Source organism: Methylobacterium brachythecii (assembly GCF_014196345.1).
GTDB lineage: Bacteria > Pseudomonadota > Alphaproteobacteria > Rhizobiales > Beijerinckiaceae > Methylobacterium > Methylobacterium brachythecii.
The window spans coordinates 169,816-223,909 of record NZ_JACIDN010000005.1 but is presented as its reverse complement, the minus strand read 5'-3'; the positions used below and the strand labels follow the sequence as shown (position 1 = coordinate 223,909).

56 protein-coding genes (2 of these 56 running past the window's edge) are annotated in these 54,094 nt (G+C 67.2%); 17 read left to right on the top strand and 39 right to left on the bottom strand.

The features are described 5' to 3' along the window. Positions 1-25: the end of a TlyA family RNA methyltransferase gene (locus GGR33_RS14650; protein WP_183506448.1), read on the top strand. Its footprint begins 722 nt before the window's first position; the window shows 25 of its 747 coding nt (coding positions 723-747); the start codon falls outside the window, past its left edge; the stop codon is at positions 23-25. Then, entirely contained in the window at positions 22-1,272 is a 1,251-nt protein-coding gene (locus tag GGR33_RS14645; protein ID WP_183506447.1) for a class I SAM-dependent RNA methyltransferase, read from the top strand. The genes GGR33_RS14650 and GGR33_RS14645 overlap by 4 nt, the downstream gene beginning before the upstream one ends. A 4-nt stretch (positions 1,273-1,276) precedes the next feature. On the opposite strand, the gene GGR33_RS14640 is transcribed toward GGR33_RS14645, so the two are convergent. Beyond that, positions 1,277-2,023: an SOS response-associated peptidase gene (locus GGR33_RS14640; protein ID WP_183506938.1), complete on the bottom strand. Its 747-nt coding sequence runs from the start codon at positions 2,021-2,023 to the stop codon at positions 1,277-1,279. A 292-nt stretch (positions 2,024-2,315) separates the two neighbouring features. Between GGR33_RS14640 and GGR33_RS14635 the strand changes: the two genes are divergently transcribed. Continuing rightward, positions 2,316-3,971, top strand: a complete 1,656-nt coding sequence (locus GGR33_RS14635; protein ID WP_210302037.1) for a B12-binding domain-containing radical SAM protein — start codon at positions 2,316-2,318, stop codon at positions 3,969-3,971. A 201-nt stretch (positions 3,972-4,172) separates the two neighbouring features. On the opposite strand, the gene GGR33_RS14630 is transcribed toward GGR33_RS14635, so the two are convergent. From GGR33_RS14630 to GGR33_RS14600, 7 genes are all read right to left on the bottom strand, one after another. Next, positions 4,173-4,544, bottom strand: coding sequence for a cupredoxin domain-containing protein (locus GGR33_RS14630; RefSeq protein WP_183506443.1), 372 nt, complete (start codon positions 4,542-4,544; stop codon positions 4,173-4,175). A gap of 488 nt (positions 4,545-5,032) precedes the next feature. After that, entirely contained in the window at positions 5,033-6,718 is a 1,686-nt protein-coding gene (locus tag GGR33_RS14625) for a methyl-accepting chemotaxis protein (RefSeq protein WP_183506441.1), read from the bottom strand. A 146-nt stretch (positions 6,719-6,864) separates the two neighbouring features. Beyond that, complete coding sequence (gene corA, locus GGR33_RS14620) at positions 6,865-7,869, bottom strand: magnesium/cobalt transporter CorA (protein WP_183506439.1); 1,005 nt, start codon at positions 7,867-7,869, stop codon at positions 6,865-6,867. A 9-nt stretch (positions 7,870-7,878) separates the two neighbouring features. Continuing rightward, positions 7,879-8,736, bottom strand: a complete 858-nt coding sequence (locus GGR33_RS14615; RefSeq protein ID WP_183506437.1) for an SDR family oxidoreductase — start codon at positions 8,734-8,736, stop codon at positions 7,879-7,881. Further along, complete coding sequence (locus GGR33_RS14610; protein WP_183506936.1) at positions 8,723-9,589, bottom strand: SDR family NAD(P)-dependent oxidoreductase; 867 nt, start codon at positions 9,587-9,589, stop codon at positions 8,723-8,725. The genes GGR33_RS14615 and GGR33_RS14610 overlap by 14 nt, the downstream gene beginning before the upstream one ends. Continuing rightward, positions 9,589-10,353 (bottom strand): enoyl-CoA hydratase-related protein, encoded by a 765-nt coding sequence (locus tag GGR33_RS14605; protein ID WP_183506435.1) that lies wholly within the window; start codon positions 10,351-10,353, stop codon positions 9,589-9,591. Before GGR33_RS14605 ends, GGR33_RS14610 begins: the two co-directional genes overlap by 1 nt. 12 nt (positions 10,354-10,365) lie before the next feature. Next, on the bottom strand, positions 10,366-12,129 hold the full coding sequence (locus GGR33_RS14600) for an acyl-CoA dehydrogenase (protein WP_183506433.1): 1,764 nt from the start codon (positions 12,127-12,129) through the stop codon (positions 10,366-10,368). A 129-nt stretch (positions 12,130-12,258) separates the two neighbouring features. Between GGR33_RS14600 and GGR33_RS14595 the strand changes: the two genes are divergently transcribed. Further along, positions 12,259-13,266: an L-threonylcarbamoyladenylate synthase gene (locus GGR33_RS14595; RefSeq protein ID WP_183506431.1), complete on the top strand. Its 1,008-nt coding sequence runs from the start codon at positions 12,259-12,261 to the stop codon at positions 13,264-13,266. A gap of 130 nt (positions 13,267-13,396) precedes the next feature. On the opposite strand, the gene wrbA is transcribed toward GGR33_RS14595, so the two are convergent. Then, positions 13,397-13,996: an NAD(P)H:quinone oxidoreductase gene (gene wrbA, locus GGR33_RS14590; RefSeq protein WP_183506429.1), complete on the bottom strand. Its 600-nt coding sequence runs from the start codon at positions 13,994-13,996 to the stop codon at positions 13,397-13,399. 158 nt (positions 13,997-14,154) lie between these two features. Between wrbA and GGR33_RS14585 the strand changes: the two genes are divergently transcribed. After that, positions 14,155-15,063 (top strand): LysR family transcriptional regulator, encoded by a 909-nt coding sequence (locus GGR33_RS14585; protein ID WP_183506427.1) that lies wholly within the window; start codon positions 14,155-14,157, stop codon positions 15,061-15,063. Here GGR33_RS14585 and greA read toward each other — a convergent pair. From greA to GGR33_RS14545, 8 genes are all read right to left on the bottom strand, one after another. Further along, the gene (gene greA, locus GGR33_RS14580) at positions 15,047-15,511 is read right to left on the bottom strand and encodes a transcription elongation factor GreA (RefSeq protein WP_183506425.1); all 465 of its coding nucleotides are present in this window, start codon (positions 15,509-15,511) and stop codon (positions 15,047-15,049) included. The genes GGR33_RS14585 and greA overlap by 17 nt on opposite strands. A gap of 43 nt (positions 15,512-15,554) precedes the next feature. Beyond that, a complete protein-coding gene (acuI, locus tag GGR33_RS14575) occupies positions 15,555-16,541 on the bottom strand; it encodes an acrylyl-CoA reductase (NADPH) (RefSeq protein ID WP_183506423.1) in 987 nt (328 codons plus the stop codon). A gap of 119 nt (positions 16,542-16,660) precedes the next feature. Next, complete coding sequence (locus GGR33_RS14570; RefSeq protein WP_183506422.1) at positions 16,661-17,266, bottom strand: hypothetical protein; 606 nt, start codon at positions 17,264-17,266, stop codon at positions 16,661-16,663. Between the two features lie 226 nt (positions 17,267-17,492). Next, on the bottom strand, positions 17,493-18,452 hold the full coding sequence (locus GGR33_RS14565) for a cell wall hydrolase (protein ID WP_284211810.1): 960 nt from the start codon (positions 18,450-18,452) through the stop codon (positions 17,493-17,495). A gap of 121 nt (positions 18,453-18,573) precedes the next feature. Next, a complete protein-coding gene (locus GGR33_RS14560; protein ID WP_183506418.1) occupies positions 18,574-18,831 on the bottom strand; it encodes a hypothetical protein in 258 nt (85 codons plus the stop codon). Positions 18,832-19,073: 242 nt separating this feature from the next. Further along, positions 19,074-21,737: a pyruvate, phosphate dikinase gene (gene ppdK / locus GGR33_RS14555; RefSeq protein ID WP_183506416.1), complete on the bottom strand. Its 2,664-nt coding sequence runs from the start codon at positions 21,735-21,737 to the stop codon at positions 19,074-19,076. A 141-nt stretch (positions 21,738-21,878) separates the two neighbouring features. Continuing rightward, a complete protein-coding gene (locus GGR33_RS14550; protein WP_183506414.1) occupies positions 21,879-22,031 on the bottom strand; it encodes a DUF3096 domain-containing protein in 153 nt (50 codons plus the stop codon). A 169-nt stretch (positions 22,032-22,200) separates the two neighbouring features. Further along, positions 22,201-22,842, bottom strand: a complete 642-nt coding sequence (locus GGR33_RS14545; protein WP_183506412.1) for a L,D-transpeptidase — start codon at positions 22,840-22,842, stop codon at positions 22,201-22,203. A gap of 190 nt (positions 22,843-23,032) precedes the next feature. On the opposite strand from GGR33_RS14545, the gene GGR33_RS14540 reads away from it, so the two are divergent. Further along, positions 23,033-23,470, top strand: coding sequence for a VOC family protein (locus GGR33_RS14540; RefSeq protein ID WP_183506410.1), 438 nt, complete (start codon positions 23,033-23,035; stop codon positions 23,468-23,470). A 10-nt stretch (positions 23,471-23,480) separates the two neighbouring features. Here GGR33_RS14540 and GGR33_RS14535 read toward each other — a convergent pair whose 3' ends face one another. Further along, a complete protein-coding gene (locus GGR33_RS14535; RefSeq protein WP_183506408.1) occupies positions 23,481-23,933 on the bottom strand; it encodes a Crp/Fnr family transcriptional regulator in 453 nt (150 codons plus the stop codon). A gap of 350 nt (positions 23,934-24,283) precedes the next feature. Here GGR33_RS14535 and GGR33_RS14530 point away from each other — a divergent pair, with 350 nt between their 5' ends. After that, on the top strand, positions 24,284-24,469 hold the full coding sequence (locus tag GGR33_RS14530) for a con-10 family general stress protein (protein ID WP_183506406.1): 186 nt from the start codon (positions 24,284-24,286) through the stop codon (positions 24,467-24,469). Positions 24,470-24,560: 91 nt separating this feature from the next. On the opposite strand, the gene GGR33_RS14525 is transcribed toward GGR33_RS14530, so the two are convergent. Beyond that, a complete protein-coding gene (locus tag GGR33_RS14525) occupies positions 24,561-25,043 on the bottom strand; it encodes a MarR family winged helix-turn-helix transcriptional regulator (RefSeq protein ID WP_246413149.1) in 483 nt (160 codons plus the stop codon). A 129-nt stretch (positions 25,044-25,172) separates the two neighbouring features. On the opposite strand from GGR33_RS14525, the gene GGR33_RS14520 reads away from it, so the two are divergent. Further along, positions 25,173-25,952 (top strand): DUF1499 domain-containing protein, encoded by a 780-nt coding sequence (locus tag GGR33_RS14520; protein WP_183506402.1) that lies wholly within the window; start codon positions 25,173-25,175, stop codon positions 25,950-25,952. Positions 25,953-25,968: 16 nt separating this feature from the next. On the opposite strand, the gene map is transcribed toward GGR33_RS14520, so the two are convergent. The 3 genes from map to GGR33_RS14505 all read right to left on the bottom strand — a co-directional run bounded on the left by map (position 25,969) and on the right by GGR33_RS14505 (position 28,777). Beyond that, positions 25,969-26,721, bottom strand: coding sequence for a type I methionyl aminopeptidase (gene map, locus GGR33_RS14515; protein ID WP_183506400.1), 753 nt, complete (start codon positions 26,719-26,721; stop codon positions 25,969-25,971). 27 nt (positions 26,722-26,748) lie between these two features. Further along, entirely contained in the window at positions 26,749-27,684 is a 936-nt protein-coding gene (locus GGR33_RS14510; protein ID WP_183506398.1) for an MBL fold metallo-hydrolase, read from the bottom strand. An 88-nt stretch (positions 27,685-27,772) separates the two neighbouring features. Then, the gene (locus tag GGR33_RS14505) at positions 27,773-28,777 is read right to left on the bottom strand and encodes a DUF2865 domain-containing protein (protein ID WP_183506396.1); all 1,005 of its coding nucleotides are present in this window, start codon (positions 28,775-28,777) and stop codon (positions 27,773-27,775) included. Positions 28,778-29,655: 878 nt separating this feature from the next. On the opposite strand from GGR33_RS14505, the gene GGR33_RS14500 reads away from it, so the two are divergent. Then, positions 29,656-29,832 (top strand): DUF1328 domain-containing protein, encoded by a 177-nt coding sequence (locus tag GGR33_RS14500; protein ID WP_003599466.1) that lies wholly within the window; start codon positions 29,656-29,658, stop codon positions 29,830-29,832. Positions 29,833-29,898: 66 nt separating this feature from the next. Here the strand turns inward: GGR33_RS14500 and GGR33_RS14495 are convergent, their stop codons facing one another. After that, positions 29,899-30,123, bottom strand: a complete 225-nt coding sequence (locus GGR33_RS14495) for a NepR family anti-sigma factor (protein ID WP_425488784.1) — start codon at positions 30,121-30,123, stop codon at positions 29,899-29,901. A gap of 186 nt (positions 30,124-30,309) precedes the next feature. Between GGR33_RS14495 and GGR33_RS14490 the strand changes: the two genes are divergently transcribed. Together GGR33_RS14490 and GGR33_RS14485 are read left to right on the top strand one after the other, a co-directional pair. Beyond that, a complete protein-coding gene (locus GGR33_RS14490) occupies positions 30,310-31,113 on the top strand; it encodes a response regulator (RefSeq protein WP_183506394.1) in 804 nt (267 codons plus the stop codon). Positions 31,114-31,540: 427 nt separating this feature from the next. Beyond that, entirely contained in the window at positions 31,541-31,921 is a 381-nt protein-coding gene (locus tag GGR33_RS14485; protein WP_183506393.1) for a hypothetical protein, read from the top strand. Positions 31,922-31,930: 9 nt separating this feature from the next. Here GGR33_RS14485 and GGR33_RS14480 read toward each other — a convergent pair whose 3' ends face one another. Continuing rightward, positions 31,931-32,470: a hypothetical protein gene (locus GGR33_RS14480; protein ID WP_183506391.1), complete on the bottom strand. Its 540-nt coding sequence runs from the start codon at positions 32,468-32,470 to the stop codon at positions 31,931-31,933. A gap of 100 nt (positions 32,471-32,570) precedes the next feature. Between GGR33_RS14480 and GGR33_RS14475 the strand changes: the two genes are divergently transcribed. The 3 genes from GGR33_RS14475 (at position 32,571) to GGR33_RS14465 (ending at position 35,346) form a co-directional block, all read left to right on the top strand. Then, the gene (locus GGR33_RS14475; RefSeq protein ID WP_183506389.1) at positions 32,571-33,962 is read left to right on the top strand and encodes an aminotransferase; all 1,392 of its coding nucleotides are present in this window, start codon (positions 32,571-32,573) and stop codon (positions 33,960-33,962) included. A gap of 35 nt (positions 33,963-33,997) precedes the next feature. Further along, positions 33,998-34,876 carry an ATP-binding protein gene (locus tag GGR33_RS14470; RefSeq protein WP_183506387.1) on the top strand — a complete coding sequence of 293 codons (879 nt, stop codon included), beginning with the start codon at positions 33,998-34,000 and terminating at the stop codon, positions 34,874-34,876. Between the two features lie 98 nt (positions 34,877-34,974). After that, complete coding sequence (locus GGR33_RS14465) at positions 34,975-35,346, top strand: YidB family protein (protein WP_183506385.1); 372 nt, start codon at positions 34,975-34,977, stop codon at positions 35,344-35,346. A 69-nt stretch (positions 35,347-35,415) separates the two neighbouring features. Here GGR33_RS14465 and GGR33_RS14460 read toward each other — a convergent pair whose 3' ends face one another. The 11 genes from GGR33_RS14460 to GGR33_RS14410 form a co-directional block, all read right to left on the bottom strand. Further along, the gene (locus GGR33_RS14460; protein ID WP_183506383.1) at positions 35,416-36,609 is read right to left on the bottom strand and encodes a M23 family metallopeptidase; all 1,194 of its coding nucleotides are present in this window, start codon (positions 36,607-36,609) and stop codon (positions 35,416-35,418) included. A gap of 132 nt (positions 36,610-36,741) precedes the next feature. After that, entirely contained in the window at positions 36,742-37,410 is a 669-nt protein-coding gene (locus GGR33_RS14455; RefSeq protein WP_183506381.1) for a protein-L-isoaspartate O-methyltransferase family protein, read from the bottom strand. Between the two features lie 182 nt (positions 37,411-37,592). Beyond that, a complete protein-coding gene (gene surE, locus GGR33_RS14450) occupies positions 37,593-38,357 on the bottom strand; it encodes a 5'/3'-nucleotidase SurE (RefSeq protein ID WP_183506379.1) in 765 nt (254 codons plus the stop codon). Beyond that, positions 38,357-39,640, bottom strand: a complete 1,284-nt coding sequence (serS, locus tag GGR33_RS14445) for a serine--tRNA ligase (RefSeq protein WP_183506377.1) — start codon at positions 39,638-39,640, stop codon at positions 38,357-38,359. The genes surE and serS overlap by 1 nt, the downstream gene beginning before the upstream one ends. A 350-nt stretch (positions 39,641-39,990) precedes the next feature. Then, positions 39,991-40,791 carry a twin-arginine translocase subunit TatC gene (gene tatC, locus GGR33_RS14440; RefSeq protein WP_183506375.1) on the bottom strand — a complete coding sequence of 267 codons (801 nt, stop codon included), beginning with the start codon at positions 40,789-40,791 and terminating at the stop codon, positions 39,991-39,993. Continuing rightward, on the bottom strand, positions 40,788-41,306 hold the full coding sequence (gene tatB, locus GGR33_RS25970; protein WP_246413147.1) for a Sec-independent protein translocase protein TatB: 519 nt from the start codon (positions 41,304-41,306) through the stop codon (positions 40,788-40,790). The genes tatC and tatB overlap by 4 nt, the downstream gene beginning before the upstream one ends. Positions 41,307-41,362: 56 nt before the next feature. Further along, positions 41,363-41,626 carry a twin-arginine translocase TatA/TatE family subunit gene (locus tag GGR33_RS14430; RefSeq protein WP_183506373.1) on the bottom strand — a complete coding sequence of 88 codons (264 nt, stop codon included), beginning with the start codon at positions 41,624-41,626 and terminating at the stop codon, positions 41,363-41,365. Positions 41,627-41,774: 148 nt separating this feature from the next. Then, the gene (gene nagZ, locus GGR33_RS14425; RefSeq protein WP_183506371.1) at positions 41,775-42,782 is read right to left on the bottom strand and encodes a beta-N-acetylhexosaminidase; all 1,008 of its coding nucleotides are present in this window, start codon (positions 42,780-42,782) and stop codon (positions 41,775-41,777) included. 171 nt (positions 42,783-42,953) lie between these two features. Beyond that, a complete protein-coding gene (locus GGR33_RS14420; RefSeq protein ID WP_183506369.1) occupies positions 42,954-44,363 on the bottom strand; it encodes an SPOR domain-containing protein in 1,410 nt (469 codons plus the stop codon). Positions 44,364-44,390: 27 nt separating this feature from the next. After that, complete coding sequence (gene argS, locus GGR33_RS14415; protein WP_183506367.1) at positions 44,391-46,148, bottom strand: arginine--tRNA ligase; 1,758 nt, start codon at positions 46,146-46,148, stop codon at positions 44,391-44,393. Positions 46,149-46,226: 78 nt separating this feature from the next. After that, positions 46,227-46,706 (bottom strand): acyl-CoA thioesterase, encoded by a 480-nt coding sequence (locus tag GGR33_RS14410; protein ID WP_183506365.1) that lies wholly within the window; start codon positions 46,704-46,706, stop codon positions 46,227-46,229. 139 nt (positions 46,707-46,845) lie between these two features. On the opposite strand from GGR33_RS14410, the gene GGR33_RS14405 reads away from it, so the two are divergent. After that, positions 46,846-47,370, top strand: a complete 525-nt coding sequence (locus GGR33_RS14405) for a hypothetical protein (RefSeq protein ID WP_246413145.1) — start codon at positions 46,846-46,848, stop codon at positions 47,368-47,370. A gap of 39 nt (positions 47,371-47,409) precedes the next feature. Here GGR33_RS14405 and GGR33_RS14400 read toward each other — a convergent pair whose 3' ends face one another. Next, complete coding sequence (locus tag GGR33_RS14400) at positions 47,410-48,687, bottom strand: deoxyguanosinetriphosphate triphosphohydrolase (RefSeq protein WP_183506363.1); 1,278 nt, start codon at positions 48,685-48,687, stop codon at positions 47,410-47,412. A gap of 137 nt (positions 48,688-48,824) precedes the next feature. Between GGR33_RS14400 and GGR33_RS14395 the strand changes: the two genes are divergently transcribed. Both GGR33_RS14395 and GGR33_RS14390 read left to right on the top strand, forming a co-directional pair. After that, positions 48,825-49,151, top strand: a complete 327-nt coding sequence (locus tag GGR33_RS14395; protein ID WP_183506361.1) for a HesB/IscA family protein — start codon at positions 48,825-48,827, stop codon at positions 49,149-49,151. Between the two features lie 196 nt (positions 49,152-49,347). Continuing rightward, a complete protein-coding gene (locus GGR33_RS14390) occupies positions 49,348-51,198 on the top strand; it encodes a hypothetical protein (RefSeq protein WP_183506359.1) in 1,851 nt (616 codons plus the stop codon). A gap of 8 nt (positions 51,199-51,206) precedes the next feature. Here GGR33_RS14390 and GGR33_RS14385 read toward each other — a convergent pair whose 3' ends face one another. The 3 genes from GGR33_RS14385 to GGR33_RS14375 all read right to left on the bottom strand — a co-directional run. Beyond that, positions 51,207-53,423: a xanthine dehydrogenase family protein molybdopterin-binding subunit gene (locus tag GGR33_RS14385; RefSeq protein WP_183506357.1), complete on the bottom strand. Its 2,217-nt coding sequence runs from the start codon at positions 53,421-53,423 to the stop codon at positions 51,207-51,209. Positions 53,424-53,436: 13 nt separating this feature from the next. Further along, positions 53,437-53,907, bottom strand: a complete 471-nt coding sequence (locus GGR33_RS14380; RefSeq protein WP_183506355.1) for a (2Fe-2S)-binding protein — start codon at positions 53,905-53,907, stop codon at positions 53,437-53,439. A gap of 98 nt (positions 53,908-54,005) precedes the next feature. After that, on the bottom strand, positions 54,006-54,094 hold the 3' end of the coding sequence (locus tag GGR33_RS14375; protein ID WP_183506353.1) for a hypothetical protein. It continues 199 nt past the right edge of the window; the window shows 89 of its 288 coding nt (coding positions 200-288); its start codon lies off the right edge, out of view — the gene reads right to left on this strand; the stop codon is at positions 54,006-54,008.

Sequence of the window (54,094 nt, the reverse complement as noted above, 5' to 3'; positions counted from 1 at the left end):
CGCGCGCAAGGGCAGCATCCGTTGAGCGAGAGCGTCATCATCACCCGGCTCGGCGCGCGTGGCGACGGCCTCACCGCCGACGGCCTCGCCGTAGCCGGCGCCCTGCCGGGCGAGCGCATTGCCATCGAGCGCGAGGGCGGCCGTGGCCGGCTTGTCGCGATCGAAACGCCCTCCCCCGGCCGGATCGATCCGTTCTGCCCGTATTACGAGGCCTGCGGCGGCTGCGCCGTGCAGCATCTCGCGCCGGAGCCGTATGCGGCTTGGAAGCGCGGTATCGTCGAGCAGGCTCTGGCCCAGGCGCATATCGAGACGCCGTTGCTGCCGCTCGTCGAGGCGCATGGCGCCGGTCGCCGCCGCATCACGCTGCACATCCGCCGCATCGAAGACACGGCACGGGCCGGCCTGATGGCTGCGCGCAGCCACGACCTCGTCCCGATCGACCATTGCCCGATCACGGTGCCCGCCCTGCACCGTGCCCCGCAGGTGGCCGAGGCGCTGGCGGAGTATCTCGGCCGCGGCTCGAAGCCCCTCGACGTGCAGGCGACGGCGACGGAATCCGGTCTCGACGTCGATGTGCGCGGGCATGGCCCGGTCAGCGACAAGGCGCGCGCCGCGCTCACTCGGCTCGCCGGGGATCTCGACCTCGCGCGTCTCGCCCTGCATGGCGACATCGTCGTCGAGCGCCGGTCACCGACCCTGGCTTCCGGCGAGGCGCGCCTGATGCCGTCGCCCGGTGGCTTCCTGCAGGCGACGCAGGCCGGCGAGGCAGACCTGACCGCCCTCGTGCTCGGCGCGATGGACAAGCGCGTGAAGCGCGTCGCCGACCTTTTCGCGGGATGCGGCCCGTTCTCCCTCGCTCTCGCCCGCAACGCCGACGTTCTGGCTGTCGAGGGCGACGAGGCCGCCCTGCGCAGCCTCGATCGGGCTGCCCGCGCCACGGCGGGCCTGCGCACACTCACCACGGAGCGCCGTGACCTCTTCCGCCGCCCGCTCCTGCCGCTCGAGCTCGACCGCTTCGATGCCGTGGTGTTCGATCCGCCCCGCGCCGGCGCCCAGGCTCAGGCGCGCTGGATCGCGGAATCGAAGGTGCCGCTGGTCGTCGGCATCTCCTGCGATGCCGGCACCTTCGCCCGCGACGCCGCCACGCTGATCGCGGGCGGCTACCGGCTGGAGCAGGTCACGCCGGTCGATCAGTTCCGCTATTCCGGCCATGTCGAGTTGGTCGGCGTGTTTCGACGCGAGGCGGCGCCGAAGCGCAGACGGCTGCGCTGAGCGCCTAGAACAGGCTGCCCTGCTCGCCGCCCGTCTCCTTGCGAGGCTTGGCAGGCTGCGGCGTGACGGCCCGTTTGCCGACGGGCTCGACGAGCCCGGCATCGTCGTTCCGGGCGTTGTTCACGCGGTCGCCGACCTCGGTCATGGTCAGCCATTCGTCCGGGCAGGGTCGGCAGAGATCGATCACGTCGCGCGGCTCGTTGCCCACCGTGTCGAGCCAGTCCACGACGGAGTCGGGCGACAGGATGGCCGGCATCCGCTCGTGGATCGCGGACAACGTCCCGTTGGCGCCGCAGGTGACGATGGTGGCGGTGTCCACCTCCGATCCGTCGGGGTTCGACCAGGTCTCCCAGAGGCCAGCCAACGCCATCGGTGCGCCGTCTGCACGGCGGACGAGATAGGGCGTCTTCACCGCCGTCTTCCCCCTGCCCTCGCGCCGCCATTCGTAGAAGCCGTCGGTGAGGAAGATGCAGCGGCGATGCCGCAGCGCTCCGCGAAAGGCCGGCTTCTCGGCCAGTGTCTCGACGCGGGCGTTGAAGATCAGCGGGAAGTCGGCGGGGTCCTTCAGCCAGGTCGGCCAAAAACCCCAGCGCACCAACAGGAAATGCCGCGTGCCGTGGTCGCTCGTGACGATGGGGACAGGCTGGGTCGGCGCCACGTTGTAGCGCGCAGGAAAATTCGGCGTTTCGACATAGCCATAGGCCCGTCGAAACAGCTCTGGCGTCAGGGCGATGACGTAGCGGCCGCACATCCCCTCGATATGGACGTGTCGCCAACTCCAGCCAAGGGCAGCACCCACACCGGAACAGTGCGATCCAGCCTGCCCGGCCAAGGCAGCCTCGCCGAGCTGAACTGTTCGCCACCGCAAGAAACGATACCAAGACTGTAATCTGAGTTTTTCACCCCGCCATCGCCTCATTTCTTGACGAGAAAGCAGTATTCGATTCGGTGAATTCTGATTCGATCGTCGTCCCCTTGGCGGGACATCAGGGGATAGATGGCCGAGGCCGTCGCGCGCGACTGGCTTCGGTGCTGACGGAGTGTTGCCGGTGACCGAAGCTGCTACCCGCGTTCTGCTCGTCTCGCCGAAACTGAATCCCAACTCGTTCTGGGGGTTCGAAGCGGCGTCAGCTCTTCGGGGCGCCAAATGCCTGGCGCCGCCTCTCGGCCTGATCACCTTGGCCGCGATGCTGCCGTCGCATTGGGATCTTCGTCTGATCGACCGCAATACCGACGTCGAACTGACCGACGCCGACGTTGCCGGCGTCAACCTCGTGATGACCGGCGGCATGCTCCCCCAGGAGCCGGATCTCATGGCGATCGTCGCCCGCTGCAACCGGCTCGGCGTGCCGGTCTGCTTGGGCGGCCCCTCCCCGACCTCCTCGCCCGAACAATACGAGGACGCCGATTTCATCGTGATCGGCGAGGCCGAGGAGGTGATCGGTGATTTCGTGGCGGCCTTCGAGCGCGGCGAGCGTAGCGGCCGCTTCACCGCGGTGAAGTTCAAGACCGACGTAACGAAGACGCCGATCCCGCGCTTCGATCTGCTGACCTTCAAGAACTATCTGATGATCAACGTGCAGTTCTCGCGTGGCTGCCCGTTCACCTGTGAGTTCTGCGACATCATCGAGCTCTACGGGCGCGCCCCGCGCACCAAGGCCACGGTGCAGATGCTGGCCGAGCTCGATCGCCTCTACGCGCTCGGCTATCGCGGCCATGTCGACTTCGTCGACGACAACCTGATCGGCAACAAGAAGGCGGTCAAAGCCTTCCTGCCGCACCTGATCGAGTGGCAGCAGCGGCACGGATACCCGTTCCGCTTCTCGACCGAGGCCTCCCTGAATCTGGCCGACGACGCGCAATTGCTGCGCCTGATGCGCCGGGCCTACTTCTTCGCGCTCTTCACCGGCATCGAAAGCCCGGATGAGGACACCCTCAACCACATGACGAAGAAGCAGAACACGCGCCGCTCTATCGCGGAGAGCGTTCACAAGATCTACGAGGCCGGGATCTACGTGGCCGCGGGCTTCATCGTCGGCTTCGACACGGAGGAGAAGAGCGTCGCCCGCGCCATGGCGGCCTGTATCGACGACACCAGCATTCCGACCGCGACGATCGGCCTGCTCACCGCGCTTCCCAACACGCAGCTGCAGCGCCGGCTGAGGCGCGAGGGCCGGCTGTTCGACCTCTTCCGCAAGTCGATGACCGAATCCGGCGACATGTGCACCGCCGGCCTCAACTTCACGACCCTACGCCCCCGCCGCGAGATCCTGAAGGACTACCGGGTCGTCGTCGCCGAGGCCTATAGCCCGGAGGCGTATTTCGGACGGGTACGGAAGCTCGGGCGGATGCTCGACATCCATCATCCCAAACTTCGCAAGATCTGGTGGCGCAACCTGCCCCGTGACGCAGCCGGCTTCCTAAGCCTGATCTGGGTGATGACCGTGCGGCATCCGCAGCTGGCCGGGCCGTTCTGGCGGACCTTCTACGACGTCCTTCGCCACAACCCGCAGGCCTATGACAGCGTCCTACGCAACGCTGGGCATTACGCCCATCTGTATCCGTTCTCGCGCTACCTCGTGCGCACCATCGACGCGCGCATCGCGGGGATCGATGCGGGCCGCTGGGAGGATCCGCCGTTGCTCCCGGTGAGCAACGACGAATCCTGTGGCGTCAAACCCCTGGCGGCGGTCGCCTGAGCGCCGCGTTCAGGCGGCGCGCACGTTGTCCGGGAAGCGCCGGACTTCGGCGCCCTGCTCTTCCACGGCGGTGCGACTAGGCGGCACCGACGGCTCGCGACATCTTTCGCCACGCCCCAGATCGGGTTCGGCCGTTGCTCCACCCGCCCGACGAAGGGCGCGTGGAGAAACCGGGGCAATCAGCCGACGGCTGTATGAGCGTCACTCGACGATCACTTCGCCCTTCATGGCGATCGAGTGCGGCGTGCAGATATACTTGTAGCTTCCGGCCTCGTTGAACTTCAGAGCATACGACTCGTCTTTGTTCAGCATCGGGCCTTGAGCCTTGTCCCAGCCCTTGGCGGGGCCGCCGCGAAGCTGGACATTGTGCGCGACCTCGTCGTCGTTCTTCCAGCGAACGATCGCACCGCGCTTCACCTTCACGTTGGCCGGGCCATAGGCCATGTCCTTGATCGCGATCTCGGTGATCTGACCGCTCGCGGATGCAGGCGTGGCCACCACTTCGACGGCGTCGGCATGGGCCATAGCGAGCGGCATCGCGGTCAGACACGCGGCTAAGACGAACAGGCGCATTGAGCTCCACCATCCTCAAGTTGTTGCATTGTCGAGATTTCAACGCGCTGACGTGGTCGAACGCGCCCGGGTTTATGGCGCCAAGGCCTTCTTGCGCTGACCGGATCGGACCATCTGCTCAGCCGAAGCGACCGCCTGCCAGCCCGCGAAGACGACTACCGACAGAGCAGGCAAGATGAGCAGCGCATCCATCGCAATGAAAATATCGGTCCAAGACATATCGGGTCGCGAAAGCCGGCTCTGTTCGGGGTGCCGTGCTCGCCATCTACCGAAGATAGCCTCGGATGCAAATACTTTATTTGAAACTTATAATTATTACAGTGCTTAGTCAGATTTAATCTAACGATCAGCGGATTATTTCTGACAGGAAATCGTCACGAATTCTCGGCTGCGATCGATCGCAGCAAATCTGTCGCACAAACGAAAATGCCTGCCGACGAGCGGCAGGCATGTGTCGCGACGGCATGCCGTCGCCGGAATACGGCTCGTCAGGCGGCGCGCACGTTGTCCAGGAAGCGCCGGACCTCGGCGCCGAGATGCTCGGATTGGCGCGACAATTCGGAGGCCGCCGAGAGAACCTGACCGGCCGATGCGCCGGTCTCCTCGGCAGCGCCTGCGACGCCGGTGATGTTGGTGGTGACCTCGGCCGTGCCCATCGCCGCCTGTGAGACGTTGCGCACGATCTCCTGAGTCGCGGCGCCCTGCTCTTCCACGGAGGCGGCGATCGAGGTGGCGACGTTGCTGATCTCGCGGATGCGGCCGGCGATGCCGTCAATCGCCTGGACGCTCTTGTCGGTGGCGCCGCGGATTTTTTCGATCTGCCCGGCGATCTCGTCGGTGGCCTTGGCGGTCTGCGAAGCCAGCTCCTTCACTTCCGCGGCGACGACTGCGAAGCCGCGGCCGGCCTCTCCGGCGCGCGCCGCTTCGATGGTGGCGTTGAGCGCCAGCAGATTGGTCTGGCCGGCAATGTCCGAGATCAGCTTGACGACATCGCCGATCCGCGAGGCGGCGGTGCTGAGTTCCTGCACGAGTTGGGCTGTCTGCGCGGCCTCGTTCACGGCGGCCTGGGCGAGATCGGCCGAGCCGTCGACCTGACGGCTGATCTCCAGGACCGACGAGCCGAGCTCTTCCGCGGCGGCAGCCACCGTGTTGACGTTGGTCGCGGCCTCCTCGGCGGCGGCGGCAGCCGAGGTCGACTGGTTCGCGGTCTGGGTGGCGTTGGCGGTCATGCTCTGGGCGGTCGCCTGCAGCTCTGTCGCGGCCGAGGTGACGGTGCCGACGATGCCGCCGACCGCCTTCTCGAACCCGTCCGCCATGTCGCGCATCGCGGCCTTGCGCTGGGCCTCGGCGCCGGCGCGGGCCAGCGCCGTCTCCTCTTCCAGGGCCTTGGTGCGGATCAGGTTATCCTTGAAGACCTGGACGGCGGCAGCCATCTCGCCGATCTCGTTCTGGCGGCCCATGCCGGGGACCTCGGTCTCCAGCCGACCCTCGGCTAGCCGACCCATCGCCCCCGTCATTCCGGCGAGCGGCCGCGAGATGCCGAACAGGGCAAACAGCATGGTGCCGATGGCCGCTATGATGGCGATGGCCATCGCGATGTAGGCGGAGAGCTTGGCGGAGCTGGTGGCGTCGACGACCGAGACGATGGTGTTGACGGCGCCATCGCGGTTCAACTCGACGGTCTTCTGCAGCGCCTGGGTGGCCTTGTTGTTCAGGGCTGCCATCTCGGCGCTCTTCACCATCGCGAAGGCTTCGGTCTTCTTGTCCTCGACCATGAGGGCGACGGCCCGGCGCTGCATCTCCTCATAGCTAGCCCAAATCGATTGGAACTCGCCGTAGATGGCCTTCTCCTCCGGAGAACTGATCAGGGGCTCGTATTCGGTGCGAAGGTCCGCGAGTTTCTTGAGGCTTGCCTCGAGGCTCTTGCGGTTATCCGCCAGCAGCGCCGCGTCGTCGGACGCGGTGGCGAGGCGGTAGAGCTTCACCCGCGCGTCGCGCGTCGCCGTATTCATGGCACCGAGCTTGTTCACGGAGGGCAGCCAGTTGGTGCTGACGTCGGTGGCGCTGCGCTCGATCGACGAGAGCCGCACGATGCTCACGATGCCCTGCCCCGTCGCCGCGAGCGCAAGGCAGGTGATCGAGCCGGCGAGGATGGCTTTGAGGGTGAGGCGCATGAGAGATTCCGGGGCCGCACCCGCTATGGGCGGCGTATCACGGAATTTTGATGATTAATGTTAAAATTTCATTGCTGCTCAATACAATATACCACGCGTTGCAACGCGCCTGTCCAGATCTCGGAAGTGCTTCTTGCAGTTGCGCGTTACAACCATTTTTTCCAGCGAAAGAAAACGTAAGGTAGTACGGCTGCCACAACCATCATGCAGACTGCGAGGGGGTAGCCGTAGGGCCATTCCAGTTCCGGCATAGATTTGAAGTTCATACCGTAGATCGAGGCGATCAATGTCGGCGGCATGAAGACAACCGCCATGACCGAGAACAACTTGATGATGTTGTTCTGTTCCAGGTTGACCAACCCAAGGGTTGCGTCGAGCAGGAACTGAATTTTGGTGGACAGAAACGTCGCGTGTTCTTCCAGTGACTGCAGATCTCGCAGGGTTGAGCGGACATCCTCGCGCAGCTCGCGCGGCGCCTTGGCGGTGCGATAAGTCGCCGAGAGCGAGAGCAGGATGCGCTCCATCGAGACGAGGCTCTCGCGCTGCTTTGATATCAGGTCGCCGTGACGGCCCAACGCGCGCAGGGTGTCCTGCAGCGCGGTATTTCGGGCGCTTGGATCGCTCTTCTCCTCGAAGATCTTTCGCGAGAGCCGGTCGATCCGCTCGCCTTGAAGCTGCAGCACGTCCGCTGCCCGGTCGATCACCGCCTCAATAAGGCCGGCGAGGATCGTCTCGCCGGTGGAGTGCTGTGAAGGGCCGTTGCCGGTCGAGCGCCCGGCCCGCTGCGTATACATCCGGAAGGCCTGCGGCTCTTCGTAGCGGACCGTGACCAGTCGGTTGCCGCGCAGGATGAAGGTGATGCCGGCCAGGCCCGGCTCCTCGGAATCCTCGACCTTCGAGAGCACCCGGCCCGTCATGTAGCGGGCGCCCTCCTCCACGTAGAGCAGCTCGGAGGGCTCGATGTCCTTCATCTCCTCCCGCGTCGGCACCGAGATGCCCATGAAGGATTCGACCTTGAGGTCCTCCTCCCGCGTCGGGCGGACCATGTCGAGCCAGACGGTGTCCTCCGGAATCACGTCCTGAAGTTCGAGCGGACGCCGCTCCAGGATCATCTGGGCGGTGCCGGGGACCGGCTGATGGATGAAGATCAAGGGAAAAACTCAGGCCAACGCGTCGGGGGGAGCGACACTCGCATCCGGCACGAAGAAGTCCGGCGCAAGGGGGACGCCGGGTGTGACGCGGTATTTTGAAAACTCCGTGACACCTTCGCCCGCCAGGAAGGTGTCGTCGATCAGGAACTGGCCGGTAAAGTCTCGCGATGGCTTCAGGAAGATCGCATGCGCCGCATCCGCCAGGATCTCCGGCGTGCGGCTCGCCTCGATCAGCGCCTCGCCGCCGAGGATGTTGCGCACCGCCGCCGTGGCGATGGTGGTGCGCGGCCACAAGGCGTTGACCGCGATCCCGCTCTTGCGCAGCTCGCCTGCGAGTCCGAGCACGCAGAGCGACATGCCGAACTTGGCCATCGTGTAGGCGAGGTGCGGCGCGAACCACTTCTCCGCCATGTCGAGGGGCGGCGACAGCATCAGGATGTGCGGGTTGTCTGATTTCTGCAGATACGGGATCGCGTATTTGCTCACCATGTAGGTGCCGCGCGCATTGATCTGATGCATCAGGTCGTAGCGCTTCATCTCGGTCTGCGGCGTGCGGGTCAGCGAGATCGCGCTGGCATTGTTCACGACGATGTCGATGCCGCCGAAGGCTTCCGCGGTCCGGTCGAGGGCGGTCTTCACCGCATCCTCGTCGCGCACGTCCACCAGCAGCGGGAGCGCCCGGCCGCCGGCGGTCTCGATCGCCTCGGCGGCTGTGTGGATCGTGCCTTCGAGCTTCGGATGGGGCTGATCGGTCTTGGCCGCGATGGCGACGTTGGCGCCGTCGCGGGCCGCCCGCAGGCCGATGGCGAGGCCGATCCCGCGCGACGCGCCGGTGATGAAGAGCGTCTTGCCGCTAAGGTTGGCCATCGTTGTGTTCCTCTGGTCCGATCCGGAAACGCTCGGGTTGGGTGCCGTCGGCATCGGTGAAGCCGTAGGCGCGGGCGAGGTCGGCCACGTGCAGAACCTGCCCGCTGCGGCTCGACACGCCCGCGTCGCCTGCCAGCGCCGCGACGGCCCGCCCCGCATAGAGCGGAGTTTCGGTCGCCCGTTCGGGCTGGCCGAGATCGCGCACGCGCTCGGTGCGCACGAAGCCCGGCGACAGGCCGAGACAGGCGATGCCGTGGGGTGCGAGATCGGCGGCGCAGGCGACGGCGAGGCGGTTCGTCGTTGCCTTGGCAAGGTCGTAGAAGATGTCGCCGAGATAGCCGTCCTTGGTGCCGAACGAGACCAGGACGATGAGGCCGCTCCTGGCGGAGATCATCGCCGGCGCGACCGCCCGCGCCAGCAGAAGGCCGGGATAGGGCCCGCTCATCAGATGGCCGGAAAACGGCTCGGCGGAGCGCCGCCAGAACGGCGTACCCCAGGCGACGCCGTCGGCGTAGCGCTCGCCGTCGAAGCCTTCATTGCCGCTCCAGACGCTCGAGACCGCGACGTCGATGCGGCCGAAGCGGCGCACGCACCAATGCACCAGCTCGTCGACCGAGCGCTCGCTGCGGTGGTCGCAGATGTAATGGTGTCCCTCGCCGCCGGCCGCATCGACCTCGCGCGAGGTGTCCTCGATGGTCTCAGGCCGCGTCTCGGTGCGCGGGCCGGTCTCGCTCGACCGCGCCGTGACGATCACCGTCGCGCCTGCCTCGCCGAGCCCCCGCGCGATGCCGCGCCCGACGCCGCGCGAGGCCCCGGCGACGAGGCAGACCTTGCCGCGTAGGTCGGGCTTGATCACGCGGTGGGCTTCGGCGCGCGGTCGAAAAAGCTCTTGAAGGCAGCCTGCGCCTCGGGCGAGCGCAGCCGCGCCTCGAAAGCCTCGGCCTCCGCCTCCAGGGCCGCTTCGACCTCGGCCAGATTGCCGCGGATCAGCCTGCGGGAGGCCTCGATCGCCCCGCGCGGCAGCGCGGCCAGCCGCGCGGCCTGGGCCACGGCGTGCTCGACCAGCATGTCGGAGGGCATGAGCGCGTTGGCCAATCCGAGGTTCACGGCCGTCGCGCCGTCGAACGGCTCCGAGAGCAGCAGGAATTCTGTCGCCTTGAGCAGGCCGACCCGACGCGGCAGGAGGTAGCTCGACGCCGCCTCCGGCACGAGGCCGAGTTCGACAAAGGGCATCCGAAAACGCGCCTTGTCGGACACGTAGACGAGGTCGCAATGCAGGGTCAGCGTCGTGCCGATGCCCACGGCGATGCCGTCCACCGCCGCCACCATCGGCGTTTTCGTCCGGGCGAGCTGACGGATGAAGCGCAAGGCCGGCGCCTCCGTGAAGGCTTCGCGGGCACCTTCGACGAAATCGGCGAGGTCGTTGCCGGCCGAGAACATGCCGGGCAGGCCGGCGAACACCACGGCGCCGATCTCGGCCGATGCGTCCGCCCCCGCGAGCGCGTCCAACATGGCGTCGTACATGACGCCGGTGAGCGCGTTCTTCTTCTGCGGGCGGTCGATCCCGATGACGCGAACGCCGCCGGCGCTGTCCTGGATCGTGACGTCGTCGCTCATGGTCGCGGTCTCTCAGCTCGCCAGCGCGGCGGCGGCATCGTCCAGGAAGGACCCGCCGCCGATGACCGTCTGCTCCAACCCGGCCGCCGCCGGCAGCAGGTTCTCCGCGAAGAACCGCGCCAGCGCGATGCGGCCGGCATGGGAGGGATCGGTGTCGCCGGACTTGAGCGCGGCATTCGCGGCGAGGCCCGCCTGTGCCAGGCAGGCGGCCCCCTGGACGAGGCCGAACAGGCGCAGATACGGCGTGGCGCCCGCGAGCGCGGCCTCCGGCCGATTGGAAGCGAGGATCTTCAACAGGTAGATGGTCGCACGGTCGAGGCTGCCGATGCCTTCGCGCAGCCGGGACACCGACGCGCCGAAAGCGTCCGAGCCATCCTTCAGCAACCCCTCCGCGACCAGCCGCATCGTGGCGATCTGGGCGTGGACGGTGGCGCCGCCGTTCAGCGGCAGCTTGCGGGTGACGAGATCGATCGCCTGGATGCCGTTGGTGCCCTCGTAGATGCCGAGGATGCGGGCATCGCGCATCAACTGGGCCGCGCCGGTCTCCTCGATGAAGCCCATGCCCCCATGGACCTGCACGCCGAGCGAGGTGACCTCGTTGGCGATGTCCGTGGAGAAGGCTTTCGCGACGGGCGTGAGCAGCGAGGCGCGGTCGTTGGCGGCCTTGCCCTCCGGGCCTTCGGCGGCATCGAGCCCTTGGGCGGTGAGATAGCAGATGGCGCGCGCAGCGGCGGTCGAGGCCTTCATGGTCAGGAGCATGCGCTGGATGTCGGGATGGCCGACGATGGCGCTGGTTGGCGCAGAGTCGCCGGGCGCCCTGCCCTGCCGCCGATCGCGGGCATAGCCGAGCGCCTGCTGATAGGCGGCTTCGGCGACGCCGACGCCCTGCAGACCGACATTGAGCCGGGCCGAGTTCATCATCGTGAACATGCAGGCGAGGCCGCGATTCTCCTCGCCGATCAGCCAGCCAATGGCGCCGCCATGGTCGCCAAAGGCCATGGAACAGGTTGGCGAGGCGTGGATACCGAGCTTGTGCTCCAGGCCCGAGCAGCGAAGGTCGTTCTGTGTCCCGTCGGGCAGCACCTTCGGCACCAGGAAGAGCGAGATGCCGCGCGTACCGGCCGGCGCGTCCTTGAGGCGCGCAAGGACGAGGTGGCAGATGTTGTCGGCGAGATCGTGCTCGCCATAGGTGATGAAGATCTTGGCGCCGGTAATCCGATAGCGGCCTTCACCATCGGGCTCGGCGCGCGTTCGCAGCAGGGCGAGGTCCGAGCCGGCCTGGGGCTCGGTCAGGTTCATGGTCGCGGTCCACTCGCCCGAGACGAGCTTCTCCAGGTAGCGCTCCTTCAGCGCATCGGAGCCGTGCTGGGCCAGGGCCTCGATGCCGCCGGCGGTCAGGAGCGGGCAGAGGCTGAAGCTGAGATTGGCGCCGTTCCACATCTCGGTGCAGGCTGCCGCCATCAGGTGCGGCAGGCCCTGCCCGCCATGCTCGGCCGAGGCGCCGAGGCCGTTCCAGCCACCTTCGACGAAGGCACGGTAGGCCTCGCGCCAGCCCGGTGCCGTCGTTACCACGCCGTCCTGCAGGCGGGCACCCTCACGGTCGCCCGTGCGGTTCAGGGGAGCGATCACGCCGCTGGCGAACTTACCGGCCTCTTCGAGGATCGCGGAGACGTCCTCTGGTGCCATCTCGTGGCCGCCCTGGGCCAGCACGCCGTCGAGCCCGGCGACGTGGCGCAGGGTGAACACCATGTCCTCGACCGGCGCGCGATAGCTCATCGAGTTCCTCCGGCGCCGGTTGGTTCGGCGCTGATTTGACGTCCGCGACCGCGGACGGCTACGGCCACCTCTTACGACCGAAGTTGCGGGGCGGCCACAGTCGGGCTGCATCGCGCAGATAGTTTACATATGAACGATCACGGATCAATCGGCTTGTCGGGGGGCACGCGGGCGACGTCGCGCCTTGCTGCGGATGCCTACGGCATCGCCGAGGCGGCGCGGCTGCTCGGCGCCGGCCAAGTCGTCGCGATCCCGACCGAGACCGTCTACGGACTCGGCGCCGATGCCTCCGATCCGAACGCCGTCGCTGCGATCTACGCGGCCAAGGAGCGGCCCCGCTTCAATCCGCTGATCTCGCATCTGCCCGACGAGGCCTCGGCCCGGCGTGAGGGCGTTTTTGACGAGTCCGCCTCGGCCCTGGCGAAGGCCTTCTGGCCTGGACCGCTGACGCTGGTGCTGCCAGCGGCTCTCGACGGCACCGTCTGCGACCTCGCCCGTGCCGGGCTGCCGAGCGTGGCTTTGCGGGTTCCGGGCGATCCAATCGCGCGTGCTGTGTTGGCGCGCGTCGGCCGGCCGATCGCAGCACCTTCCGCTAACCGCTCCGGGCGCGTCAGCCCGACCTCGGCCGAGCACGTGCTCGGGGATCTCGATGGCCGCATCGCCGCGGTGCTCGATGGCGGCCACTGCCCCGTGGGGATCGAGTCGACGGTGGTGGCCTGCCTCGGCGGGCGCCCTCGCCTTTTGCGGCCGGGCGGCGTCACGCGCGACGAACTGCGGCGGGTCCTCGGCGTCGATCCCGTCGCTACCGCGTCCGATGAGGAGCGTCCGATCGGGCCGGGTCTACTCGCCTCGCACTACGCGCCACGTGCCGCGGTGCGGCTGGATGCGGAGCGGATCTCGGCTGCTGAAGCGGTGCTGCTCTTCGGAACATTCCGGCCTGTCGGCCTCGCCGCTGCCGCGGCCGTCGAGAACCTGAGTCCTGCTGGCGATCTCGCCGAGGCGGCTGCGCGGCTCTTCGAAATGCTGCGTCGTCTCGATGCGTCGGGAGCCGCTACGATCACCGTGTCGCCGATCCCGTCTACGGGTCTCGGCGAGGCGATCAACGACCGGCTGAGCCGGGCCGCTGCGCCTCGCTGATTTTTTTTCAAACTTCTGCGGAACCGTTCCCCGGGAAGGCTGTTGTCCAATCACGAAGGCCAGTTCAGCCCCCAATGGCCTTTTTCCTTCCCAAGGCTCGCAGCAATGCGAGCCTTTTTTCTTGGGTCGATCAGGCCGAAAGCTTGGCCGCAATGCCTGCGACGTGCTTGCCCTGGAAGCGAGCACCGTCGAGTTCGACTGGGCTCGGCTGACGGCTGCCGTCGCCGCCGGCGATCGTGGTCGCGCCGTAAGGTGTGCCGCCCTTCACTTCCTCGACACCCATCTGGCCCTGGAAAGCGTAGGGCAATCCGACGATGACCATGCCGTGATGTAGGAGCACGGTGTGGAAGCTCGTGATGGTGGTCTCCTGGCCGCCATGCTGCGAGCCGGTCGAGGCGAAGACCGAGCCGACCTTGCCGACGAGCTTGCCCTGCATCCACAGGCCACCGGTCTGGTCGAGGAACTGCTTCATCTGCGCGGCCATGTTGCCGTAGCGGGTCGGCGTGCCGAAAATGATCGCGTCGTAATCGGCCAGCTCGTTCGGCGTAGCGATCGGTGCGGCCTGATCGAGCTTGTAGTGGGACTGCCGCGCGACCTCGTCGGGAACGAGTTCGGGCACGCGCTTCACGGTGACCTCGGCGCCGGTCTCGCGGGCCCCTTCTGCAGCCGCATTCGCCAAGGCCTCCACGTGACCCCAGGACGAGTAATAGAGCACCAGAACCTTTGCCATCGCGCCATCTCCTGTCTGTCTCGAACCGGTTCGAGCCGCCCGCAACGCGCGACGCGCCTCCACGGGAGCCTAGATCGCCTCCCTCACCGATTGCGAAAATGCCCTGATCTGCAAGAAGTAGTTTGCAAAAATGCCGATCAAACCCCGATACCCGGCTCATGACCCTCGCCTGGGATGACTTTCGCCTCGTCAAGGCCATCGCGGATCGCGGCGGCCTGACCCATGCTGCGGCTCATCTCGGCATCAACCATTCTACGGCGTTCCGCCGACTGGCTGCCTTGGAAGCCGCCGTGGATGCGCAGCTCTTCGAGCGCTCGCGTTCGGGCTACGTGCCGACACCGGCCGGGCTTGCCATGGTCGAGGCGGCGGAGCGGATGGAGACCGATGTCGCGCGTTTCGGCCGAGAGGTGCTCGGCCGCACGCTGACGCCCTCGGGCGAGCTGCGCATCACCGCTCCGGTCGGCTTCGTCAGCGACCTGCTGATGCCATTCCTCGCGCGGTTCCGAGAGGCCCATCCGGATGTGCGCCTCGACGTCGTGATGTCCGAGGAGGCGCTGAACCTGTCGAGGCGCGATGCGGACGTCGCGATCCGTGCGACCAGCAATCCGCCGGCGAACCTCGTCGGGCGCCGCCTGTCCGGCATCGCCTGGGCGGTCTACGGCCGGAACGACCGACTTCAGGACAATGCCTATCGCACGCGTTGGGTAACCCCGGGTGGGCAGGTCGCCGACGGGCGCTTCACCCGCCTCATGCGTGCCCGGACCGACGTTCGAGAGATCGCCCTGCAGCTCAATGCCGTGACGGGCCTGCGCGAGGCGGTCCTCGCCGGAATCGGGATCGGCTTGCTGCCCTGTTACATCGGCGATCGCTGCCCAGAGTTGCGCCGGCTCGAGGATCCCGAGCCGGGCATCGCATCAGAGCTGTGGCTGCTCACCCATCCAGACCTGCGTCACGCCGTACGCGTGCGCGCCTTCATGGATTTCATGGCGGAAGCGATCCTGCCGATGCGCCGCGCCTTCGAAGGCCGCCTCGACGCGCAGGCAGAGACGGCTAAGCCGACACCTTGAGGATCTCGACCTCCTGGCCGTTCACCTCGACGGTGTCGCCGACAGACTTTCCGGTGATTGCGCGAGCAAGGGGCGCGACGTAGGAGATCGAGCCCTTGGCCGGGTCGGCCTCGTCTTCGCCGACGATGTGGAAGACCTGCTTCGTATCGTCCTCGCGAACGACGGTCACGGTCGAACCGAAATGGACGGTGTCGCCCTCGACCTTCTCGACGAGCTGGGCCGAATTCTTTCGCGACGACCAGTACCGCAGGTCCCGCGAGACACGCGCGGTCTCGGCCTTGTCATCGTGATCGAGGCTCGCGCTCTCGGCCTCCAGCCGCGCGACCTCGGCCTCGATCAGGGCAAGGCCCTGCTTGGTCACGAAGTTAGCGTGCGGGGAGATCGGGCGATCGGGGAGATCCTCGAACGCCTCGCCACCCTCTTTCTCGCGAACGAATGCTACACTCATGAAACGTGCAATGCGCAGGCAGGCCTCACAGTTCCGCTTCCGCTCAGCCGATCTCCACCACGGTGCGTCCGCGCGTTTGCCCGGCCAGGATGGTCTCTCCCAGACCGCCGACATCCTTTAAGCTGATCGTCCTGGTCATCGCAGCGAGCGCGTCGAGATCAAGCTCTTCGGCGAGCCGCGCCCAGGCCTCGCGCCGTGGCTTCTGGGGCGTCGTCACGCTGTTGATGCCGATGAGCGACACGCCGCGCAGGATGAACGGAGCCACCGACGAGGGCAGGTCCATGCCGCCAGCATTCCCGCAGGCGGCGATGGCGCCGCCGGCCTTCGCCATCGCCAGCAGGTTGGCGAGCGTCTTCGAGCCGACCGCATCGATGCCGGCTGCCCAGCGCTCCTTGGCGAGCGGCTTCGGATCGCCGCTCAGCTCCGCCCGGTCGAGGATCTCCGCCGCGCCGAGGCCGTTCAGGTAATCCGCTTCGCCGTCGCGACCGGTGGCGGCGATGACGTGCCAACCGCCGCGCTTCAACAGCGACACGGCAACCGAGCCGACACCGCCCGAGGCGCCCGTCACCACAGCAGGACCGGATTGCGGGGTCAGTCCGTGCTTCTCCAGGGCGATCACCGAGAGCATGGCCGTATAGCCCGCGGTGCCGATCGCCATGGCCTGGGCCGGCGAGAGGCCGTCGGGCAGCGGCACCAGCCAGTCCCCCTTGACGCGAGCGCGCTCGGCGAAGCCGCCGAGATGGGTCTCGCCGACGCCCCAGCCGGTGAGAACCACGGTGTCGCCGGGCTTCCAGGCCGGATCGTCCGACGTTTCGACGACGCCGCAGAAATCGATGCCGGGGATCATCGGGAAGCGGCGCACTACCGGCATCCTGCCGGTCATGGCGAGTCCGTCTTTGTAGTTCAGGCCCGAATGGGTGACGCGCACGGTGACGTCGCCGTCCATCAGCCCGGCCTCGTCGAAATCCTCGAAGGCGAGGCTCTGTCCGCCCTCGCCCTTCTCGACCACCCAGGCCTTGAACGCCGTCATCCTCGTCTCCCGTCAGCACTCCGTGCGGAGGGAGGTACGGCATGACGGGCCTGAATCAAGACGGCCCCGGAGGCAGGAAACCTCCGAGGCCGTCTTCAAGTCATGATCACGTTTGCGGCTCAGTAGCCGTCGTAGACGCTGCCCGACGAGAAGCCGAGGCCGACGCCGACATCCGCCGAGGAGGCGCCAGTGATGCCGACGGCATCGGGGATCGAGCCGATGCGGAGGCCAGCCGGGGCGAAGCCGCCACCATAGCCGCCGTATCCACCACCCGCCGGCACCCATTGCTGGCTCGCCGGCTGCACGAGGACGCGGCGCGAGTAGCTCGCATAGACGGGCGGGATCGTCTCCGGGATCACCTCGGCCTGGCGCACTAGGACGCGACGGCTCTGCACGGCGAAGCGCGGCGGCGTGGTGATCCAGCAGCCGACGAGCTGGCCATAGGCATCGTAGCTCGTCTGCCAGTGGCGACCGCCCGGCGAGACCATGACGCGCTCGGACACCGTGTCGTAGACCGGCGGCGTGGTGCGGTAGACGGTGCGGGCCGGGCGCACGAGGCGCTGCTCGGAAACGGTGTCGAAAACCGGCGGGGTGGTGACCCGGCGGTAGCATTCGGCGCCGTAGCAGCCGCCTGCGGCGGCGGGGGCAGCGAAGAGGGCGGCGCCGGCCAGGGCTGCGGCGAGTGTCGTGGCAAGTGTGGTGGTACGGCTGACCGACGCGGTCATGACGGCATCCTCGATCTGATACGCTGCGCGAACGGAATGCGGCTGACGCTCAGCACGCGGTCCTCGACGCGCAGGAAACGGTCAAGTTGCAGTCACGGCAAGTTCTATCGCGGAAGACGGTAAAATTAACCTATGCCCACGACTACGCAGGCAGTGAAGTCTTGCGTATTTACTACGCAAGACTTCGGCATTTTACCCATTCGGCAAAATTAATGGATTATCCGGCTCAGGTCTGTCCGCGCTTGAGCTGGTAGAAGATGTGCCGGCCGATCACGTCCATCTTCTTGAGCCGGCGCGACCAGCCGGGACGGACGTAGTCGGCATGGTAGTGCGTCGCACCGCCGACCTCGCTGAGATAGGTCTTGCCTTCGATCACGGCGCCGGCGATGCGGGTCGCGGTCTGCCAAGAGCCGGCATCGGTGATGCGCAGCGACTTGCCTTCGCAGGCAAAGGAGAACTGGCAGCCCATGTAGCGGTGACGGTTCTGATAGACGACGCCGCAGACGTTCGACGGATACAGCCCACTCTTCACCCGGTTCAGGATGACCTGTGCGACCGCGGCCTGCCCCTCCTCCGGTTCGCTGCGGGCCTCGAAATACACGGCCTCGGCGAGGCAGCGCTGCTCACGGTCCATCGCCTCGGGCTGGATCAGGTCGGCGTAGCGGTGCTGCGAGGCTTCCGCCTCGGCCGGGGTCTGCGCGGGAGCGGCCTCCTGGTCGAGGCGCGGAGAGAACCCGGGCAAGGCGAGGCTGGAGGCGGCGACCTCGATCGGCACCGCATCGGCCGGCGCTGGCGTTACCGAGGACAGGGCGACGGCCTTCGGGACCGCTGGGGTGGCACCGTCGGAATCCTCGAGCGATCCCGCGTCGTCGTCGCGGCTACCAAGCATCCCGGCCAGCGGGTTACTCAGGCCGAGGTCGGGAACGGGGATGAAACCGTCCGGCGCTCGGTCGAGGTCCTTGATCCCGCGCCCGGCGTTCGGAGCGCCCGGCGTGATGCCCTGCGTCAAGCGGGCATCGCGCTCGAACAGGTTGGCGGGGCGCAGGCCGATCATGTGATCCGTGCCGGCCGAGGCCGTAAAGGAGATCAACAGACCGACGCCCGCCGCCCACGGCACCATGGCGGCCGCCAGCCAGCCCAGTCCCGATTGGCGTCTACGCCCGCCTCGAAGCCGCCTCGTCGCCACGCCGCATGACCCGCGTCAGGATTTTGAGCCCGGCAGGCATGGTCTCAGGCGACCGCGCGAAGATTCGGGCAGAAGCCGAACGATCGCTCGTTATGGTTGAGGCGTGGTTAAGGATCGGGCCTCAGAGCCCGGCGGGCCGTCCGTGGAAACTGGCGAAGTGGGCAGCCACCATAGGCAGATAGCCGTCACCCTTCTGCGCACCGATGATCATGCGCCCGGCCGCCCGCTCGTTCTGAGCCCAGACCAGCATGCCGATCGCGAAGAGCGTGATCGCCGTCGCGAGACACGCCACCACCCAGATGAAGGCACTCTGCATGGCCTTGCCGCCGTCGGGCGCGCGACCGTCGATGAGGGCGGAAGTCGATGTCGAATCTGACATGGCAGGAGTCCCGCGAGCCCCGGTCGGACAGCCGACAAGTGCGCCCGCGCACATGGCTCCGTTAGCAGTTAACGTGCCCGGGAAACAGGGGTTCAGCCGTGCCGCACAAAAAATATTGCAAAGCTTCCACGGCCAAAGCGGCAACGGGCTTAAGGCAGACTTAACTGCCTCCGCCCGCTGCGCAAATTCCCACCATGGCCTGCCTTAAGGCTAAGCCTGATGAGCAGAAAACAGGCAGCTGCTCAGTCGCCTTTGGCGCCATCCCCGAGAGCCGCTTGTGCTGCCGCGAGGCGGGCGATCGGCACGCGGAACGGCGAGCAGGACACGTAGTCGAGGCAGACCTCCTGGCAGAAGGCGATCGAGGCGGGATCGCCGCCATGCTCGCCGCAGATGCCGAGCTTGATACCCGGACGAGTCTTGCGGCCGCGCTCCGCCGAAATCTGCACCAGTTCGCCAACGCCGTCGCGGTCGATCGTCACGAAGGGGTCGGACGGGATGATGCCGGCCTTCGTGTAGGAGCCGAGGAAGGTGCCGGCATCGTCGCGCGAGATGCCAAGCGCGGTCTGGGTGAGGTCGTTGGTGCCGTAAGAAAAGAATTCCGCAGATTCCGCGATCTCGCCCGAGCGCAAAGCGGCGCGCGGCAGCTCGATCATGGTGCCGACCTGATACTCGACGGTATCGCCGAGCTTCTTCGCCTCGCCGTCGATGCGCGCCTTGACGAGATCGAACTCGGCCTTGGTGAACACGAGCGGGACCATGATCTCGGGCGTGACCGGCTTGCCGGTCTGCTTTGCCGCCTTGGCCGCGGCGGTGAGGATGGCGCGGGCCTGCATCTCGGCGATCTCAGGGTATGCGATCGCCAGACGGCAGCCGCGGAAGCCAAGCATCGGGTTGGTCTCGTCGAGCTCCTTCAGGCGGGCACGAACGCGTTCCTCGGGCACGCCGACCGTTTGCGCGAATTCCGTCACGTCCTTGTCGGTATGCGGCAGGAACTCGTGCAGCGGCGGGTCGAGCAGGCGGATGGTGACGGGCAGGCCCGACATGATCGTGAACAGCTCGACGAAATCGTCGGTCTGGTAGGGCTCGATCTTGGCGAGCGCAGCCTTCCGGCCCTCGGCATCGTCGGAAAGAATCATCTCGCGGACCGCGACGATGCGGTCGCCCTCGAAGAACATGTGCTCGGTGCGGCAGAGGCCGATGCCCTCGGCGCCGAAGTTGCGGGCCGCGCGGGCGTCGCTCGGCGTGTCGGCATTGGTGCGCACCTTCATGGTGCGAACGGCATCCGCCCACTCCATCAGGGCAGCGAACTCGCCCGACAGTTCGGGCTCGACCATCTTGACCTCACCCTGGATCACCTGGCCGGTCGAGCCGTCGATGGTGAGCTTATCGCCGGCCTTGAGCGTGACGCCGCCGACGGTCAGGGTCTGGGCCTTGTAGTCGATCCGGATCGAGCCCACGCCGGAGACGCAGGGCTTGCCCATGCCGCGGGCCACCACGGCCGCGTGGCTGGTCATGCCACCGCGCGTCGTGAGGATGCCCTCGGCGGCATGCATGCCATGGATGTCCTCAGGGGAGGTCTCGACGCGCACCAGGATGCACTTGCGCTCGGCCTTGCGGGCGGCCTCGGCATCCTCCGAATTGAACACGATCGCGCCAACGGCGGCGCCTGGCGAGGCCGGCAGGCCGGTGGCGATGACCTTGCGCTCGGCCTTCGGGTCGATGGTCGGGTGCAGGAGCTGGTCGAGGCTGCCCGGCTCGATCCGGCGGATGGCCTCGTCCTTCGAGATCAGGCCCTCGCCCGCGAGTTCGACGGCGATGCGCAGGGCCGCCTTGGCCGTGCGCTTGCCGTTGCGGGTCTGCAGCATCCAGAGTTTCCCATTCTCGATGGTGAACTCCATATCCTGCATGTCGCGGTAGTGCTTCTCGAGGATCCCGTAGATGCGGGTCAGCTCGGCGAAGCTCTCCGGCATCGCCTTCTCCATGGAAGGCTTGTCGGACCCCGCCTCCTGGCGGGCCTTCTCGGTGATGTCCTGCGGGGTGCGGATGCCGGCGACGACGTCCTCTCCCTGGGCGTTGATCAGGAACTCGCCGTAGAGCGCACTCTCGCCGGTGGACGGGTTGCGGGTGAAGGCGACGCCGGTGGCCGAAGTGTCGCCCATATTGCCAAACACCATGGCCTGGACGTTGACGGCCGTGCCCCAGCTCTCGGGAATGTTGTTCAGCTCGCGGTACTTCTTCGCGCGCGGGATCATCCAGGAATCGAACACGGCGCTGATCGCGCCCCAAAGCTGATCCTCGGCTCCCTGCGGGAAGTCCGAGCCGTGCTCCTTCTTCACGATCGTCTTGTAGGTGCCGATCAGGGTCTTCCAGTCGGCGGCGGCGAGCTCGGTGTCGAGGTCGAAGCCCTTCTGCTCCTTGTAGTGCTCCAGCGCCTCTTCGAAGGCGTGGTGCTCCACGTTCAGCACGACGTTCGAGTACATCGTGATGAAGCGGCGATAGGAATCATAGGCGAAACGCTCGTCGTCGGCGTCCTTGGCCAGGGCCTCGACGGTCTCGTCGTTCAGGCCGAGATTGAGCACCGTATCCATCATGCCGGGCATCGAGGCGCGGGCGCCCGAGCGGACCGAGACCAGCAGCGGCTTCGTGGCATCGCCAAACGTGCGGCCAGTGATGGCGCCGACCTTGTCGAGGGCGGCCTTCACGGCGTCCTTCAATTCGGCCGGGTAGGTCTTTCCGTTGTCGTAATAGGCCGTGCAAACCTCGGTGGTGATGGTGAAGCCGGGAGGCACCGGCAGCCCGAGATTGCACATCTCGGCGAGGTTCGCGCCCTTGCCACCGAGCAGATTGCGCATTGCCGACTCGCCTTCGGCCTTGCCGTCACCGAAGGAATAGACCCATTTCGTCATCTGTCTCGTCCGTCAGATCGTACTGCCGCCGGCAAAGGGCATGGCCTCTGATCGGGGGTTGGACCACCTCATGATGCAATGCAAGATGAACGGGCCGCGTCCCAGCCGAGACCGGTGACGGTTTTCCCCCGGTGTCGCCCGTCAGGACAAATGCCGGAACAACCCGAGCCCGATCACACCGACGGCGATCAGGTAGATCGCGACGATAAAGTTCAAGAGCCGCGGCATGACGAGGATCAGGATCCCGGCCAGGATCGCGATGATCGGCTGAATATGGGCGACGGTGATGGTCATCGGGACGCTCCGCGCGACCAAGCTTGGCCGCTTCGGAGAATGACGCGCGGAACGTGACGACGGTTCCTCGTCAAAGCGAATGCAGCGATGCAATCAAGCGCACGTCGACAACAGTCGCCTGGTCGCCCTGGGGTGCTCCGCCTACGGCTCGCGACGACCGATCAGACCCTTACGCGCCCCGGTATTTCCCGCTGCGCTTGATCAGCACCGTCGTTCCCACGGGCACGCGCTGGAAGAGATCGACGATATCCTCGTTCAGCATGCGCACGCAGCCCGACGACATCTGCTCGCCGATGCTCCAGGGCTCATTGGTGCCATGGATGCGGAACAGGATGTCGCGGTTGCCCTGGTAGAGGTAGAGCGCGCGTGCTCCGAGGGGGTTGTCGATGCCGCCCTTCAGGGTACGCGGCAGGTCGGGGTTCAGAGAGACCATCGTGGTGGTCGGGCTCCAATCCGGCCAGACGCCCTTGCGGCCGACACGAGCCTCGCCCTTCCAGGAAAAGCCCTGCTTGCCGACGCCGACCCCGTATTGGAGCGCCGAGCCGTCCTCCTGCACGAGCTGAAGCTGGCGCTTGTCGATGTCGACGACGATGGTGCCCGGCTTCTCGGCGCCGGTGTAGCGCACGGTCTGCCGCCGGAACTTCGGATCGAGCCGCGACGTGTCGACCAGGGGAACGTCGTAGGGCTTATCCGGCATCGTGCCGGTGTACCAAGCCGATGCGTCGTCGAGGCCTGCGCTCTGCATGCGCGACTGGCAGGCAGCCAGCGGCGTGATGGCAACGAGGGCGAAGAGTATCCGGCTGGCGCGCATCGATCGGTTCGGAGCCTTTGCGGTCGGTCTCGGGCCCCTTCGATACTCGGCCTCGATCTCAGAGGTTGTGTCTTTGCGGCCTCACGATCCGCGGAAGAGCCCGCGCAATTGCGGCGGTCGCTGCCCTATTTGGTCCTCGTGAGAGCAGATCAACGACGATATCGACCCGACAAGCGGAAGCAGGACAGGCATGGCCGACCCACAGACTTTCCCGGACGATGCCGGCATCGAACCGATGGCCGGCCTCAGCCCGGCGATCCATCTCGACCATTGCGTGATCCACGTCTCCGACTGGGAGCGGTCGACCGCGTTCTACCGTGACGTGCTCGGCGCCGAGGTCGTCCCATTCCGCAAGGGTGTGCGATTTCTCTTCGGCGGCATTCAACTCAACGTCCACGGTCCGGGCCAGATCGGAGATCCCCTCGCCGCGAAGCCCGTCCAGCCCGGCGGCAGCGATCTCTGCTTCCGCTGGTCCGGCACGATCGAGGAGGCCATGGACCATCTCGCTCGCCACGGCGTGCCGGTGGAACTCGGCCCCGTAGAGCGCAACGGCGCGGCTGGAGCCGGCACCAGCGTGTATTTCCGCGACCCGGACGGCTCGCTGATGGAGTTCATCGCCTACGAGTGATTGCCGCCGCCTAGCGGTCGCCGCCCTGCCGGCTGGCGAGTTGGCGGTTCGTCTGCTCGAGGCGCAGCGCCAGTTCGCGCATCACCGCGATGCCGATCTGCGGAAACTGCGCCAGCAATTCCAGAAAGACGCCGCGGTCGATCCGCAGGGCGGTTACCGCAGTCGTGGCGGTGACGGTCGCCGAGCGAGGCTGGTCGGCCAGGATGCCCATCTCGCCGACGAGCGCGTCGGCTCCGAGCAGGGCGAGTTGTACGGCGCCCTGTGGGCCGTCGAGGGAGACGACAGCCTCACCTTCCAGGATCAGGTAGGCCGCGTCGGACTCGTCGCCCTGCGAGAAGAAGTTTTGCCCGTCCTCGAAGTGAACGCGCTCGCTGGTGAAGGCGAGGAGCTTCAGCCGCGACGGCTCCACTTCGCGAAACAGCGGCACCTGCTTGAGGGACGAAACCTCGGTGTCGAGCGTCATGATCTGTCTGGATGATCCCCCGCCGACGCCAGCGCGTCATGATGCGCCTGGGCTGGTCGATCATGCGGCGCGTAGCGGCTGATACGGTGCCTGTCAAAAATCTCCGAAGCCGCCGAATGCATCCCGTGATGTCCGACTGGTGACGTTATGCACCTCAACTTCGCGTGGCTATGCATTTTTTTGCAGTTCGACGGTTTCCGCCCACGCTTGAGTTCCTATGTCCCAAGCTTGGCGACCCGCCAAAAGTGTAAATGGCACCGAGTTTCCTTTTCCGGGCACGTATACAGCCAAGGAACCATCGAATTGGCTGCCGGTTGTCCGGTTGTTAAAACTTAGCCGAGGAGGCGCTGATGGCATCCGGTAATTCCACCTCGAAGCGAGGCTTCGCATCCATGAACGCCGAGCGGCAGCGCGAGATCGCGAGCAAGGGCGGGCGGTCGGTTCCTGCCGACAAGCGCTCTTTCTCCCAGGACCGCGAACTCGCATCGACCGCTGGCCGCAAAGGTGGTCAATCGACCGGCCGTGCGGGCGAATGATCTCTCCTGATCCGTGAAGCTGGGGCCGGCTGAACGCCCGCTGGTCTCCAGTTCGCGGATGATGTTTTGCGATTCCGTCCGGTTTTGCCGATCAAACGGCGGAGCTGTCGCTGCGCGCGTGCTCGCGCCAGAGCAGCACGAGCCGTTCGAGTTCCGCGATGCTTCCGGGATCGAGTTGGCCGAGCGTTCGACTGACGTAGCTCGTCTGCACCGCGAGACCCTGCCGCGCTAAGTTCGCCCCTTCGCTGGTGAGGTGAAGCGCGTGAGAGCGCCGATCGCCCACGATCGCGCGTCGCTCGACCAAACCCGCTTCGACGAGGCGGTCGATCAAACCCGAAACGTTCCCCTTTGTGACGTAGAGTCGGCTGGCGAGGTCCTGCTGGGTCAGGCCTTCCTGCTCGGTGAGCGTCGAGAGCACGTCGAATTGCGGGATCGACAGGCCGAGGGCGCGTAATTCCGAGGCAACGGCCGCCGTCACTCGTCGATTGAGCCGAATGAAGCGGAACCAGACCCGCATGGGGTCCGTCGCCGATGTCTCGGCGGGATGATGGGTTGAAGTTGGCTCACTCGGCATGATGTCAGGCTTGTAGCAGAGCCGTCTCAGGCGTGGCAGTCGCAACCCTCTCACTGGCGTGACATAGCACCGCCCTGTAGCTTGCTCAGGAGTTCCGACAGCCTTCGGATTCAGAGCCGCCCCTGCTCCATGCGCCGACAGCCTATCAAGGATCCCGTCACCCGCGCCGGCGGCTATGCGCGAAGCGTGGCGTTCTTCGCAGCCTTGGTGAGCGCCATTGCGCTCCTGATGGTGCGCAGCCAGCGCGCCGAGCCAGGCCCAGCGCTCGCCGTCCTCGGCAGTGGCGTCGTGCTGGCGGGGCTGGCCTTGGTCTTTGCCGGGTTCGCCTTCGTGCGCGGCTGGCGAGAGGGTGCGCGTGGCATCGGAGCCGCCATCCTCGGCGTGTTCATCGCTGCCCTGGTGCTGGCCTATCCTGCCTATGCCGCCCTGCGTGGCTTGCGCTTGCCTGCGATCACGGACGTCTCCACCGATCTCGAACAGCCTCCGGCCTTCTCCCGCTCGCGGGCGGCCTTCGCGGCGCGCGATGGGCGCTACCCGCCCGACCCTGGCGCGCAGGCACGCGAGGCCCAACGCGCCGCCTACTCGCAGATCGCGCCGCTGACGCTCGACGTCGATCCCGACGAGGCCTTCGAATTGGCCCGCAAGGCGGCCGTGAACCGCAAGTGGCAGATCGTCGAGGCGATCCGTCCGGGCGGCCGCGTGGGCACCGGCCGGATCGAGGCGATCGCGCGCAGCCGCGTCCTCAACCTGCCCGCCGACATCACGGTGCGTGTGCGGCCGCGGGCCGACGGCGCGCGCATCGACGTGCGCTCGGCGACCCGTCTCGGCGCGCGCGACCTCGGCGACAATGCCGACCGCATCCGCGCCTATCTCGACGAAGTCGCCAACCTCGCCATCGCTCTGAAATAACGGATGCTTCGCCGCCCTATTGGCTGGGCGCGGTGAGGATCAACGGCCCGTTTCGGGTAGCGACGACGGTGTGCTCGTACTGGACCGTGAGGGCCTGCGGCTTGCTGTAGAGGGTCCAAGGGTCGTCGCCATCCTCGGCGAAGATGGCGCCCAGCGACAGGAAGGGCTCGACGGTGAAGACCAGCCCGTCTTCCATGATCCGGCGCTCGGAGGCGTCGGGCCAGGTTGCGATTTCTGTCGGCTGTTCGTGAAGCGACAGGCCGACGCCGTGGCTCGCAAGGTTGCGCACCAGCGTGTAGCCGTTCTTCTTGGCGAAGCTGCCCACGGCCTTGCCGATGCCGGCCAACGGCTTGCCGGCGCCGACCTCACGTAGGCCCGCCCACATCGCCCGGCGCCCGTCCTTGCAGAGCCGTTCGACCTTGCGCGTCACGGGCGGCACGGCGAAAGACGCGCCGGTATCGGAGAAATAGCCGTCCTTCTCCGCCGACACGTCGATGTTGACGAGGTCCCCCGGCTGGATCCGGCGATCGCCCGGAATGCCGTGGGCCACCTCCTCGTTGACGCTGATGCAGGTCGCGCCGGGAAAGCCGTAGACCAACTCCGGGGCCGGCCGCGCACCGGCCGCCTCCATGACCGTTCGCCCGATCTCGTCGAGTTCGCGCGTGGTCATGCCCGGCTCGAGGGCGTTGCCCATCACCGTCAGCGTATCGGCCACGATCCGCCCGATCAGCTTCAGCGCCGTCAGCTCGTCGTCACTCGATACCGTCATGCGTTTTCCCTTCGAGAGGACACGGCTTCAAGCCGGTTCGAACACGCCGTCGAGGCGGGGAGGTCCGTCACTGCGTATGAGGCCCCGCGCAACCATGTCCTCCAGATGGGCGAAGACCGAGAGCGCGGCTGCGCCGCGCAGGGCCGGATTGAGCCCCTGGTAGACGGCGAGCACGATCGTGCCGACGTCGCCGTCCCCGGCGGCGATGCGCGCGCGGATCGCTGCCTCCCGTTGCCGGCGATGGCCGGCGAGGCCGCGGACGAAGCGACGCGGATCTCGCACCGGGCCGCCATGGCCCGGCCAGAAGAGCGTTTCGGGCCGGTCGCGCAGCTTGTCGAGGGAGCTCATATAGGCCCGCATCGAACCGTCGGGCGGCGCCACCACCGTCGTCGACCACGCCATGACGTGGTCGCCAGAAAACAGGGCGTTCTCCTCGGCCAGGGCAAAAGCCAGATGGTTCATGGTGTGGCCCGGCGTAGCCAGCGCCGTCAGCGTCCAGCCCTCCCCCGAGACCGTGTCGCCCTCGGCGAGTTCGCGGTCCGGCCGGTGCTCACGGTCGGCGCTGGCATCGAGATGCGGAAATTCCCCCTCCGCCAGTTCGCGGGCGGCGCGATGCGGGCCGCATCCGACGATCGGCGCGCCGGTCAGCGCTTGGAGGCGACGCGCACCCGGCGAGTGGTCGCGATGGGTATGCGTGACGACGATGGCCGAGATCGTCTCGCCTTCCGAGGCGGCCACCAGCGCGGCGATGTGGTCCGCATCGTCCGGGCCCGGATCGATGATCGCGACCTCACCCCGCCCGACGATGTAGCTGCAGGTTCCGCTCGCGGTGAACGGACCGCCATTGGCGCAGATCCGGCGCCGGACCAATGGCGTCAGCCGTTCGAGCGTGCCGGCGGCCGGAAGGGCCGGATCAAAAGCCGGTTCCGGCGTCGCAGCGCCGGATGTGTCGGTCGTCGCCATGTCTGCCGTGGAGGTTGGAGGCGGGTCGCCGGCCGCCTACGACACACCGGGGCGAACCACAAATCGGGTCGCCCGCCGCGCCTTGCGCTCAGTATACGAACGGCGACGGAACCAGCACCCGAACGGGCGCGAAGCCCGGCGTTTTCAGGGCCGGCTCGCCCATGCCGTCGCCTTCGGCCGATCCGACGCGGAGGCCGGCAGCCGTCGCGTCCGCGACGCGGATCCGGTCATTTGCGGCGGATACGGTCCGCATCGATCGCCGGAACTCCCGCTGCGCGGCATCGCGCTGCAGGGCGCCGACGCGCTGCTCCACGAACCGTCGCCCCGCGCGGCTCAGCTGTCGCGTGCTGCGATAGTCCTCGACCTCGACCTCGCCCTTCGACAGGCGCGTCACCACGGCGGCGCTCGTTCTGGTGGCGACGACGTCGCCCGGCCGAATGGTCGGATCGTGCTCGATCGAGAGAGGAGCCGCAGTGCTCCCGGGAGTCCGGCAATTGCAGCTCTCGACGCGCTTCGTCTTGTAAACGTTCGCCCAGGCCGCCGCGAGATAGGGCTGTCCCGTCAGGCTAACGCTCTGGTCGAGCTCGGTCTTGCCCCAGGGCAGCGTGTAGAGCGTGGTCGGCGCGTCTGGGCAGGCGGCGGCGCAGGCGGCCTGTTGCGTTGGCACTTCGTGCTGCGAATGGCGCGCGCCGAGCGGGAACATGTAACCGTCGCATGTGCGCACGCAGACGCTCAGCGGCCCCGCGGCGGAGACTGGGCCGGCCAAGGCGGTCCTGGTGCTGCGGCGACGCTGCGGGCGCCTCGACCATCCATCCGCACCGGCGAGGGAGACGGGGCGCGGCGTATAGTGCCGTATCCGTGTCTCCGTGACGCGGCGCGCATCCGGCAGCGAGGAATAGCGGTGGGGAACCCGTCGAACCTCGGGCGCCGGGTAGACGACGACCGGGCGTTGAGGCGCGCCGAATAATTGTCCGAAGAAGTCGAACACGCCGCCCCGGTCGGAGGCCTGCACGAGGCCCGCTCCCGACGTGACGCCGCCGAAGCCGAGGACGAGACCGGCGAGGGCCATCCCGACAACGCGTCGGCGTCCCATGCGCACCGACCCCTGGGCAGCCGGGGCGGCTTCCCGTCGACGCTTGCCGAATTCCATTTGGACAGGACTCCTGCGCCGTCAGAGCATTTGATCGTCGGCCAGGGCGCCGCCGCCAAGGCGTGCTCCGCCGGCTACGGCAGCGCTCGAAGGCTTAGTCGAGCGACCGCCGTAACGGCAATTGCGGTCGAGAACGGATGCGGTGAACAACTCCGGTTTCGCCGGCGCGTGGGCCGGTGGAAGACTGCGCAGTTGTATGAGCCGGTCGAGTGTCTGGCGGATCGCGCGCATTCGCCGCCTACAATGCGGCTGTCGGAGCTGGATACTCCAAGGCTCGAAAAGAAAACGCCGCTGGTTTCCCAACGGCGTCGAACGGTCACGAGATCGTCCGTGGGCGGCTCAGCGTGCCCCGCGCGAGCGTCCCGAACGGACCCTGACCGGAACGGGTTTGAGCTGCGGCTGCGGACCGAGCACCTCGATCAGACGCCCCAACTCCTCGGCGACGGCCCCAAGCCAGCGGCCGATGCCCAAGGGACGCTTGGCAGAGACTGATCTCGCTTGGTTCATCACGGCTCCCACGACCTGTCTTCCGAGAGATGGTGACGAACCCGGCTCCACGCCAGTCGGTTCCAGCGGGCGACGCGATTAGCCTGCCGTCCAGACGGGGCGGATGACCGCAGGAGCAGCCGGAGCCGTCCCGGGAGGCGGAGCCGGGCTCGGCATGTTCGACTTGGCGCAGCCGTCGAAACACCGCGTTGGAATGCGAAAAACAATCGTTCTCGGTTGGAGGCGCGAGAGGAACCGCCGGTTGAACCTTGACGTTATTTCCTTCGAGAGGACGCGGCCCGTGCCGCGCCAACTATTCGAGAAGGAACCAGCACATGCTCGGTTGGGCCGTAACATTCCTCGTGGTCGCCCTGGTCGCCGCCCTGCTTGGGTTCGGCGGTATCGCCGGCACGGCCATGGAAGCCGCCAAGCTCGTCTTCTTTGTCGCGATCGTCTTGTTCGCGATCTCTGCCGTCATCGGCCTGATGCGCGGTCGCTCGCCGACACTCTAGGTCGCATCGCGCTAGGTCGCATCGCGTTCACGACTGCCGGGACCTCTCTTTCGAGGGGTCCCGTTTTCAGGGCTGGTCTGCAGTCACGGCCGAATCTTCGTCGAGTTTCGCGATGAGATCGCTGAAGCGGCTCGGGATCGGTTGCTGGACGATGGATTGGTACATGGTGCGCAGGTTTGCGCCGATGCGCCTATGGGCCTGCTTCCCGAGGGGGCGGCCCGAATTCGAGATCTGCGTGGCCGACGGCATAGCTCCATCGTGGAGCCTTCCGGCCTCGTCGTCTTCCGTCATCCGGTAGCATCCCCTGGGCGTCGCTGCAGCGACGTCGGCCGCGATTGTTTTACGGCTAGACTTGAGTCATGGCTCGTGCGGAAACGCGTCGAGGCAATGCGAGTTCCGCCGTAGCGCGGAACGGAGCGCGGCGGATTGCGTTAGGGCGGAAGCAACACGAAGAGCGGCGAAGGCTCAGGGGAACTCATGTCGACAGCACAACTCGTCGTGCAGCATCTGCCGTATCTGCGCCGCTACGCCCGCGCGCTCACCGGCAGCCAAGTGGCCGGCGATGCCTACGTGGCTGCAACGCTCGAAACGCTGGTCAACGAACCGGAGACGCTGGGCCGCAGCACCAACGTCAAGGCGGATCTGTTTCGGGTGTTCACCCGCATTTGGAATTCGCTCTCGGTCAACGGCAGCAGCGAGCAGGTCCAGCACGACCTTCCCGCCGAGATCCGCCTCGGCCAGATCACGCCGCTACCGCGGCAGGCGTTCCTGCTCTCCTGCCTGGAAGGCTTCTCCGAGGAAGACGCGGCGATCATCCTCGACGTCGACGTGACCGAGGTGCGCGAGCTGGTCGACGAGGCTGGCCGTGAGCTCGCCGCGGACATGGCAACTGACATCCTCATCATCGAGGACGAGCCGCTGATCGCGATGGACCTGGAGGCGCTCGTCGAGGGTCTCGGACACAACGTCATCGGCGTCGCCCGGACCCGCAGCGAAGCCGTAAAGCTCGCCTCCGACGGCAAGCGACCCGGTCTGATCCTCGCCGACATCCAACTTGCCGACGGCTCCTCGGGGCTCGACGCGGTCAACGACCTCCTGAAGACCTTCGAGGTGCCGGTGATCTTCATCACTGCCTATCCCGAGCGCTTCCTCACCGGTGAGCGCCCCGAGCCGGCCTTCCTGATCGCCAAGCCGTTCCAGCCCGCCAATGTGTCGGCGGTGATCAGCCAGGCCCTGTTCTTCCAGCAGAGCGCACGGCGCCGCGAAGCGAAATCGGCATAGACGTTCCGACGTTTCACTGTCTGCCCAAACGAAAGCCCCCCGGTGGATGCTCCCCCGGGGGGCTTTCGTTTGAGGTGGATGTCGCCTCGGCACACGAAAAAACGGGCCGGACAATGTCCAGCCCGTCGATGAGGTTCCGGCCGATGCACAAGGGGAATGCGGGGAGGACCAGGTGGCCGGGTGATGACTCAACGGCAGCGGACGGGGCTGGTTCCTCGCCGACGGCGCATCGCGAGATTTTTTTTGAGAAGCGGCGCATTTTTGCAACGCGCAGAGTGGGGATAACTGCCTCCAGAGAACCTTCCGGGTTCAAGTCGAAACGGTCCGAAAACGAAAGCTTAACGGAAACGTAACAGTCGAGGAACCGAGGCGACGCAACGGAGTTGTACGGACAACCTGTCAAGCTCTCTTTTTGGAGTGCATCGCGATGCTCCGGTCTGGTTTCCTTCTCGGCGTTGGTGGACCGGCAGTGATCCTCACGCTTCTCGTGCTTCCTTCGGTGCGCGCCAGCGCTGACAGATTGGTCGTCCCCCAGGCGGTCGAAGCAGCTTCCCGCCTCGCGACGTCCCTTCCGGGCGCGCGGCCGGCTTCGCTGTCGATCAGCCCTATTCACTCCGAGACGGCCTCCAACGTGTCGCAGGCGCGGCCCGCAGCGCGCACCAATCCGGCAGGCGTCGGCCAGAGCGCCAGCGAGCGGGACATGTTGCCGAAGCCCCGCCGCATGACGCGCGAGGGCTGCGAGACGCCGCTCAGCTCGCTCGTCGGCCCCGAGGCGCGCCGCATGGTGCCCGGCCGCTGCATGGTCTGATCGTCGAGATCAGCCTGCGGAGCTGATCTTCTCCACATCGACCGTCGGACCGGCAGGCGACATACGCTCGTGCATGACGAGCCTGTCGCCTTCAGCGAAGATGCCCAACGGCACGTCGCGATCCGGCAGTACGACCGTGGTTGTCTTGTTGACGTGAACGAGGACGTTCCGCTTCAGCGGCAGCGAGGCTGCGGCCCAGCGCCGCAACTGGCCGTAATAGGGCTCACGCTTCCACCCGTTCGGCTGGCCGGGATCGACCTGTACGTTCATGAAGCGGGTGACCGGATCGAGCGTCAGCACCATCTTGGCGCGGTCCGGCTTCCATTCCGGGCCGAGCCAGCTCTCGGTCATCCAGAGACAATGGAAGTTGCGGCAATGGTCGGGCCGCGTCGCGTGGATGCCGCAGCCTTTGCCGGCCCTGGTATGGCGGCACCATTGACCGGCCACGCTCTCCACGGCCGGTACGTCGTAGACCTTGCAGCACAGAGTACAGGCGCCGCAGGCGCGCCCGGTGGCGGGCGTGGCAACGATGGTGGCGGGATCGAGCATCGCGTGCGGTGTTTTGGCGAAGGGCGGATGCTCGGGTTACTGACCGCGCATCGGGCCGTTAGTGTGGCGGTCCCCATCTTTGCCGACGAGACCGCCAGCCATGCTCTCGAACATCGCCGCTCGGGACGTCGAGACGCTCATCCATCCCTACACCAACCTCGCGACCTTCCGGGAAACCGGGCCGCTGGTGCTGGAGCGCGGCCACGGAGTCTGGGTCTACGATACGGATGGGCGGCCCTATCTCGAAGGCATGGCCGGCCTGTGGTGCACGGCCCTCGGCTATTCGAACGAAGAGCTGGTCGAGGCCGCCACCGAGCAGATGGCGCGCCTGCCCTTCACGCATCTCTTCTCTGGCCGCAGCCATGATCCGGCGATCGAGCTGGCCGAGACGCTCAAGGAACTGATGCCGGTCCCGACCTCCAAGATCTTCTTCACCTCGTCGGGATCGGAGGCGAACGATACCCAGGTGAAGCTCATCTGGTACATGAACAACGCGCTCGGACGCCCTCGTAAGAAAAAGATTCTTTCTCATCGCAAGGGCTATCACGGGGTCACGGTGGCCACCGCTTCGCTGACCGGATTGCCCGCCAATCATGCCGACTGGGACCTGCCGCTCCCCGGCTTTTTGCATGTCGCATGCCCCCATCACTACCGCGGCGCGGAGCCCGGCGAGAGCGAGGCGGCGTTCTCGCAGCGGCTCGCCGACGCGCTCGAAGCGCAGATCCTCGCCGAGGACCCCGACACCGTCGCGGCCTTCTTCGCCGAGCCGGTGATGGGCGCGGGCGGCGCGATCCTGCCGCCCGCCGGGTATTTCGAGGCGATCCAGACGGTGCTCGACCGCTACGACATCCGGCTCGTCGCGGACGAGATCATCTGCGGCTTCGGGCGCACCGGAAACTGGTTCGGCAGCCAGTCACTCGGCATGCGGCCGAGCACGATCTCCTTCGCCAAGGCCGTGACCTCGGGCTACCTGCCGCTCGGCGGCATCTCGGTCGACGAGCCGCTCTACAGGGCGATGCTCGACGAGAGCGCCAAGCTCGGCGGCTTCGGCCACGGCACGACCTATTCCGGGCACCCGGTCGCCTGCGCCGTCGCCAACAAGACCCTCGCGATCTATCGCCGCGACCGCATCATCGAGCGTGCCGCGGAGAAAGCGCCGCACTTCCAGGCGCGCCTGACCACCCTCGCCGAGCACCCGCTGATCGGCGAGGCGCGCGGCATCGGCCTGATCGGCGGCATCGAGATCGTCGCCGACAAGGTCTCCAAGCGGCAATACGACCCGAAGGCCGGTGTTGCGGCACGTTGCGTCGCCTTCTGCCAGGCGGAGGGGCTGATCGTGCGATTCCTCGCCGGCGACCGCATCGCAGTCTGCCCGCCGCTCGTCATCGAGCTCGACGAGATCGACACCCTGTTCGAGCGCCTGACCCGCGCCCTCGACCGAACGGCCGGCTGGATTGCGCAGGAGGGACTGGAGGCGATGCCGGCGGCTTGATACTGCGCAGGAAACCGACGGCAGCCGCATCATCCATGACCGACGAACCGAACCTTCGCACCCTCATGCCGCTCCTGGAGCGGATTGCCACGGCCCTGGAGCGGGCCGCCCCGCCGGCCGTGCCGAAGACCGATACCACCGCAGCCGATGCCTTCCTGTGGGGGCCCGAGCGCCGGCTGATCCCGGTGCCGAAGGTCAACCGGGTCGAGATCGGCCTGCTCACGGGCATCGACCGGATGCGCGACATGCTCGTCGAGAACACCGAGCGTTTTGCCAAGGGGCTGCCGGCCAACAACGCCCTGCTCTGGGGCGCGCGCGGCATGGGCAAGTCCTCGCTCGTCAAGGCGGCCCAGGCCGAGATCAATGGGCGCCAGGCCGAGGGCGTGCTGCCGATGAAGCTCGTCGAGATTCATCGCGAAGACATCGAGGCGCTGCCCGACCTGATGGCGGTGCTGCGCCCCGATCCGCATCGCTGGCTTGTCTTCTGCGACGATCTCTCCTTCGATGCCGACGACACGTCCTACAAGTCGCTGAAGACGGCGCTCGACGGCGGCATCGAGGGGCGGCCGGACAACGTGCTGTTCTACGCCACCTCCAATCGCCGCCACCTGCTCGCCCGCGAAATGGTCGAGAACGAGCGCTCCACCGCGATCAATCCCGGCGAGGCCGTCGAGGAGAAGGTCTCGCTGTCGGACCGTTTCGGCCTCTGGCTCGGCTTCCACAAGTGCAGCCAGGACGAGTACCTCGCGATGATCCGCGGCTATGTCGAGCGCTACGGCCTCAAGGTCGAGCCCGATCGGCTGCGCGCCGAGGCGCTGGAATGGGCGACGACGCGCGGTTCGCGCTCCGGCCGCACGGCCTTCCAGTTCATCCAGGATCTCGCGGGACGGTTGGGACAGCGGCTGGAGAGCTGAGGCCGCGCCCTGCTGGCGAAACCGTCGCCTGCGTGTAATCTGACCGTCCGATACTGTACCGCTGCCCACCGGCGGCCGGTCACGGAAGGACGTGCGCGATGAGTTTGTTCGACAGCATCAAGGGATCGCTTGGCGGCGCGCTGGGATCGGCTGCGGCTGCGGCTCTGCCGGGCATCATCGAGCGGGTCTATCCGGGCGGCCTGCAGGGTGTGCTCAACCAGCTCTCGCAATCCGGCTACGGTAAGCAGGTGAATTCCTGGCTCGGCCGCGGCGAGAACCAGCCGATCACCACCGACGACCTGCGCAACGCGCTGAACGACTCCCACACCAGGGAGATCGCGGACAAGCTCGGCATCCCCTACGACCAAGTGCTGGAGACGCTGGCGAAGGTGCTGCCCCAGGCGGTCGACCAGCACAGCCCGAATGGGCAATTGCAGGCACCGGCGCCGGAAGGCGGCCACGCAGCCTGAACGGAGCGACCCACGAACGACAACGGCGGCCCCTCGGAGCCGCCGCATTCGTTTCGATCGCGAGAAAGATCAGTTGCTGGCGAGGTGCGGCATCGGGTCGACCGGGGTCGCGCCCTTGCGGATCTCGAAATGCAGCTGGGGCGAGGTCACGTTGCCGGTGGCGCCGGACTTCGCGATGGTCTGGCCGCGCTTGACCTTGTCGCCGGGCTTCACGTCGAGCTCGCCGTTATGGGCATAGGCCGAGACGTAGCCGTTCGAGTGGCGCACCAGGACGAGCTTGCCGTAGCCTTTCACCTCTGAGCCGGCATAGGCGACGGTGCCGTCTTCGGCTGCCTTGACCGGGGTGCCCTCGGGCACGGCAATGTTGATGCCCTCGTTGCCCGACGTGCCGTAGCCGTTTATGACACGGCCCTTGGCCGGCCAGCGGAATGACTCGTTGGTGTCGGCCTTCACCGAGGCGGTGGTCGTAGGCTCGGCGCTGGCGACCTTCGTGGCAGCCGGCTTCTCGGCGACGACCGGCGCTTCCTTGACGGCGGGCTTGGCCGCAGCCTGCTTGGTCTCCTTGGCGGAGGCCTTCGCGGCGGCTTCGGCAGCCTTGGCCTCGGCGACCTTCTTCGACGCTTCAGCCTTGGCGGCCTTGGCCTCGGCCTCGCGCTTGGCGTCGACCTTCTTGTCGGCCTTCGGGTCCGGCTTCGTCTCGGCCTTGGCGCTGTGCTTCGGCGCGCTCTTGGACTCGGCGGCCTTCTTCGCCTCGGCTGCCTTGCGGGCGTCGGCCTGCTTCTTGGCCTCCGCTTCTTTGCGAGCCTCGGCTTCGCGACGGGCCTCTGCGGCCTTGTCGAGCTTCTCGGCCTGCGGACCCTTGCCGAACACCATCTTCGGCTGCGGAGCGGCCGGCGAGACGCGGGGCGTCATGGCCTTGCCGGCGCTCGGGTTCATGCCGTCGACTGCGCCGCCAGCGCTCATGACGGGCTCGGCCGCGGCGACGCGGGGCGTCGGCAGTGGGCGAGCAGTCATCCTGCTGCCGGGAGCGGCGAGCTCCTGCGACTGGATGCGCGAGGTGCGGATGGCCGGGGCCGACGTCATGGACTCCCCGCCTTCGCCGAGGCTGCCGGTGGCGGCAGGTTCGCTCGACGAGAAGGGGTTGGTGAACGGGTCGCTGAGGCGCGACGCGTCCGAGGAGCAGGCGGCGGTGCCGCCGCCGATCATTCCGATGAGGGCAAGACGCGACAACGTCTTCCCTAGTCCCGCCCCACGCACTCGCATCGACGCACCCGCTTACAGACGCAACTTGATGACCTCATTCAAAAGGGATTCAGGTTAAACAACCGTTCCCGTTCACCAAGATTGGCCGGCATTCGCGAGAACGGGGAACCTTTCGCAATAGCGTCGATGCCGTCAGGGCACAGTGGTTCGAACTGCCGTCAGGGGCGGCAGGCGGCAGGTCATCTCGGTTCGTTTGGTGAAGCGGCCATCCGCCGCGCGGTCGACGACGGCGATGCGCGTCCCCTGCCCCGTAGCGACGGCGCCGACCAGCCGTCCGCCGGGCGCGAGTGCTCGGGTGAGGTGCGCGGGGATGTCGGCGCAGGCGCCGTTGACGAGAATGCGGTCGAACCCGCCCTCCCCGATCAAGCCGGCATCCAGGCCGTCGCCGGCCTCGATGGTGGTTCCGGCATGGTCGCTGCCTAGCCGGTCATGGGCTGCCCGGGCGAGCCCACCCTGGCGCTCGATGCTGCGCACCTGGCCGCTGCCGAGATAGACCAGGAGCGCCGTGACGTAGCCGGAGCCTGTGCCGATCTCGAGGACCCGGCCGCCGGCCGGCACGTTCAGCAGACCGAGCATGGCGGCGACCGTCGTCGGCGCCGTCATGCTCTGCCCGCAGGGGAGCGGCAGGGCGATGTCGCGCCGCGCATGGGCGAGCAGCGTCGGGGGGACGAACCACTCGCGCGGCACCAACTCCATGGCGCGCAGGACGGCGGTGTCGCGGGTGCCGCGCTCGCGCAGCAGCAGCACGAAGGCCGCATCGCCGATCGCAGAGGTGTCGTCCCCCTCCCCCGCGACGTGCATAACGACCACCTCATGAGTTGGGTTTGACGAACCCTGCCACGTCATTCCGGGGCCGCGAAGCGGAACCCGGAATCCACGATTGGCCGCGACCACGCCCGCGCATCACGGGTGGATTCCGGGTTCTCGCTTGCAGCGAGCCCCAGAATGACGGTCGCGTGTAGCGCCGGCGGCAGCCTGTCCCGTTACTGTTCGAACGCCTTCGCAAAGCGCGTCAGCGTCGGCTCGTCCGTCAGGTTCAGCTTCAATGGCGTCACCGAGATCTTGTGATCGGCGATCGCCTTGAGGTCGGAGCCGTTGCCCGGTTCGAAGCGGGCCTTGGCGAAGGCGAGCCAGAAATACGGGTTGCCGCGTCCGTCGTGGCGGGCGTCGATCGCCAGCAGCGCCTGGTTTCGCTGGCCCTGAGCCGCCACCGCGATGCCCTGTACGTCGCCCGGCTCGCAATCCGGAAAATTCACGTTGACGACGATGCCGGGCTCGATCCCGACTTCCAGGATCTTGCGCACCACGCGCGCGCCGTGCTCGGCCGAGCAGTGGAATTTGATGCCGGCCCGGCCGCCATGGCCGTAGGCCTGGCTCAGGGCGATCGACGGCACGCCGAGGATCGTCCCCTCCATCGCCGCGGCGATCGTGCCCGAATAGGTTACGTCCTCGGCGACGTTCTGGCCGCGATTGACCCCGGACAGGACGAGGTCGGGCTTGGCGTCCTTGAGGATGTGGGCGATGCCCATGATCACGCAGTCGGAGGGCGTGCCCTTCACGGCAAAACGCTTTTCCGAGATCTGGCGCAGCCGCAGCGGGTCGTTGAGCGAGAGCGAATGCGAGACGCCGGACTGGTCGTATTCCGGCGCGACCACCCAGACGTCGTCGCTGACCTGGCGGGCGATGGCCTCCAGGGTTTCGAGCCCCGGCGCATGAATGCCGTCGTCGTTGGTGACGAGAATGCGCATCAGGTGCTTGGTCCCTCGATCCGGTTGAGGCCGCCCATATAGGGCTGAAGCACGGACGGAATCGTGACGCTCCCATCCGGGTTCTGGTAGTTTTCCATCACCGCGATCAGCGCGCGGCCGACCGCGACGCCCGAGCCGTTGAGCGTGTGGACGAAGGCCGGCTTGCCGTCCTTGCCCCGATAGCGCGCGTTCATGCGCCGGGCCTGGAAGTCGCCGCAGACCGAGCAGGACGAGATTTCGCGATAGGTTTGCTGGCCGGGCACCCAGACCTCGATGTCGTAGGTCTTTTGCGATGCAAATCCCATGTCACCGGTGCAGAGCGTCATGACCCGGTAGGTCAGGTCGAGCTTTTTCAGCACCGCCTCGGCGCAGGCGAGCATGCGCTCGTGCTCTTCTTCCGACTTTTCCGGAGCCGTGATCGAGACCAGCTCGACCTTGTTGAACTGGTGCTGGCGCAGCATGCCGCGCGTGTCGCGACCGGCCGCACCGGCTTCCGCGCGGAAGCAGGGGGTGAGGGCCGTGAAGCGCAGGGGGAGTTCGTCCTCAGAGAGAATGGATTCGCGGACGAGGTTGGTCAGCGGGACTTCGGCAGTGGGGACGAGCCAGAAGCCATCACCCGCCGCAAACTGATCGTCCCGAAATTTTGGAAGCTGTGCCGTGCCGAACATGGCTTCGTCGCGCACAAGGATTGGCGGAGCCACCTCCGTGTATCCGTGCTCGGTCGTGTGCAGGTCGAGCATGAACTGCCCGATCGTCCGCTCCAGCCGCGCGAGCTGGCCCTTCAGCACCACAAAGCGCGAGCCCGACATCCGGGCTGCCGCCTCGAAATCCATCAGGCCGGTGGCTTCGCCGAGCTCGAAATGCTCGCGGCCTTCGCTCAGCCGCGCGCGCTCGGAATCGTGGCGGCGATACTCGACATTGCCGTGCTCGTCGACGCCCGGGGGGACTTCGGCTTTCGGCCGGTTCGGGATTTTTGCCAGCTCGTCGTCGAGGGTCTTGCCGGCCTGGGTCTGCTCGGTCTCGAGCCGGGAGGCGTTTTCCTTGAGCCGCGCGACCTCGGCCATCAGCTCGCCGGCGCGGGCCTCGTCCTTGGCCTTCTTGGCGCCGCCGATCTCCTTGGAGAGCGCGTTGCGCCGCTCCTGGTTAGCCTGAGCCGCCGAGGTCGCGGCCTTGCGCGCGTCGTCGAGGCCGATCAGCGAGGCGCTCAGCGGGTCGAGGCCGCGCCGGGCGAGGTCGGAGTCGAAGGCGTCGGGATTCTCGCGAATGGCGCGGATGTCGTGCATGAAACGGCTCGGCGGCTGTCATTCCGGGGCCGCGGAGCGGAACCCGGAATCCAGACACGCCGCCGGTGCAGAACGAGATGCCGTCGGCGGATCTGGATTCCGGGTTCTCGCCTCTGGCGAGCCCCGGAATGACGGGGGAGGATGATCCGGCCTGCCTTCTGTCAGTAAGCCGTCCGCATGTCCACGATCAGCGGTGCGCGCTCCTCATCTCCCTCCGTCATTCCGGGGCCGCGGAGCGGAAGCCGGAATCCACCCGTGATGCGGGTACGCGGGATCAGGTGGCAGCGTCGTGCCCAGTCGTGGATTCCGGGTTCCGCTCCGCGCCCCCGGAATGACGGAGGGCCTCCCCCCTAAGGCTCCAGTCCCGCCTCCACGCGCTTCGCCTTGCGCATCTTCTCGACGCGGCCCACCGAGAACACCGAGGCCTCGTAGAGAAGCAGCATCGGTAGCGCGAGGGAGAGCTGCGAGATCACGTCCGGCGGCGTCAGCACGGCGGCCGCAACGAAGACGAGGACGATGGCGTAGCGGCGCTTCTCCTTGAGGAAAGCCTGGTCGATGATGCCGACTTGGCCAAGCAGCGTCAGGATCACCGGCATCTGGAAGGCGAGGCCGAAGGCGAAGATCAGGGTCATGATCAGCGAAAGGTACTCGTCGACCTTCGGGAGCAGCTTGATCGTCGGCTCGCCGGCCACGCCGACCTGCTGCAGCGACACCGAGAACGAGATCAGCAGCGGCATCGCCAGGAAATAGACGACGAGCGCGCCGAGGATGAAGAAGATCGGCGTCGCGACGAGGTACGGCAGAAAGGCCTGGCGCTCGTTCCGGTAGAGTCCGGGGGCGACGAAGGCGTAAACCTGCGTGGCGATGACCGGAAAGGCCAGGAAGCCCGCTCCGAACACGCTGAGTTTGATGTTGGTGAAGATCTGCTCGAGGAAATGCGTCGCGATCAGCTCGGCATTGGCCGCGCCCACCACCGAGACGTAGGGGTGGACCAGCAGGTTGTAGATGTTCCGGGAGAAGAAGAAGCACCCAAAGAACATCAGCACGAAAGCGATCAGCGATTTGATCAGCCGGGCGCGCAACTCGATCAGGTGTTCGAGCAGCGGCGCGCGCGAAGCCTCGATGTCGGCCTCGTCCCGCTCGGTGTTCATGAAGGCTGGCCGTCCGACGGTTTCGGTTCGCTGGGTTGGGCGTGCGGCGGCGTGACGTGGGTCGTCTCGGGCTGCACGACCTCGGAGAGTTCGGTGGGCCGTGGGACGTCGTAGCTTCCGCCCTGCGAGAGCCGCTCGGTGGCCTCGTCATCGGCGCCCGCGATGGCCGCCGGTGCGGTGCTCTGCATGAGGTCTGGTGCCGGATCGGTGGCTTTCGTCGCGGTGCGGCCCTCGACGGCACTCTTCAACTCGTTGCGGATCGTGTCGACGGGGTTGAAGCTCGGTCGAAAGCTCTCGGCCTGCCGCTTCACGCCTTCGACGTCGCGCTTGATGTCGTCGAGCTCGGCCTCGCGGATCGCCTCGTTGAACTGGTGCTGGAACTCGCCCGCCATGCGGCGCACCTTGGAAGTGACCTGCCCGACCGTGCGCAAGGCCTTCGGCAGGTCCTTGGGCCCGATGACGATCAGGGCGACGCCGCCGATCAGCATCACCTCGCCCCAGCTAAAGTCCAGCATGACGTCGTTCGTCCCGCCTTGCGAGGCCGCTTGGGTCTGCTAAAAGGCCCCGAGCCTCAGCCTACGCGGTGATCGGCCGATTGCGCCGGCGCGTGGCTCGGCTCGCCCTGGTGCGGGATGGTGCGGACCGGCTCGCTCGGCATCGTCGCCACCGGAGGCTGTTGGGGCTTGGGCGCCTCGTCTTCCTCGGCCATGCCCTTCTTGAAGGCTTTGATGCCCTTGGCGACGTCGCCCATCAACTCGGAGACCTTGCCGCGGCCAAACAACATCATGACGATCACCGCCACGACGACCCAGTGCCAGATACTCAAGCTACCCATGGCGCACATCCTACAGCGCGCCGTTGACGACGCGATGCTTTTTCCGTTCGAAGAGCTGCGGCCAACCTAGGGACCGGCCGATGCGAACACAAGTTCGCTTGTGCGATGCGGTGGTTACAAATCGGCCGTCTAGCCATGTCTCGCGGCGTCAGGCCGCGGCGGCGAGCCCCGCCTCGAAGCGGCTACGCGCCTCGGCCACGTCGAAGGTCTCGGATCGATCCGAGAGCCGGGCCAGCGCGGCCTGCGCCCGCTGCAGAGGCTTCCCGGCGAGCAGCGGTGTTCCCTCGACGACACTGCGCATCTGCCGCATCTGGCCGTTGCAGTGGAGCGCGACGTCGATTCCGGCGGCGAAAGCGGATTCGGCGCGCCGGCGGTAGGAGCCCTTGAGCGCCTTCATCGAGAGGTCGTCGGTCATCAGCAGGCCGTCGAAGCCGATAGCGCCGCGGATGATCTCCTCGACGATCACGGGCGACAGCGTGGCCGGCTTCTTCGGGTCGAGATGCGGGTAGACAACGTGCGCGCTCATCGCGAGCGGCATGTCGGCGAGCGCCTGGAACGGCCGGAAGTCGGTGGCCTCGAGGCTCGCCCGGTCGGCATCGACCACCGGAAGCTGCATGTGGCTGTCGCTGGTGGCGCGGCCATGTCCGGGAATGTGCTTGATCACCGGAAGCACGCCGCCGGCCATCAGGCCCTCGGCCACCGCGCGGCCGATCTCGGCGACCGAGGTCGCGTCATGGGCATAGGCGCGGTCGCCGATGATCTCGTGGGTGCCCTCGACGGGCACGTCGAGCATCGGTGCGCAATCGACGTTGATGCCGACATCCGCCAGATCGTGCGCCATCAGCCGCGCGCCGAGCCAAGCCATCGCCTTGGCCGAGCCGTTGAGCCTGCCGAAGCGGGCGCCGGCCGGATATTTCGGCCAGAAGGGCGGTCCCATGCGCTGTACGCGGCCGCCTTCCTGGTCGATCAGCACCGGCGCATCGGCGCGGCCGACGGTGTCGCGCAAGGCGGCGGTCAAGGCACGCACCTCGTCGGGCGTACCGATGTTCCGCTTGAACAGGATGAAGCCCCAGGGCTGCACGTCGCGAAAGAACGCAGCCTCACGCGCCGTAAGCGTCTTGCCGGAACAGCCGAGGATCAGAGCACGGCAGGTCATGACTTGCGGGGTGTCCCAACGACTTGGAGCGGCCGAAGCGTCGAATCGTCAACGATAAACGTTGAGATTTGGCCTCACCATGCGCCCTCGCAAGATGAAACCGACCGGGAGCGCTCACGCTGCCGATCGGTGTGGCTTTCGAGAATCAGGTGAGGGCCGGGGCGGCGGCGCTCAGTTCTTCGAGACGAAGCACTGGCCGCCGGCGCCCTTCAGCTCCGTGCAGAGGCTCGCCGCATCGTTCTTGGCCAGCGGCCCGACGCGGACGCGGTAGATCGACTTGCCGCCGACTTCCGCCTGCTGGATCAGCTCGGGCTTGCCGGAGAGCTGACTGTACTTGCCCTGCATCTGGCGGAAGGCCGCGTGAGCGTCGCTCTCGCTGGCGCGCACGCCGATCTGGACCGAGAAGCCGCCGACCGAGGCGGTGGACGGCGTGGCCTTCGGAGCCGGGGCCGGAGCCGCGTCGGTAGAGGCGGTGGTTTCGACCGAGGCGACCCGCTGCGGCGCCTTGCGGGCCGGCGGGGAGGCAGCCGGCGCCGGTTCGGCTGACGGCATCGCGGGAGTGGAGCCGGAGGCGTCGGCCGTCTGCACCGGCCGCGAGGCCAGACTCCGCGTCACGCTGCGCGGCTGGGCGGTGGGCGTCTGCGACGGGGTGCTCGGGGATGCGTCGGGCATCATCATGGTCGGGATCGGCGAGACTTGGCCGGCATCGGCCGAGGCGACGCGCTGGGGCTGCTGCTGCGGCTGGCCCTGAGCCTGGGCCTGCGAGGCGGCGGTGACCGGGGTATCCGGCTTCACGGACACGGTCCGCACGCGGCGTGGCTCGCCGAGCGAATCGGTCAGCAGGGCGGTATTGCCCGGCGTCGTACCGGTGGCGCCGTTGCCGCTCGCCGAACGCGCGGCCTGGGCCACGTCGAGGGGCTGCTCCTCGCGGTTGACGACCTTGATCTGGCCGTCCTTGGCGTTGCGCTCGTAGATTTGCTTCTTCTGGTCGGGGATCTCGAGCCCGTCGGCGGTCGGCGGCGCGACCTTGAGGGGCGTCTTGTCGGCGAGAACCGTCACGGGCTCGCCGTTCGAACCGTGCGAGCGCATCAGCTTCAGGCCGAGCGCGCCACTAACGCAGAGGGTGAGCACGCCGATACCGGCGCCGAGCTGCACGAGCCGCCGGCTCGGGCGCTTGGCGGCGGGAGCACGGTAGCCGGCGCCCGAATCGTCGAAGGCGGCCGGATCCTGCTCGTCGCCGGCCGTGTGCTCGGCATAGGCGCCTTGCTCGACGCTGGCGAGGTAATGGTCGAAGGCATCGGCGGGAGAATTCTGTGCGGCAGCCTCGGCGTGGCTCGGGCCGGCTTCGAAGAAGGACGGCTCGATCCGGCCGCTTGCCGGCCGTGCGGCGGCCTGATCGCCGCGCGAGGCGAGGAGGGCGCGGAAGGGATCGTCTTGGCCGACGATGCGGGCGAGTTCCGCCAGAGGGTCGGAGCGCGACGGCGCCGGAGCTGGCGACCCGCTGCTGGCGAGGGACGTCTGACGCAGATCACGCTCGAAGGCGTCGAAATCGATCGCCGCTCGCGGAGCGTTCGTCGTCATTGTCGCTTCCTTTCCAACCCGGCCAGCTCACCGCATTTCGTCCGGTGCGGTGACACCCAGAACCGCAAGCCCAGAGGCCAGGACGCCACCAAGGGCTTCCACGAGGGCCAAACGGGCACGGGTGGACTTTCGGTCGGTTGGATTAACAATCCGTAATTGCGGCAAGTCTTTGCCCTTATTCCAAAAACTATGCAGCGAACTGGCGGTTTCATAGAGATGGAACGCGATTCGATGTGGTTCGTGAGCAACGGCCGCTGATTCCAGCACGCGCGGATACTGGGCGATCAGCCGCATCATGTCGATTTCCCCCGGATCGGTGAGGATCGAGAGGTCCGCATCGGATGCCAGCGAAGCTTTCGACAGATCTTCGCTGGGGAACGCCTCAAGTGCCTGCCGCCGCACGGAAAAGCAGCGGGCGTGGCCGTACTGGACGTAGAAGACCGGGTTGTCCTTTGACTTCTCGACGACCTTGGCGAGGTCGAAGTCCAGCGTCGCGTCGTTCTTCCGGTAGAGCATCATGAAGCGAATCGCGTCGCGGCCGACCTCGTCGATGACCTCGCGCAGGGTCACGAACTCGCCCGAACGCTTCGACATCTTCACCGGCTCGCCGGCACGCAGAAGCCGCACGAGCTGACACAACTTCACGTCGAGTACGGCTCGGCCGTCGCTGACGGCTTTTACTGCCGCCTGCATGCGCTTGACGTAGCCACCATGATCGGCGCCGAGCACGTCGATTAGTTCCGAGGCGCCGGCGAGCCATTTTTCGCGGTGATAGGCGATGTCGGAGGCGAAGTAGGTGAAGCTGCCGTCCGACTTCAGCAGCGGCCGGTCGACGTCGTCGCCGAACTGTGTGGCCCGGAACAGCGTCTGTTCGCGGTCTTCCCAATCCTCGGGAAGCTGGCCCTTCGGCGGTGGCAGGCGGCCCTCGTAGACGAGGCCCTTGGCGCGCAGCTCTTCGAGTAACTCGGCGACCTTGCCGCCGTTCGCGCCTTGCAGCGTGCGCTCGGAGAAGAAGACGTCGTGGCGGATGCCGATGGCGGCGAGGTCGTCGCGGATCATCGCCATCATCGCCTGGATCGCCGCTTCGCGGACAATCGGCAGCCATTCGTGCTCGGGCATGTCGAGCAGGTCGCGGCCGTGCTCGTGGCAGAGCTGAAGACCGACGGGTTTCAGGTAATCGCCCGGATACAGACCCTCGGGGATCGCGCCGATCTCCTCGCCCAGTGCCTCGCGATAGCGCAGGTAGGCGGAGCGGGCGAGCACGTCGACCTGCGCGCCGGCATCGTTGATGTAGTATTCGCGGGTGACCTTGCGCCCGGCCGCGACCAGCAGGCTGGCCAGCGCATCGCCGAACACCGCGCCGCGGCCATGGCCGACATGCATCGGCCCGGTCGGGTTCGCCGAGACGTACTCGATGTTGACGGGGCCGCCCGGCAGCTTTGCCTGGCCGAATTCCGCGTCGGTGAGCGCGGCGCGCACCACATCGTGGAAGACGTCCGGGACCAGCCGCAGGTTGATGAAGCCGGGGCCGGCGACGCTCGCCTCGGTGACGCGCGGATCGCCGCGCAGCTCTTCGGCCAGGGCTTCGCCCAGCGCCTTCGGATTGGCCTTGGCCTCCTTGGCGAGCACCAGGGCGGCGTTGGTGGCGAGATCGCCATGGGAGGGATCGCGCGGCGGCTCGACCACGACGCGGGAAAAGTCGAGCCCCTCGGGCAGCTTGCCGGACCGGACGAGGGCTTCGAGGGCCTCGCGCACGCGCGCCTCGAACTGGGCAAAGATGTTCATGAAGTCGATGTCCGCTGGTGCGGCCGAGCGATGGCCGCCTGTCTCAGCGCGGCGGCATAGCAATGCGCGTTCGGGGTGTCACGGAGAACGGGCGGCCTCGGTCCCTTCCCGGCCCGACATGACGAGGCTCGCCAGTCGCTCGCGCCAATCGTCGGGGAGCGGGACCGGGCGACGGGTCTCCCGATCGACATGGACGTGGACGAAGTGGCCCTGAGCGGAAACCTCGTCGTCGTCACCGCGAAAGATGCCGATCTCGTAGCGCACGCTCGACCGGCCGAGATGCGCCACGCGCAAACCCGCCTCGACGCGGTCAGGAAAAGCGATCGACGCGAAGTATCGGCAGCCGGTCTCGACGACGAGCCCGATGACCGGGCTGCGCTCGACGTCGAGCAGGCCGGTCTCGACGTGATAGCCCGCCGCGACCGTGTCGAAGAACGAGTAGTACACGACGTTGTTCACATGGCCGTAGACGTCGTTGTCGGCCCAGCGCGTCGTAATCGACCGGAAATGGGCAAAGTCCGCTCGTGTCTTGCGGTCCGGACGGTCCTGTCCGCTCATGATCTGCGCCTTTCGATATTCATCATGACCTCGCTTCACCGGGGATGAGTCGGCATCTCAGTAGAGCGCCGCGTTGAAGATGGGCGCCGGCGATAGCCCTGATCAGACCGGGCGATCTGTTCGATCCCGGGAGTTTTCGATGAAGGCTATTCTTGTTGCGGGCGCAGCGCTCGCTGCCCTGACGCTCGTGCCGGCGACGGCCGATGCGGGCGGCTTCGGACGTGGCGGCTTCGGTCACGGTGGTTATGGACGCGGCGGTTTCGGTGGCCATCACGGTGGATTCGTCGGGCATCGCGGCGGCTTCGGTGGCTATGGTCGCGGTTTCGCGGGCCATCGCGGCTTCTACGGCGGTCGTGGATACGGTCGCGGATACGGCTACGGCTATGGTCGTGGCCTCGGCTACGGTCTCGCCGGTGCCGGGATCGGCCTGGGTCTCGGCCTCGCGACGGCCGGCGCCTATGGCGGCTACGGCTACGGTGGCTACGGTTATGGCTCTTCCTACGGCTATGGTTCGTCCTACGGCTATGGCGGCTATGCTCCGACCGGCTACGGCTACGGCTACGGTGGTGGTTGCGGCGCAAGCTACGTGCCGAGCGTGAGCTACGGCGGTTGCGGCCATTGCAGCTACAGCTACGCCTATCGCTCGCCCTGCGGCGGCTACTGACACGCGTATCGGGGCGGACCTGGTCCGCCCCGACGTTTCTCAAGGCTCCGCAAGGGGCAGGCCACGATCCGCAGCGTGCCAGTGCAGGTTCGGCGTGGTCGGATGGAACTTGCCGTGCTCGCGCACGGCGTAGGTGTCGGTCATCCCGGCGATGTAGTCGGCGATCCGCCGGGCACGCCGCCCCTCATCTGCGCCATCGAGGCCCGCGCACCATTCCGCCGGCATCCGCGACGGATCGGCGACGAAGGCCGAGAACAGGTCGGCGACGATGGCGCTGGCCTTGGCGCGAACCTCGACCACCTCGGGATTGCGGTACATCCGCGCGAACAGGAACGCCTTGATCTGGCTATCCGCCTCCGCGATCCGCTCCGAGAAGGCGATCACGGGGCCGGAGGCCGCCCGGATATCCTCGACGCATTGCGGCTGCAGCCTCTCGAGCCGCCCCTCGCTCTCGACGATCAGATCCTCGACAAAGCGCGTGATGACCCGTCGCGCCAGTTCGTGGATCTTTCTCGAGGCTTCGAGCCCGGGATGGCGCTGGTCGATCTCGTCCAGGAGATCGCGCAGGAACGGCACCGTGCGCAACTCGCCCAGCTCGAACAGACCGGCCCGCAAGCCGTCGTCGAGATCGTGCGAATCGTAGGCGATGTCGTCGGCGAGCGCCGCGGCCTGCGCCTCCGGCCCGGCATAGCGGGCGAGTTCGAGATCGTTCAGCGCATTGTATTCGAGGATCGCAGCCGCGATCCCGGTTCGGCGATATCGCGGCGTCGGGGCGCCGGACTCTTCGAGCAGCGGCCCGTTATGCTTGACCAGCCCTTCGAGGGTCTCCCAGCTAAGGTTCAGGCCGTCGAATTCGGCGTAGCGCCGTTCGAGGCGCGTGACGATGCGCAAGGTCTGGGCGTTGTGGTCGAAGCCGCCATAGGTCGCCATGCAGGCATCGAGCGCGTCCTCGCCGGTATGGCCGAAACAGGTGTGGCCGAGATCGTGCGAGAGGGCGAGCGCCTCGGAGAGATCCTCGTCGAGCCCGAGAGCCCGGGCGAGCGCGCGGGCGATCTGGCTGACCTCCAGCGTGTGGGTCAGGCGCGTCCGATAATGATCGCCCTCGTGATGCACGAAGACCTGGGTCTTGTGCTTCAGCCGCCTGAAGGCGGTGGAGTGGATGATGCGATCGCGGTCGCGCTGGAAGTCGCTGCGCGTGGGCGATGACGGTTCCGGAAGCAGGCGCCCGCGCGTGGCCGCCGGATCGGTGGCGTAGACCGCTCTCCAGCGATCGCCCGGACGTCTCGTCGAATGGTCCTGCGCCAAGGTCTTCGCCATTGCGTGCCGCACCGCATGCTGACGGTGCCGCGTTGCGGTGCGTCGGCGTACTCCATATCTTGTCGTCAAGTCTCCTCCGGCAATCGGGCTCCGCCCGGGTTTCTCGGGAGGGATCGAGCAATCAAGCCGAGCTCGCCATGACCGATATCCAGCTGACCGCCCGCGCTGCCAAGCGCATCAATGAGATCATGAGCCAGGAGCCGCCCGGCAGCTCCCTGCGCATCAGCGTCAACGGAGGCGGCTGCTCGGGCTTCTCCTATGCCTTCGACATCGAGCAGATCCGTACCGAGGAGGATCTGGTGATCGAGAAGGACGGTGCCATCGTCCTCGTCGACCCGGTCTCGATCGAGTACATGGGCGGGTCCGTCATCGACTTCGCCAACGACCTGATCGGCCAGTCCTTCAAGATCGAGAACCCGCAGGCGACCTCGTCCTGCGGCTGCGGGACGTCGTTCTCGCTCTGAACCCCCCGCTTTCGTCCGGGTCGGTCGTTCCGGGGCCGCGAATTCGCGCTTCCGGAATGACGATTTGGAGACCGAAGCCTTGCCGTGTCATCGGCGCAATTGCCTGCTTTAGCGTTCTGCGGCAGTGCATGGCGCCCGTGCGAGCGGGCCGCGATGGACTGCATGTTCCTCGCGATCCAGCTTTCCGGGCCACGCCATGATTCCATCCTCCGGTCGCCGCGGCCTCAGGCAGGCGGTGCTCGCGTCGGTCTGCAGCCTCGGCTTGCTGGGCATGTTGCCGGCGGTGGCCCCGGCCGAGGCCCAGGAGGCGCCCTCCGCGGTCCAGGACGTGACGCTGAACGACGTGGTGCTGACCTTCGGCGGCACACGGGCGACGGCGGCGCAGCTGACGGCGAGCGGCACGCGCCTGTCGAAGGACGACCTCCTCGCCATCCTCAAGGCAGACGGCAAGGAGCCCTGGGCAACCCGCCTCGCCCGGCTCGATGCCGGAAGCCTCGCCATTCCCGAGCTGCGCATCGAGCAGACGAATGGCGGCATGCGCCAGACCGCGACATACCGCGACGTCATCGCACGCGGCGTCCATGCCGGGCGCATCGCCGAACTGACCTCGGCCGGTGCAGCCATCACCGTCGCAGGGTCGGCGGAGGGCAGGTCCACCAACGGCGACGGGTCCTACGGTCGGGTCCGGGCCGAGGATGTCGATCTTACGGCGCTCGCCCGCCTCTCCACGGAACCGGGCGACGGCAAGGGGCCCTGGCAGCGGCTCTATGCGGGCTTCTCGGTCGAAAACATCGCCTTCAAGGACGAGCGCGGCGTGCAGGTGAGCTTCGCCCGTCTCGCCGGTCGCGATTTCTCAGGCCGCCAGGTTCCCACGACCTGGAACGGCGCCTTCGACGCCTTCAAGGGTCTCGACCTCACGAATGGCGACGCGGCCGGGCGCGCGAAGGCCGCCGGCAACGCGGCGGACCTGATCGAGGCCGTGTCCGTCGGCAGCATGGAGGCGACCGGGCTGCGGGTGCAGGACGCCAAGGGCGACAAGCCGATCGATCTCGCCGTCGCCCGGCTCGCCTACGCGTCCGCGGGAGCCGATGCCGGGATCTCGTTGAGCGGCATCAGCTTCGCCGGCACCGGCACCCGTTCGACGATCGCCAAGCTCTCGCTGAGCGGCTTCTCCCTGGAGCCGACCATCGCCACCCTGCGACGGCTGTCGAAGCCCGGCGATGCCGCAACCGTGTCGGATGCCGACATGCGCCGGCTCACCCCGTTGATCGGCACTCTGCTGCTGTCCGGCTTGAGCGTCGATGTTCCGACTGACGAAGCACCGGGACACAAGGCATCGGCCGCCGACCCCCTCGCCAAGCCGGCCGGCGGGACGGTGCATGTCGGCCTGCGCGACGCGAGCATGACCTTCGGACCGCCGAAGGATGGCGTGCCCACGGCAAGCCGGCTGTCGCTCTCGGGCCTGACCATGCCGGCCTCGGCGGTCTCTGGTTTCCCCGTCCTCGGCTCGCTCGGCCTCTACGGCTACCGCGACCTCGACCTGAACATCGTGGCCGATTCCACCTGGAACGAGAGCGCGAAGGAACTTTCGCTGCGCGAGGTCTCGGTTTCGGGCAAGGACATGGGCACCCTGCACCTCAACGCGACGCTCGGCGGCATCGGCCCCGAGATCTTCGATCCGGACGCCGCCACCTCTGGCTTCGCCATGCTCTCTGCCACGGCAAAGACGCTCGACCTCAAGGTCGAGAATGGCGGGCTCTACGACCGCTTCATTGACGCTACTTCGAAGTCGCTGAGCCTCAAGCCGGACGAGTTGCGCAAGGAATACGTCACCGCCTGCCTGATCGGCATCCCGGTGATCCTCGGCAATTCGCCGGCGGCCAAGGCCATCGGCGCCGCCATGGGCAAGTTCGCGGCGAAACCCGGCACGCTCTCGATCAGCGCCAAGGCGAAGGGCGATTCCGGCCTCGGCGTCGTCGATTTCAGCACGGCGACGAGTCCCGGCGCCGTGCTCGACAAGCTCGAGGTCAACGCCACGGCGGAGTGAGGCGCCCGTCAGGTGCGCTGGAGCGCCGTCTTCACCTTCTCCGGCGTGAACGGCACCGAGCGCAGGCGGAGGCCGATGGCGTCGTAGACGGCATTGGAGATGGCGGCCGGGATCACGGCGGCCGAGGGTTCGCCGGCGCCCCAGGGCTTGTCGCGGGGGCGGTCGATCAACTCCATTACGATCTCCGGCACCTCCGGGAAGGTCAGGATCGGATAGTTCGCCCAGTCGATGCTCGTGACCCGCGAGCGGTCGAACATCACCTCCTCCTTGAGCACGCGGCTCACGGTCTGGATGACGTTGCCCTCGATCTGGCTGCGCACCCCGTCCGGATTGATGATCTGCCCGCAATCCTGGACCACGAAGACCCTTTTGGCGCGGATCATCCCGGAACTGCGCTCGACCTCGACCTCGGCCACCGCGGCGACGTAGGTCCGGTAGAGTTCGTACTTGACGTAGGACAAGCCGCGACCGGTCTGGACGCCGCCGCCCGCATCCTTCGCCTCGCCTTGCGGCGAGGGCCGGCTCTCCCATTTCGCGAGCGTCGCCAAGCGCTTGAGAATCTCGATGCCGCGCGGATCGTTCAGCGACCGTACCCGGTATTCCATCGGATCGATGCCGGCCGCCGCCGCACATTCATCGACGAAGGCCTCGTTGGCGAAGGTGTTCTGCATGCGTCCCGGCGTCCGGATCCAGGACGGTCGCAGCGGCGTCGTCGCGAGGCGGCGGCAGACGGTCTTCACGTTCGGGAAGCCGTAGGGGATCGCTGAATTGTGGACGATGTTGCCCGGCGCGAGCGCCGTCTCGTGCGGCAGCCTGGCGAGCGTTGCCGCCACCAGCGGCACGCTGCCGGCGGCGCCATTCGGGATATGGAACTGCGAGGACCAGGCCGTCACCGCTCCCTTGTCGTCGAGTCCTGCCGCGAGATCGATCAGGGTCGGCGGTCCCTTGGGGTCCCAGCCATGCTCGTCGGCGCGCGACCATTGCACCCGCACCGGTTTGCCGACGGCGCGAGCCAGGATGGCGGCGTCGGCTGCGGCATCCTCGTGGCCGTTGCGGCCGTAGCAACCCGAGCCCTCGACATAGATGCAGCGCACCTTTTCCGGCGGCAGCGAGAACATCGCCGAGAGCTGCGTGCGCAGAGCGTGGGTCATCTGCGAGGCGGTCCACACGGTGAGCGCGTCGCCCTCGGGCTGCGCCACCGCGCAGGACGGTCCGATCGAGCCGTGGGTGTGGATCGCGAAGTCGTAGGTCGCCTTCAGCGTGCGGGCGGCCCCGGTCATGGCTCCATCCGCGTCGCCGACGTTGGATGTGACGTCCTCCTTCACCACCGGCGTGGCGCGGACATGCTCCCAGAGCCGGCTCTGCTCTGGTAGGGTCTCGGCCTTGGACCATGTCGCCGAAAGCTTCTCGGCTGCCTTGATCGCAGCCCACTCGTTCGTGGCGACGACGCCCAAAAAGTCGCCCTCGCGCACCACTTTCACGAGGCCGGGAATGCCGGCGACCGAGGCCTCGTCAACGCCCGTCAGCCGCGCCTCGATGGCCGGGGGGCGGATCACCCGGCCGTGCAGCATGCCCGGCAGCGTCACGTCCTGCATGTAGGTGAAGCTGGCGTAGATCTTGGCCGGGATATCGAGGCGCGCCACCGGCTTGCCGACGAATGTGAACGTGTCGGGGTTCTTGCTCGGCGCGTCTTTGTCGAGCTTCAGCGAGAAATGGCCGTCCTTGAGCAGGTCGGCATACGCGATCCCCTCTCCGCCTGCGGTGGGCACCACGCGGCCATCCTTGGTGACGAGGGCATCGACCGGCGTGCCGAGCCGCTCGGACGCGAGCTGGACAAGCTGCCGCCGGGCGGTCGCGGCGGCGGCGCGGATCTGTGTGCCACCGTTCTGGATCGAGAGGCTGCCATAGGTCGGCCCCTGGTCCGGCGTCAGGGCGGTGTCGCCCTGGATCACGCGGACGCGGGCGAGCGGCAGGTCGAGCTCGTCGGCCGCCATCTGGGTCAGTGCGGTCTGGACGCCGGTGCCGAGATCGACCTTGCCGGAATAGACGATGGCCGAGCCGTCGCGTTCCAGGGAGAGGTAGCTATCGACCTGATCGAGCGCGACCGGCTTCGAGGGCGCGGTGCCGGAGGCGGCAGCAGCGGGCAGCGCGCGGCTCAGCGAGAAGCCGACGACGATGGCCCCCCCTTGGAGGATGCTGCGGCGGGAGAGCTGGGTGGTTGGCATGTTCCCCTCCCGCTCAGAGACTGGCCGCGGCGCGCTGGACGGCGCGTACGATCCGGGCGTGGGTGCCGCATCGACAGAGATTGCCGACGAGGGCCTCGCGAATCTCGGCCTCACTCGGTTTCGGCTTGTCCTTGAGGAACGCCGCCGAGGTCATGATCATGCCGTTGATACAATAGCCGCACTGCGCGGCCTGCTCTTCGACGAAAGCCGCCTGGACTGGGTGCGGCGCCTCCGGCGTGCCGAGGCCTTCGAGGGTAACGATCTTCGCCTCGGGCTTCAGCGAGGAAAGCGGCGTCACGCAGGAGCGCACGGCCTGTCCGTCGACATGGATGGTGCAGGCCCCGCACTGGCCCAGTCCGCAGCCGAAGCGCGGCCCTCGCAGGCCAACCTCGTTGCGCAGCACGTAGAGAAGCGGCGTGTCGGGGTCGTCCAGGCTCACGCTGAGCGAGCGTCCATTGATGGTCAGGGAATGGGGCCGGCCCATGCTCTCCTCCGTCCGATCAGAATTATTCTTGATACAGACAGGCAGTCTCGCCCGATCGCCGCTGGCGTCAAGCGCGGCGACGTCGTTCGACGGGGCGGCTACGTGGGAGAGAAGAGGCCCGTGCTCTCGAACTCGGCGATGTCGCCGACGAGGTCGGTGATCGAGATATCGATGCGCCGGCCGTTCT

What these genes read in the sequence shown, in the direction of transcription:
- GGR33_RS14600 (WP_183506433.1), bottom strand. Translation starts at nt 12,129, where the DNA reads ATGAGCTATCGCGCGCCGGTCGAGGACATGGTGTTCACCCTGCGCCAC.
- GGR33_RS14490 (WP_183506394.1), top strand. Translation starts at nt 30,310, where the DNA reads ATGTCGACAGCACAACTCGTCGTGCAGCATCTGCCGTATCTGCGCCGC.
- serS (WP_183506377.1), bottom strand. Translation starts at nt 39,640, where the DNA reads ATGCACGACATCCGCGCCATTCGCGAGAATCCCGACGCCTTCGACTCC.
- GGR33_RS14640 (WP_183506938.1), bottom strand. Translation starts at nt 2,023, where the DNA reads ATGTGCGGCCGCTACGTCATCGCCCTGACGCCAGAGCTGTTTCGACGG.
- GGR33_RS14485 (WP_183506393.1), top strand. Translation starts at nt 31,541, where the DNA reads ATGCTCCGGTCTGGTTTCCTTCTCGGCGTTGGTGGACCGGCAGTGATC.
- GGR33_RS14455 (WP_183506381.1), bottom strand. Translation starts at nt 37,410, where the DNA reads ATGCACGTCGCGGGGGAGGGGGACGACACCTCTGCGATCGGCGATGCG.
- acuI (WP_183506423.1), bottom strand. Translation starts at nt 16,541, where the DNA reads ATGACGGCGTTCAAGGCCTGGGTGGTCGAGAAGGGCGAGGGCGGACAG.
- greA (WP_183506425.1), bottom strand. Translation starts at nt 15,511, where the DNA reads ATGAGTGTAGCATTCGTTCGCGAGAAAGAGGGTGGCGAGGCGTTCGAG.
- GGR33_RS14475 (WP_183506389.1), top strand. Translation starts at nt 32,571, where the DNA reads ATGCTCTCGAACATCGCCGCTCGGGACGTCGAGACGCTCATCCATCCC.
- GGR33_RS14380 (WP_183506355.1), bottom strand. Translation starts at nt 53,907, where the DNA reads ATGGGCCGGCCCCATTCCCTGACCATCAATGGACGCTCGCTCAGCGTG.
- GGR33_RS14460 (WP_183506383.1), bottom strand. Translation starts at nt 36,609, where the DNA reads ATGCGAGTGCGTGGGGCGGGACTAGGGAAGACGTTGTCGCGTCTTGCC.
- GGR33_RS14390 (WP_183506359.1), top strand. Translation starts at nt 49,348, where the DNA reads ATGATTCCATCCTCCGGTCGCCGCGGCCTCAGGCAGGCGGTGCTCGCG.
- GGR33_RS14420 (WP_183506369.1), bottom strand. Translation starts at nt 44,363, where the DNA reads ATGACGACGAACGCTCCGCGAGCGGCGATCGATTTCGACGCCTTCGAG.
- GGR33_RS14540 (WP_183506410.1), top strand. Translation starts at nt 23,033, where the DNA reads ATGGCCGACCCACAGACTTTCCCGGACGATGCCGGCATCGAACCGATG.
- argS (WP_183506367.1), bottom strand. Translation starts at nt 46,148, where the DNA reads ATGAACATCTTTGCCCAGTTCGAGGCGCGCGTGCGCGAGGCCCTCGAA.
- GGR33_RS14615 (WP_183506437.1), bottom strand. Translation starts at nt 8,736, where the DNA reads ATGGCCAACCTTAGCGGCAAGACGCTCTTCATCACCGGCGCGTCGCGC.
- GGR33_RS14480 (WP_183506391.1), bottom strand. Translation starts at nt 32,470, where the DNA reads ATGCTCGATCCCGCCACCATCGTTGCCACGCCCGCCACCGGGCGCGCC.
- wrbA (WP_183506429.1), bottom strand. Translation starts at nt 13,996, where the DNA reads ATGGCAAAGGTTCTGGTGCTCTATTACTCGTCCTGGGGTCACGTGGAG.
- GGR33_RS14520 (WP_183506402.1), top strand. Translation starts at nt 25,173, where the DNA reads ATGCGCCGACAGCCTATCAAGGATCCCGTCACCCGCGCCGGCGGCTAT.
- tatB (WP_246413147.1), bottom strand. Translation starts at nt 41,306, where the DNA reads ATGCTGGACTTTAGCTGGGGCGAGGTGATGCTGATCGGCGGCGTCGCC.
- surE (WP_183506379.1), bottom strand. Translation starts at nt 38,357, where the DNA reads ATGCGCATTCTCGTCACCAACGACGACGGCATTCATGCGCCGGGGCTC.
- GGR33_RS14495 (WP_425488784.1), bottom strand. Translation starts at nt 30,123, where the DNA reads ATGACGGAAGACGACGAGGCCGGAAGGCTCCACGATGGAGCTATGCCG.
- GGR33_RS14550 (WP_183506414.1), bottom strand. Translation starts at nt 22,031, where the DNA reads ATGACCATCACCGTCGCCCATATTCAGCCGATCATCGCGATCCTGGCC.
- nagZ (WP_183506371.1), bottom strand. Translation starts at nt 42,782, where the DNA reads ATGACCTGCCGTGCTCTGATCCTCGGCTGTTCCGGCAAGACGCTTACG.
- tatC (WP_183506375.1), bottom strand. Translation starts at nt 40,791, where the DNA reads ATGAACACCGAGCGGGACGAGGCCGACATCGAGGCTTCGCGCGCGCCG.
- GGR33_RS14570 (WP_183506422.1), bottom strand. Translation starts at nt 17,266, where the DNA reads ATGACCGCGTCGGTCAGCCGTACCACCACACTTGCCACGACACTCGCC.
- GGR33_RS14595 (WP_183506431.1), top strand. Translation starts at nt 12,259, where the DNA reads ATGAACGATCACGGATCAATCGGCTTGTCGGGGGGCACGCGGGCGACG.
- GGR33_RS14625 (WP_183506441.1), bottom strand. Translation starts at nt 6,718, where the DNA reads ATGCGCCTCACCCTCAAAGCCATCCTCGCCGGCTCGATCACCTGCCTT.
- GGR33_RS14395 (WP_183506361.1), top strand. Translation starts at nt 48,825, where the DNA reads ATGACCGATATCCAGCTGACCGCCCGCGCTGCCAAGCGCATCAATGAG.
- GGR33_RS14530 (WP_183506406.1), top strand. Translation starts at nt 24,284, where the DNA reads ATGGCATCCGGTAATTCCACCTCGAAGCGAGGCTTCGCATCCATGAAC.
- GGR33_RS14560 (WP_183506418.1), bottom strand. Translation starts at nt 18,831, where the DNA reads ATGTCAGATTCGACATCGACTTCCGCCCTCATCGACGGTCGCGCGCCC.
- GGR33_RS14405 (WP_246413145.1), top strand. Translation starts at nt 46,846, where the DNA reads ATGAAGGCTATTCTTGTTGCGGGCGCAGCGCTCGCTGCCCTGACGCTC.
- GGR33_RS14430 (WP_183506373.1), bottom strand. Translation starts at nt 41,626, where the DNA reads ATGGGTAGCTTGAGTATCTGGCACTGGGTCGTCGTGGCGGTGATCGTC.
- GGR33_RS14505 (WP_183506396.1), bottom strand. Translation starts at nt 28,777, where the DNA reads ATGGGACGCCGACGCGTTGTCGGGATGGCCCTCGCCGGTCTCGTCCTC.
- GGR33_RS14630 (WP_183506443.1), bottom strand. Translation starts at nt 4,544, where the DNA reads ATGCGCCTGTTCGTCTTAGCCGCGTGTCTGACCGCGATGCCGCTCGCT.
- GGR33_RS14545 (WP_183506412.1), bottom strand. Translation starts at nt 22,842, where the DNA reads ATGCGCGCCAGCCGGATACTCTTCGCCCTCGTTGCCATCACGCCGCTG.
- GGR33_RS14605 (WP_183506435.1), bottom strand. Translation starts at nt 10,353, where the DNA reads ATGAGCGACGACGTCACGATCCAGGACAGCGCCGGCGGCGTTCGCGTC.
- GGR33_RS14585 (WP_183506427.1), top strand. Translation starts at nt 14,155, where the DNA reads ATGACCCTCGCCTGGGATGACTTTCGCCTCGTCAAGGCCATCGCGGAT.
- GGR33_RS14525 (WP_246413149.1), bottom strand. Translation starts at nt 25,043, where the DNA reads ATGCCGAGTGAGCCAACTTCAACCCATCATCCCGCCGAGACATCGGCG.
- GGR33_RS14470 (WP_183506387.1), top strand. Translation starts at nt 33,998, where the DNA reads ATGACCGACGAACCGAACCTTCGCACCCTCATGCCGCTCCTGGAGCGG.
- GGR33_RS14535 (WP_183506408.1), bottom strand. Translation starts at nt 23,933, where the DNA reads ATGACGCTCGACACCGAGGTTTCGTCCCTCAAGCAGGTGCCGCTGTTT.
- GGR33_RS14510 (WP_183506398.1), bottom strand. Translation starts at nt 27,684, where the DNA reads ATGGCGACGACCGACACATCCGGCGCTGCGACGCCGGAACCGGCTTTT.
- ppdK (WP_183506416.1), bottom strand. Translation starts at nt 21,737, where the DNA reads ATGACGAAATGGGTCTATTCCTTCGGTGACGGCAAGGCCGAAGGCGAG.
- GGR33_RS14465 (WP_183506385.1), top strand. Translation starts at nt 34,975, where the DNA reads ATGAGTTTGTTCGACAGCATCAAGGGATCGCTTGGCGGCGCGCTGGGA.
- GGR33_RS14500 (WP_003599466.1), top strand. Translation starts at nt 29,656, where the DNA reads ATGCTCGGTTGGGCCGTAACATTCCTCGTGGTCGCCCTGGTCGCCGCC.
- GGR33_RS14410 (WP_183506365.1), bottom strand. Translation starts at nt 46,706, where the DNA reads ATGAGCGGACAGGACCGTCCGGACCGCAAGACACGAGCGGACTTTGCC.
- GGR33_RS14400 (WP_183506363.1), bottom strand. Translation starts at nt 48,687, where the DNA reads ATGGCGAAGACCTTGGCGCAGGACCATTCGACGAGACGTCCGGGCGAT.
- GGR33_RS14385 (WP_183506357.1), bottom strand. Translation starts at nt 53,423, where the DNA reads ATGCCAACCACCCAGCTCTCCCGCCGCAGCATCCTCCAAGGGGGGGCC.
- map (WP_183506400.1), bottom strand. Translation starts at nt 26,721, where the DNA reads ATGACGGTATCGAGTGACGACGAGCTGACGGCGCTGAAGCTGATCGGG.